Source organism: Leucobacter sp. USHLN153 (genome assembly GCF_037145615.1).
In the GTDB taxonomy this organism is placed as follows: Bacteria; Actinomycetota; Actinomycetes; order Actinomycetales; family Microbacteriaceae; genus Leucobacter.
Genome location: NZ_JBBCXE010000001.1, coordinates 628,943 through 686,613, shown reverse-complemented (window position 1 = coordinate 686,613; position 57,671 = coordinate 628,943). Strand labels below are relative to the sequence as shown.

At 68.6% G+C, this 57,671-nt stretch carries 46 protein-coding genes and 1 tRNA gene (2 of these 47 running past the window's edge); 35 read left to right on the top strand and 12 right to left on the bottom strand.

The window, feature by feature from the left end; translation table 11 throughout:
- The 9 genes from WFH00_RS03125 to WFH00_RS03085 form a co-directional block, all read left to right on the top strand.
- On the top strand, positions 1–847 hold the 3' portion of the coding sequence (locus WFH00_RS03125) for an ABC transporter permease (protein WP_336659142.1). 2 nt of this gene lie to the left of the window's left edge; 847 of the gene's 849 nt are visible here — the last part of the coding sequence; the start codon is cut by the window's left edge — 1 of its three bases falls inside, at position 1; its stop codon occupies positions 845–847.
- Positions 847–1,662 carry an ABC transporter permease gene (locus WFH00_RS03120; protein ID WP_336659141.1) on the top strand — a complete coding sequence of 272 codons (816 nt, stop codon included), beginning with the start codon at positions 847–849 and terminating at the stop codon, positions 1,660–1,662. Before WFH00_RS03125 ends, WFH00_RS03120 begins: the two co-directional genes overlap by 1 nt.
- Positions 1,659–2,780, top strand: a complete 1,122-nt coding sequence (locus tag WFH00_RS03115; protein ID WP_336659140.1) for an ABC transporter ATP-binding protein — start codon at positions 1,659–1,661, stop codon at positions 2,778–2,780. Before WFH00_RS03120 ends, WFH00_RS03115 begins: the two co-directional genes overlap by 4 nt.
- Positions 2,735–3,136: a cupin domain-containing protein gene (locus WFH00_RS03110; RefSeq protein WP_336659139.1), complete on the top strand. Its 402-nt coding sequence runs from the start codon at positions 2,735–2,737 to the stop codon at positions 3,134–3,136. Before WFH00_RS03115 ends, WFH00_RS03110 begins: the two co-directional genes overlap by 46 nt.
- Before the next feature lie 40 nt (positions 3,137–3,176).
- Entirely contained in the window at positions 3,177–4,268 is a 1,092-nt protein-coding gene (locus tag WFH00_RS03105) for a hypothetical protein (protein WP_336659138.1), read from the top strand.
- A 368-nt stretch (positions 4,269–4,636) separates the two neighbouring features.
- Complete coding sequence (locus WFH00_RS03100) at positions 4,637–6,007, top strand: NAD(P)/FAD-dependent oxidoreductase (RefSeq protein WP_336659137.1); 1,371 nt, start codon at positions 4,637–4,639, stop codon at positions 6,005–6,007.
- 116 nt (positions 6,008–6,123) lie between these two features.
- Entirely contained in the window at positions 6,124–6,477 is a 354-nt protein-coding gene (locus WFH00_RS03095; protein ID WP_336659136.1) for a cupin domain-containing protein, read from the top strand.
- A 4-nt stretch (positions 6,478–6,481) separates the two neighbouring features.
- Complete coding sequence (locus WFH00_RS03090; protein WP_336659135.1) at positions 6,482–7,681, top strand: NAD(P)/FAD-dependent oxidoreductase; 1,200 nt, start codon at positions 6,482–6,484, stop codon at positions 7,679–7,681.
- A 67-nt stretch (positions 7,682–7,748) separates the two neighbouring features.
- Positions 7,749–9,395, top strand: a complete 1,647-nt coding sequence (locus WFH00_RS03085) for an amidohydrolase (RefSeq protein ID WP_336659134.1) — start codon at positions 7,749–7,751, stop codon at positions 9,393–9,395.
- An 86-nt stretch (positions 9,396–9,481) separates the two neighbouring features.
- Here WFH00_RS03085 and WFH00_RS03080 read toward each other — a convergent pair whose 3' ends face one another.
- Positions 9,482–10,795: a flavin monoamine oxidase family protein gene (locus WFH00_RS03080; RefSeq protein WP_336659133.1), complete on the bottom strand. Its 1,314-nt coding sequence runs from the start codon at positions 10,793–10,795 to the stop codon at positions 9,482–9,484.
- Between the two features lie 74 nt (positions 10,796–10,869).
- Positions 10,870–13,587: an aminotransferase class I/II-fold pyridoxal phosphate-dependent enzyme gene (locus WFH00_RS03075; RefSeq protein WP_336659177.1), complete on the bottom strand. Its 2,718-nt coding sequence runs from the start codon at positions 13,585–13,587 to the stop codon at positions 10,870–10,872.
- A 324-nt stretch (positions 13,588–13,911) separates the two neighbouring features.
- Here WFH00_RS03075 and WFH00_RS03070 point away from each other — a divergent pair, with 324 nt between their 5' ends.
- The 3 genes from WFH00_RS03070 to WFH00_RS03060 are packed head-to-tail and all read left to right on the top strand — an operon-like array spanning position 13,912 to position 16,279.
- Positions 13,912–14,397, top strand: a complete 486-nt coding sequence (locus WFH00_RS03070) for an SIP domain-containing protein (RefSeq protein WP_336659132.1) — start codon at positions 13,912–13,914, stop codon at positions 14,395–14,397.
- 50 nt (positions 14,398–14,447) lie between these two features.
- Entirely contained in the window at positions 14,448–15,887 is a 1,440-nt protein-coding gene (locus tag WFH00_RS03065; protein ID WP_336659131.1) for an NAD(P)H-quinone dehydrogenase, read from the top strand.
- Positions 15,888–15,913: 26 nt separating this feature from the next.
- Entirely contained in the window at positions 15,914–16,279 is a 366-nt protein-coding gene (locus WFH00_RS03060) for a cupredoxin domain-containing protein (protein WP_336659130.1), read from the top strand.
- Between the two features lie 58 nt (positions 16,280–16,337).
- Here WFH00_RS03060 and WFH00_RS03055 read toward each other — a convergent pair whose 3' ends face one another.
- Positions 16,338–17,684 carry a class I SAM-dependent RNA methyltransferase gene (locus WFH00_RS03055; RefSeq protein ID WP_336659129.1) on the bottom strand — a complete coding sequence of 449 codons (1,347 nt, stop codon included), beginning with the start codon at positions 17,682–17,684 and terminating at the stop codon, positions 16,338–16,340.
- A 42-nt stretch (positions 17,685–17,726) separates the two neighbouring features.
- Complete coding sequence (locus tag WFH00_RS03050; RefSeq protein ID WP_336659128.1) at positions 17,727–17,999, bottom strand: GlsB/YeaQ/YmgE family stress response membrane protein; 273 nt, start codon at positions 17,997–17,999, stop codon at positions 17,727–17,729.
- Between the two features lie 157 nt (positions 18,000–18,156).
- On the opposite strand from WFH00_RS03050, the gene WFH00_RS03045 reads away from it, so the two are divergent.
- Positions 18,157–18,804 carry a Maf family protein gene (locus WFH00_RS03045; RefSeq protein ID WP_336659127.1) on the top strand — a complete coding sequence of 216 codons (648 nt, stop codon included), beginning with the start codon at positions 18,157–18,159 and terminating at the stop codon, positions 18,802–18,804.
- A 53-nt stretch (positions 18,805–18,857) separates the two neighbouring features.
- Here the strand turns inward: WFH00_RS03045 and WFH00_RS03040 are convergent, their stop codons facing one another.
- Positions 18,858–20,612 carry a PucR family transcriptional regulator gene (locus tag WFH00_RS03040; RefSeq protein ID WP_336659126.1) on the bottom strand — a complete coding sequence of 585 codons (1,755 nt, stop codon included), beginning with the start codon at positions 20,610–20,612 and terminating at the stop codon, positions 18,858–18,860.
- Positions 20,613–20,786: 174 nt separating this feature from the next.
- Here WFH00_RS03040 and WFH00_RS03035 point away from each other — a divergent pair, with 174 nt between their 5' ends.
- From WFH00_RS03035 to WFH00_RS03000, 8 genes are all read left to right on the top strand, one after another.
- On the top strand, positions 20,787–22,271 hold the full coding sequence (locus WFH00_RS03035; RefSeq protein WP_336659125.1) for a CoA-acylating methylmalonate-semialdehyde dehydrogenase: 1,485 nt from the start codon (positions 20,787–20,789) through the stop codon (positions 22,269–22,271).
- A gap of 11 nt (positions 22,272–22,282) precedes the next feature.
- Positions 22,283–23,671: an aspartate aminotransferase family protein gene (locus WFH00_RS03030; protein ID WP_336659123.1), complete on the top strand. Its 1,389-nt coding sequence runs from the start codon at positions 22,283–22,285 to the stop codon at positions 23,669–23,671.
- Positions 23,672–23,828: 157 nt separating this feature from the next.
- Positions 23,829–24,290: a MarR family winged helix-turn-helix transcriptional regulator gene (locus tag WFH00_RS03025; protein ID WP_336659122.1), complete on the top strand. Its 462-nt coding sequence runs from the start codon at positions 23,829–23,831 to the stop codon at positions 24,288–24,290.
- Between the two features lie 177 nt (positions 24,291–24,467).
- Complete coding sequence (locus tag WFH00_RS03020; protein WP_336659176.1) at positions 24,468–25,715, top strand: MFS transporter; 1,248 nt, start codon at positions 24,468–24,470, stop codon at positions 25,713–25,715.
- 56 nt (positions 25,716–25,771) lie between these two features.
- Entirely contained in the window at positions 25,772–26,995 is a 1,224-nt protein-coding gene (locus WFH00_RS03015; protein WP_336659121.1) for a nucleoside hydrolase, read from the top strand.
- Positions 26,979–27,848 carry a histidine kinase gene (locus WFH00_RS03010; protein WP_336659120.1) on the top strand — a complete coding sequence of 290 codons (870 nt, stop codon included), beginning with the start codon at positions 26,979–26,981 and terminating at the stop codon, positions 27,846–27,848. The genes WFH00_RS03015 and WFH00_RS03010 overlap by 17 nt, the downstream gene beginning before the upstream one ends.
- Positions 27,849–28,703, top strand: coding sequence for an energy-coupling factor transporter transmembrane component T family protein (locus WFH00_RS03005; protein WP_336659119.1), 855 nt, complete (start codon positions 27,849–27,851; stop codon positions 28,701–28,703).
- Complete coding sequence (locus WFH00_RS03000; protein ID WP_336659118.1) at positions 28,696–30,501, top strand: ATP-binding cassette domain-containing protein; 1,806 nt, start codon at positions 28,696–28,698, stop codon at positions 30,499–30,501. The genes WFH00_RS03005 and WFH00_RS03000 overlap by 8 nt, the downstream gene beginning before the upstream one ends.
- Positions 30,502–30,670: 169 nt before the next feature.
- Here WFH00_RS03000 and WFH00_RS02995 read toward each other — a convergent pair whose 3' ends face one another.
- The 4 genes from WFH00_RS02995 to WFH00_RS02980 all read right to left on the bottom strand — a co-directional run bounded on the left by WFH00_RS02995 (position 30,671) and on the right by WFH00_RS02980 (position 34,832).
- Complete coding sequence (locus WFH00_RS02995) at positions 30,671–31,414, bottom strand: CE1759 family FMN reductase (protein ID WP_336659117.1); 744 nt, start codon at positions 31,412–31,414, stop codon at positions 30,671–30,673.
- A gap of 254 nt (positions 31,415–31,668) precedes the next feature.
- Complete coding sequence (locus WFH00_RS02990; RefSeq protein WP_336659116.1) at positions 31,669–32,115, bottom strand: MarR family winged helix-turn-helix transcriptional regulator; 447 nt, start codon at positions 32,113–32,115, stop codon at positions 31,669–31,671.
- A gap of 101 nt (positions 32,116–32,216) precedes the next feature.
- Entirely contained in the window at positions 32,217–33,404 is a 1,188-nt protein-coding gene (locus WFH00_RS02985) for a CE1758 family FMN-dependent luciferase-like monooxygenase (RefSeq protein WP_336659115.1), read from the bottom strand.
- A gap of 225 nt (positions 33,405–33,629) precedes the next feature.
- A complete protein-coding gene (locus WFH00_RS02980) occupies positions 33,630–34,832 on the bottom strand; it encodes a pyridoxal phosphate-dependent aminotransferase (RefSeq protein WP_336659114.1) in 1,203 nt (400 codons plus the stop codon).
- 186 nt (positions 34,833–35,018) lie between these two features.
- Here WFH00_RS02980 and WFH00_RS02975 point away from each other — a divergent pair.
- The 12 genes from WFH00_RS02975 (at position 35,019) to WFH00_RS02920 (ending at position 51,815) form a co-directional block, all read left to right on the top strand.
- Positions 35,019–35,094, top strand: a tRNA-Trp gene (locus WFH00_RS02975).
- A 49-nt stretch (positions 35,095–35,143) separates the two neighbouring features.
- Complete coding sequence (gene secE, locus WFH00_RS02970; protein WP_336659113.1) at positions 35,144–35,416, top strand: preprotein translocase subunit SecE; 273 nt, start codon at positions 35,144–35,146, stop codon at positions 35,414–35,416.
- A gap of 39 nt (positions 35,417–35,455) precedes the next feature.
- The gene (gene nusG / locus WFH00_RS02965) at positions 35,456–36,265 is read left to right on the top strand and encodes a transcription termination/antitermination protein NusG (protein WP_336659112.1); all 810 of its coding nucleotides are present in this window, start codon (positions 35,456–35,458) and stop codon (positions 36,263–36,265) included.
- Between the two features lie 265 nt (positions 36,266–36,530).
- Entirely contained in the window at positions 36,531–36,959 is a 429-nt protein-coding gene (gene rplK, locus WFH00_RS02960; RefSeq protein WP_336659111.1) for a 50S ribosomal protein L11, read from the top strand.
- A gap of 11 nt (positions 36,960–36,970) precedes the next feature.
- On the top strand, positions 36,971–37,660 hold the full coding sequence (gene rplA, locus WFH00_RS02955) for a 50S ribosomal protein L1 (protein ID WP_336659110.1): 690 nt from the start codon (positions 36,971–36,973) through the stop codon (positions 37,658–37,660).
- A gap of 292 nt (positions 37,661–37,952) precedes the next feature.
- Positions 37,953–39,089, top strand: a complete 1,137-nt coding sequence (locus tag WFH00_RS02950; protein WP_336659109.1) for a serine/threonine-protein kinase — start codon at positions 37,953–37,955, stop codon at positions 39,087–39,089.
- Complete coding sequence (locus WFH00_RS02945) at positions 39,086–45,316, top strand: Ig-like domain-containing protein (RefSeq protein WP_336659108.1); 6,231 nt, start codon at positions 39,086–39,088, stop codon at positions 45,314–45,316. The genes WFH00_RS02950 and WFH00_RS02945 overlap by 4 nt, the downstream gene beginning before the upstream one ends.
- Positions 45,313–46,317, top strand: coding sequence for an AAA family ATPase (locus WFH00_RS02940; protein WP_336659107.1), 1,005 nt, complete (start codon positions 45,313–45,315; stop codon positions 46,315–46,317). The genes WFH00_RS02945 and WFH00_RS02940 overlap by 4 nt, the downstream gene beginning before the upstream one ends.
- 173 nt (positions 46,318–46,490) lie before the next feature.
- Positions 46,491–47,678: a DUF58 domain-containing protein gene (locus WFH00_RS02935; RefSeq protein ID WP_336659106.1), complete on the top strand. Its 1,188-nt coding sequence runs from the start codon at positions 46,491–46,493 to the stop codon at positions 47,676–47,678.
- A 68-nt stretch (positions 47,679–47,746) separates the two neighbouring features.
- Positions 47,747–50,215, top strand: a complete 2,469-nt coding sequence (locus tag WFH00_RS02930; protein WP_336659105.1) for a transglutaminase domain-containing protein — start codon at positions 47,747–47,749, stop codon at positions 50,213–50,215.
- Entirely contained in the window at positions 50,215–51,030 is an 816-nt protein-coding gene (locus WFH00_RS02925) for a PP2C family protein-serine/threonine phosphatase (RefSeq protein WP_336659104.1), read from the top strand. Before WFH00_RS02930 ends, WFH00_RS02925 begins: the two co-directional genes overlap by 1 nt.
- Positions 51,027–51,815 carry a hypothetical protein gene (locus WFH00_RS02920; protein WP_336659103.1) on the top strand — a complete coding sequence of 263 codons (789 nt, stop codon included), beginning with the start codon at positions 51,027–51,029 and terminating at the stop codon, positions 51,813–51,815. Before WFH00_RS02925 ends, WFH00_RS02920 begins: the two co-directional genes overlap by 4 nt.
- A 32-nt stretch (positions 51,816–51,847) precedes the next feature.
- Here the strand turns inward: WFH00_RS02920 and WFH00_RS02915 are convergent, their stop codons facing one another.
- From WFH00_RS02915 to WFH00_RS02905, 3 genes are read right to left on the bottom strand one after another with little or no spacing between them, the layout of a single operon-like run.
- The gene (locus WFH00_RS02915) at positions 51,848–53,077 is read right to left on the bottom strand and encodes a S8 family serine peptidase (RefSeq protein ID WP_336659102.1); all 1,230 of its coding nucleotides are present in this window, start codon (positions 53,075–53,077) and stop codon (positions 51,848–51,850) included.
- Entirely contained in the window at positions 53,074–54,450 is a 1,377-nt protein-coding gene (gene eccB / locus WFH00_RS02910; protein ID WP_336659101.1) for a type VII secretion protein EccB, read from the bottom strand. Before eccB ends, WFH00_RS02915 begins: the two co-directional genes overlap by 4 nt.
- Positions 54,451–54,453: 3 nt before the next feature.
- Positions 54,454–55,791, bottom strand: a complete 1,338-nt coding sequence (locus WFH00_RS02905) for an EsaB/YukD family protein (protein WP_336659100.1) — start codon at positions 55,789–55,791, stop codon at positions 54,454–54,456.
- Between the two features lie 119 nt (positions 55,792–55,910).
- Here WFH00_RS02905 and WFH00_RS02900 point away from each other — a divergent pair, with 119 nt between their 5' ends.
- Positions 55,911–57,242, top strand: coding sequence for a hypothetical protein (locus WFH00_RS02900; protein ID WP_336659099.1), 1,332 nt, complete (start codon positions 55,911–55,913; stop codon positions 57,240–57,242).
- A gap of 230 nt (positions 57,243–57,472) precedes the next feature.
- A protein-coding gene (locus WFH00_RS02895; protein WP_336659098.1) for an FHA domain-containing protein crosses the window boundary here: on the top strand, positions 57,473–57,671 show its beginning. Its footprint extends 857 nt past the window's final position; 199 of the gene's 1,056 nt are visible here — the first part of the coding sequence; its start codon is at positions 57,473–57,475; its stop codon lies beyond the right edge, outside the window.

The window sequence follows — 57,671 nt, the reverse complement described above, 5'->3', positions numbered from 1 at the left end:
GCGTCAGTCGCGCATTTTCAGCGGCGTCGCCGTGATACCGGCGCTCGCAGTGATCCTGATCTTCTTTTTGCTACCCATCGCCGTCATTGTCTATCGCTCCTTCACCGAACCCGAGCCGGGACTCGGACAGTACGTTGCGGCACTCTCCGATCCGACGACTCTGAGGGTGCTCGGTCGCACGATGCTTACGGCTGTCGTCGCGGTTGGTGCCTGTATCTTGCTCGGGTATCCGTACGCCTACTTGATGACACTTGTCGGCCCGACGGCGCGCACGCTACTCATGGCACTCGTGCTCGTGCCGTTCTGGACGTCGCTCATGGCGCGCACGTTCGCGTGGATCTCGCTTCTTCAGCGGGACGGACCGGTTTCGGCGATCCTGGCCTTCTTTGGAGCTCAGGACGTCACACTGCTCGGCACCGCCACCGGCGTGGTCCTGGCGATTCTTCAGATTCTGCTGCCGTATATGATTCTCACGCTGTTCACTGCGCTGAATTCGATTGACCGGCGCCAACTCGCCGCGGCTCAGAGCCTCGGCGCGAACCGCTACCGAGCGTTCTGGCAGGTGTACCTGCCGCAATCGCTGCCCGGCATTTTCGCCTCGAGCTCGTTGGTCTTCATCCTGGCACTTGGTTTCTACATCACACCTCAGCTCATCGGGAGCCCGAAAGAGGCGATGATCTCCCAAGTCATCGGGCTCCGCGTGGAGAAGATAGTCGATTTCGCGGGGGCGGGAGCTCTCTCAGGGATTCTGTTGCTCGCGACGCTCGGACTTTTCGCCATCGTGATCCTCGGCCTGTCTCCGCTCAGAAAGGGCATCTCGCAGATGCTGTCCGGGGGTGAACGCTGATGAATGAAGCGACTCGCGTCAGGTTGCCGATCCGCCTCTGGGCGGCCGTTGCGGCACTCCTGCTGATCGCGCCGACCTTGATGGTGGTGCCGCTGTCGTTCACGAGCAAGCGCAGCTTCTCACTGCAACTCGAAGGCTGGTCGCTGCAGTGGTACGAGAAATTCTTCACCGATCCGCAGTGGCTGGGAGCGCTCGGAACGAGCTTGGTCATCGGCGTAATCGTGGGCGTCAGCGCAACGCTGTTGGGCACGCTCGCGGCGTACGGGCTCAAGAGTCTTCGCGCGAGAGTGTCCGGTCCACTCCAGGTGATGATGATGCTCCCGATCCTGATTCCGGGCATCGTCGCCGCGATCGCGATATTCGGCATGTATCTGAGGTGGAACCTCAGTGGGTCTTCGCTCGGACTGATCCTGGCCCACATCACCCTCGCGCTTCCGTTCGTCCTCATTCCCGTGAGCACGGCGATGCGGGGGCTCGACGACACGCTCACCCGCGCGGCGTCGGTACTGGGCGCGCGACCGATGGCGCGCTTCTTGCAGGTCGAACTTCCGATCCTTCTCCCCGGGATCGCGACCGGATTCATCTTCGCGTTCGTGACCAGTCTCGACGAGGTGGTGGTCGCCTACTTCTTGCAATCACCGACCCTGCGCACCCTCCCGGTGCAGATGTATAGCTCCGTCACTCGTGAAACCGATCCGAGCATTGCTGCAGCGTCGACGCTGCTCCTAGTGCTCTCCACACTCATCATCCTCATCCCCCGCCTTGTACAGGTCGTGAACGAACGCCGTGCAGCAAAACAAGGAGACGTCGAATGATCTCAGGTGCCGAACTGCGGCTCAGCGAACTCGTGAAACGCTACGGGGGAGCCTCGGCTGTCGACCGAATCAACCTCGACGTGGCTTCGGGAGAATTCCTCACACTGCTCGGGCCGAGCGGATCCGGAAAGACGACCACGCTCTCCATGATTGCCGGTTTCACCGAACCCAGTGCGGGAAGGGTCGTCTGCGACGGTCAGGAGATCACCTCTGTACCTCCGCACAAGCGGGGTCTCGGAATGGTCTTCCAGAACTACTCGCTTTTCCCCCATCTCACCGTGCGTGAGAACGTTGAGTTCCCATTGAGGCAGCGCGGAGTCGCGAAGGCGAAGCGCTCTGAGCAGGCGCTGCAGGCCCTCGAACTGGTGGAGCTCCGTGAACGCGCAAATGCGAAACCCGGGCAGCTCAGCGGTGGCCAGCAGCAGCGCGTCGCGCTTGCTCGCGCTCTGGTGTTCGAGCCGCGCTTATTGCTCATGGATGAACCATTCGGAGCACTTGATCGCGCCTTGCGCGAGCGACTTCAGATCGAACTTCGTCGCCTGCATAAGGAGCTTGGAATCACCGTCGTATTTGTGACTCACGATCAAGAAGAGGCACTCACGCTTTCGGATCGAATCGCGGTGTTCAACGAGGGCAGGATCGAACAAGTCGGCACGCCTGCTGAGCTGTACGAACGGCCCGAAACGCTCTTCGTTGCGCGCTTCATCGGTGAATCGAATTCTCTGCAGGGTCAGGTAACAGAGGAACGTTTCCAGAGTGAGGGTGGTGTCAGCATCCCCGCACCGGGCGCCGTAGACGGCCCATCCGTGGCGATCATCAGGCCAGAGCGACTCCGCGTTCTCAACACGCGCGTTGAGGCGGAGGAGTGCGCGCTGCACGGTCGAGTGCGGGACGTCACCTTCCTCGGTGCACAACTGCGCATCGAGATCGATACTCCAGACGGCATCATGATCGTCCGAACGGGCACTGAGAATCCTGCTCCCCAGAGCGGAGACGCAGTGCAGTTGAGCTGGTTGCCCGGAGCCGCCGCTATTTTCCCTCATCGCAAAGACGCTAGAGAAACGAGTAGTTCATGGACAGAAACCCTCGCCCCGTCCACGTCAAGCTCTCAGAGCTGACTCCGGTCGACGCGGCCGCGGCCCCGACTCGGGTTCGCATCAAGCGAATCATCACGCGCGGTGAGCATCAGAGTGAGCTGACGCAGGGGGCTTGCTGGATGGACCCTGGTGAGCAAACCAATCGATGGTCCAGTCGTGAGAGTTTCGATTCGGAGGAAGCGGAACACTGGTACGGCCCGGTCGACGAGACGTACTACATCATCCGGGGTCACTTGCGGCTGACCTGGGATGAGGGCGTATTCGACCTGGGGCCCGACGACACCGTGTATCTCGCCCCGGGGTGGACGTACCATCTCGAGAACGTTGGCGACGAGCCGGCGTTCTTCGTCTACAACATGACACCCGCGCAGGAGTGACAGGCGTGGCCCTGAAATCGGAGATGAAAGGAACGCAGCCGTGAACCAGGCAGAACCAATATCCGTTCATTTCGATGCTCGCGTGCTCGATCACGATACGGGCACGGCGTTGCATGAGACGCAGGCGAGCCCCTGGTTCTCCGTCAACGAACCGCACACGGAGGGCAGGCTCCGTATCGAACGGATGCACGACGTACTTGAACGCGGGCCCATTGCCGACGCGGTTCGCTTCGCTCCCGGTCGTCTTGCCCGCGAGGACGAGTTGGCACGCGTGCACGACGCGGACTACATCAGAGATGTGCGTCTCGCGATCGAGCGTGGTGGCGGGTGGGTGACCGGTACGACCCGTTTGAGTTCGGAATCGTATGATCCGCTCTTGGCCGCAGCGGGAACCGCACTCGCGGCCGCGGAAGCGGTGCTGTCAGGCAGCTCCTCGATGGCGTATGCGCTCACGCGACCGCCCGGGCACCATGCACAACGCGCGCAGGCGGACGGCTATTGCTTCTTCAACGGCGTCGCGCTCGCCGCCGATGCGGCGCGTCAGTCGGGGATTGATCGGGTGCTCATTGTCGACTGGGACGTGCACCACGGGAACGGGACGCAGGACATTTTCTACGAGCGCGATGACGTTCTGACCGTGAGCCTGCACATGGATCACGGCGCATGGGGGGCAAGTCACCCGCAGACAGGCGGGCTCGAGGAACGCGGTGCTGGCGCTGGGCTGGGGTGCAATCAGAACGTGCCGCTTCCGCTCGGTGCGGGAAACACGGCATACCTCCGTGCATTCGACGAGGTCATCGCGCCCATCGCCGAACGGTTTCGCCCCGGCATGATCGTCTGCGCGAGCGGGCAAGATGCGAGCGCGTACGATCCGAACGGCCGTCACAACGTCTCGATGCCCGGATTTCACGGTATCGGCACGCGAGTCCGCGAGCTTGCTGATCGCTTTTCGGAAGGGAGAGCGATCCTCGTGCAGGAAGGCGGCTACAACCCCTCATACGCGCCGTATTGTCTGCTCGCGACGATCGAGGGTCTTCTCGGACGCGAGGCCACACCCGACCCGCTCGCCTACGTTCCAGATCAAACACTCGGTCTCGAGGAGCTGTTCACAAATATTGCCAAGGGGACGTGAGGGGCGATCTGGTGAGGCTCGCTTCCTTACTCAATACCTGACGCGGGTGATCTTGTGCGGACGGTCTTGCGCGGGCAGTGCGTGAACTGTACGTTGTGAAAAGTGCGCTGAACGCTTGTTCAGTCGGTTGGAAAGGGCCAGTTGGTATCGAAGAAGATTCATTGATTCCTAGCCGCTCACCGACTCCTGCACGCGCGACACAGATCTTCGCCTCACCGCGCCCCGAAAGGCCCGCATTCCGAGATTGCCCGTGTGCGATCGCGAGGACGCGGCGCGATTCTGCAGTCGTCGTGGTGCCTCAATTTCACGCTGAGAACGTGCTCGGTTCGCAGCAACTCATCTCCTCACCATTCGAAAAAGGAACCTGAATGATTAACGGCAATGTTTCGCACTGGTGGCAGCAGATCGGGCGGCCCACGCCCAGGCCGGAGCTCCCGGGCGACCTGAGCGCCGACGTCGCGATCGTCGGTGCCGGCTACACGGGTCTTTGGACGGCTTACTACCTCAAGAAGCAGCGGCCAGAGCTGCGCGTCGTGGTCGTCGAGCAGCGCCACGCCGGCTACGGTGCGTCCGGTCGCAACGGCGGATGGCTGACGAACGCGATCACCGGTGGTCGTGAGCAGTACGTGAAGACGCATGGTCGAGATGCCGCCGAACGCTTCCAGCGCGCGATGAACGAGACGGTCGACGAGGTGATCCGCGTTGCGGAGGCCGAGGGGATCGACGCCGACATCAAGCGCGGCGGCGAGTTCAATGTCGCGTACACCCCGGCGCAGGAGGCCCGCATTCGGGCATTCGCGGCCGAGGAGCAGACCTGGAAATATGCGGATCTCGACCTGCTCGAGGCGCCGGAGGCCCAGGCGAAGATCAACGTCGCCCATACCCGGGCCGCGGTCTGGCATCCGCACTGCGCGCGCATTCAGCCTGCGAAGCTGGTCGCGGGGCTCGCCGCGGCCGCGGAGCGACTCGGTGTCGAGATCTATGAGCGCACCCGCGTGGTGGAGATCGCTCCACACCGCCTGCGCACGACGCACGGCACGGTGACTGCTGATTACGTGGTGCGGGCGACCGAGGGGTTCACCGCGAACCTCAAGGGCCTGCATCGTCTCTGGCTGCCGATGAACTCGTCGCTCATCGCGACCGAGCCGCTGAGTTCCGAGGTGTGGGACGAGCTGCACTGGAACCAGGGCGAGGTGCTCGGCGACTTCGCGCACGTATACATGTATGCGCAGCGCACGGCCGATGACCGCATCGCGATCGGAGGCCGCGGCGTGCCTTACCAGTTCGGCTCGAAGACGGACACTGATGGGCAGACCCCCGAGGTCACGGTGGAGACGCTGAGCGAGATCCTGCACCGCTTCTTCCCCGCGACCCGCGGAGCCGCGATCGACCACGTGTGGTCGGGCGTGCTCGGTGTTCCCCGCGACTGGGCCGCGACTGTCGGCCTCGACCGCGCGACGGGTATCGCGTGGGGCGGCGGCTACGTGGGCACCGGTGTGACCGCGACCAACCTCGCGGGGCGCACGATCGCGGACCTGATCCTCGGGAACGATACGGAGATCACGGGTCTCCCGTGGGTCAACCATCGCGTGCGCAAGTGGGAGCCGGAGCCGCTGCGTTGGCTCGCGACGAAGGGGCTCTACGCAGCATACGGCGTGGCGGATCGCTCGGAGCTCGCCGGGCGAGCCAAGACCTCACCGATCGCGCACGTCGCCGACGTCATCACCGGCCGTCACTGACCGCCCAAACCGCTAAAAGTGCTCTTTTGGCGCTGAAGCCCGGGGCCGAGCAGCAATTTTTGCGCTCTCGAGCCTCGTGCTCTGGCGCCCGCCCCACCGACCAACAGGAGAACACCATGACAACCGTCGAGACCCCCGCCGTGCACGGAAGCACGGACGCTGACCTCGGACCGCACGCTCTCAAGCCGACCGCGCTCACGTCGGGCCAGACCGAGGCCTCTCTCGCGGTCTGGGAGAACGATCGCGTATCGACCGGCCTCTGGGAGTGCACGCCCGGCGACTTCACCGCGACGCGCGAGGGCTACTCGGAAATCTGCACGATCCTCTCGGGGCGCGTGACCATCGAGGTCGAGGGGCGCGAGCCCGAGGAGTTCGGTCCGGGAGACGTCATGGTGATGCCGTCGGGCTGGGCGGGCGTGTGGCGGGTGCACGAGCCGCTCCGCAAGCACTACACGACGATCGCGGACTAGCGCCATGGCGCATCAGGCGGGCACCGCGATCGTCGTCGGCGCGGGAGCCTGGGGGCTTCCGGCTGCGCTCGGGCTGCAGGATCGCGGGTGGAGCGTCACACTCGTTGAGCGATTCGAACCGGGCGGGCCGTCGGCGTCGAATGGTGGCAGCAGCAGGCTCTGGCGCCTAGCGGACACGCACGATTGGCGGGCGCGCTCGCTGCGCGGAAGCCTCGACGCCCTTGAGCGGCTTGGCGAGCGTCTCGGCGAGCCGGTGCACCGGCGCACGGGGATGCTCTGGCGAGACACCGTGTCGCTCGCGTCTGTTGCGAACGCGCTCGAGTTCATCGGTGAGCCGGTCGAGCAAGTGGCGCCGGACGCGGTCGGCGAGGCGTTCCCGGGGCTGCGGCCCGACGGACGCCCGGCGCTCTGGGTCGAGCAAGCGGGAGTCGTCCACATCGATCGCCTGCTGGGCGGCGCCCTCCGCGCGTTCCTGGCCGCGGGCGGCGATTACCGGCCGAACACCCGCGTCACTGCGATCGAGCCCGGCGACGCATCCGCGAGCGTTCGTCTCGAAAACGGCGAGGTGCTCACGGCCGACCAGGTGCTCCTCGCCTCGGGCCCGGGAACGCGCGAGTTGCTGCCCGGCCTCGGGCTCGAACTGCCGCTCACCCCGTACATCGAGCAGGTCGTGTACGTGGGGGATCCCTCGGCCGATCTCCCCGCCCCCGACCTGCCGGGCCTCGTCGACTGCCAGCCCGAACACCCGGCGGCGACCGGCCCCGATTCCGGCGGCGTCTACGCCATGCCGAACGGACGCCTCGGTTACAAGATCGGCCTCGATCGCCCTCTGCGCGCCCTCCGCGACGCGACGCTCGGTGACGACCTCGACCGCACCGCCGACGCCGAACGCACCGAGCACATCAGAGCTCGCGTCGAGCGTGACCTCACCGCGATCGTGCCGCGCGTGCTCGCCACGCAGGTCTGCACCTGGACCGACTCGGGCGACGGCGACTTCATCGTCGCTCGCACGCACCCGACCGTCTCGCTCGCCTGCGGGGACTCGGGCGAAGGCTTCAAGTACGCGGCGTTCATGGGGGAGTACCTGCCCGCGCTCGTGGCCGGCGACCGCACGGACCCCGAGTTCGACCGCCACTGGGATCCGGCGCGCTTCGGAAGCGACACCGCCCCGCGCGCGACCTTCAGCCCCATCGGCCGACACTGATTCCGGGTCGGGCGCAGCCAGTACGTGCAGCTCGCCCGACGTCACTACAGCAACAGATCGGAGCATCATGGAACACCTCGGAGGCGACCTCGCCATCGTCGGAGCGCGGCTGCGCACGAACGTCGAGGACGCCAGTAACGCTGACGGCCCGAACGGCAGCGGATCCGCCGCGACCGCAATCCTCGCTCGCGATGGGCGGATCGAGATCGTCGGCTCCGACGCAGAGGTGGCCGAGGCGGCTGCGGACTTCGGCATCGAGGTGCGCGATGTCGCCGGCGCCACGGTGACGCCTGGCCTGTTCGACGCGCACACCCACCCGCTCTGGGCGGCGTCGGTGACCGCCGGCATCGACCTCGGCGGGCTCGCTACGATCGAGGAGCTGCGAGCCGCGCTCTCCGCAGAGCACGAGCGTCTGCCCGAGGGCGCCTGGCTCCGGGGCTGGAACCTCGAGTACGAGCCATTCGAGCACACGGGCATGCGCGGCGATCTGCTCGCTGACGCTGCGCCCGGCCGCCCGGTGGCCCTCATCTGCTACGACCTGCACACGGGGCTTGCGACGGCTCCGGCGCTCGCCGCGGCAGGTATCTCGGGCGCGCGCGAGTTCGACGACGCGAGCGAGATCGTCGTCGACGAGCACGGCACTCCCACCGGCGAGCTGCGCGAGCCCACCGCCTACAACCTCGTGTTCGACGCGGCCCCGGCACCCGATCCCGACGACGAGCGCGACGCGCTGCGCGACATGTTCCGCAGGCTCGCGGCGGCGGGCCTCACGGGCGGCGCGATCATGGATGGCAAGGAGCGCACGGTCGAGCTGCTCGCGGAGCTCGAGGAGCGGGGCGAGCTGGATCATCGCGTGACCGTGCACCACTGGCACGCCGTGGGCGACACTGACGCCGACCAGCAGCGCGTGATCGCCGCGAAGGATCGCGCCGGCCGCCTCTGGCAGACCGGCGCCATCAAGCTCTTTAGCGATGGTGTGATCGACACGGGCACCGCGTGGCTCCACGAGCCGGACGCCTGCGGCGACGGGCGAACCGCATTCTGGCCCTCGTGGGAGCGCTTCGGCGAGGTCGTGCGCGCCTACCACGACGCAGGTATGCTGATCGCGACGCACGCGGTCGGAGACTACGCGGTGAGCCGAGTGCTCGACGTCTACGCGACGCTACCCGAGCGACCCGGCCTGCCGTTCCACTCGATCGAGCACCTCGAGGTGCTCTCGGACGCGGACGTCGAGCAACTCCGCGGCAGCAGCGTGACCGCCTCCATGCAGCCCCTGCACATGCAGTGGCGCGCCGCCGACCACAGCGACGGCTGGTCGGTGCGCCTCGGCGAGGGGCGCGACGAGACCGGGTACCGGGTACGCGACGTGCTCGACGCGGGCGTGACGCTCGCCCTCGGCTCCGACTGGCCCGTCGCGCAATACGATCCCCGCCTCGGCATGGCCTGGGCGCGAGGCCGCCACACTCCGGGTGATGCTTCAGCGCACGTCTTCGAAGCGTCGCAGCGCCTGACGGGCGAGGAGGCGCTGCTCGCGTACACGCTGTGGCCCGCGCGGGCCCGCGGGCATGCGGATCGCGGTGTCATCGCCGAAGGAGCGGTCGCCGACCTCACGGTGTGGGCGGCAGACCCGGTCGACACCGACGCGGACGCGCTTCCGGAGCTGCCGATCCTGCTCACCGTCGTCGATGGTCGCGTGGTGCACGCAGCCGAGTAGGCGCCGACCGCTTCGGCTCTGCCGAAGGGACGCGAGTGGCCGTTACTCTCTTTGGAAACGGCCACTCGCGTCGCTTGGGCGCGTGCTCATTGCGCTGAGCCGGAGTCCGCCCCCGCGATCCGCCGCGCCTCGCGCAGCCCGCTCTCGATCGCACCGTCGACGAAGCCGCCCCAAAGCTTCGCGTTGTCGGTCGTGGCGAAGTGCACGGCACCGTGCGGTCGCTGCAGTTCGGCGAGGTCCCGCGTCAGCTGCCCGGGACGGTGCGTCATCCAGGTGTTCCGGGAGAGCGGATCGGCCATCCAGTCGTGCGCGGTCACGCCCGTCACCTCGATGCCCGGTCGGAATGCGTCGACGGCCGCCTGCACCGAGGCCAGGTCGTCGAGGTCGACGCGAGTGTGCTCCGGGCCGAAGGCGACGAGCAGCGTGTAGTCCCCGTCCTCGTCGCTGCCATAGTACTCAGCCTTCAGCACGGACAGCGGATCATGCTGGCTCGCGTAGGCGAAGAAGCGGGGGAGATGCCCGCGCGCACGAATCCAGAGCTTCGAACCCTGTGAGGCGACGCGCTCAGCGCCGAGCCGCTGCCACACTTCGGGCAACGGCGGGTCGAAGCTGATCCCGCTGATCGCGTTCGCGGGAAGGGTGCTCACGACGAAGCGCGCCCGGATCTGCGTGCCGTCAGCGAGCGAAACCAGCGCGCCCCCGTCCTGCTGCGCGACCGAGGTGACGGTCGAGGAAAGGCGAATCTCGCCGGAGACGTCGGCCGCGATCTCAGCCGTGAACGCGCTCATACCGCCGACCACGCGGTAGGTCGCCGAGGCCTCGTGCATCAGCTGCCAGTGCCCGCCTGTCGCCGCGACCCAGCGCATCGCGCTTGCGAGCCCGACCTGGTTCAGGGGAGCGTTCACGTGCCCCACCCAGACCGACTCGTTCGCCGCGCGCGCCTCGGGGTCGAGCCCCAGGGCCTCGATGCGATCCTGAATCGACAGCGCGTCGAGCTCCTGAATCGCACCCACCGTCGGCTCCGTGCCCCGCGGAATCGACTCGCGCACGTCGTCGATGATCTGCTGCTGACCCGCATCGATGAGCGCCATGAACTCCTCGAGGGTGCCACGCTGCGACGTGCCATCGGCGCGCTTCCAGTACGCCTCCTCGGCGCGAGGGCTACGCTCGATCTCGCGCCCGTAGCGCGTCATCTCGGCCCAGGTGTGCGGCTGCACCCAGTGCACCCACGTGCCGCCGAGCTCCAGGTCGTGCCCGAACCGCCGGTCCGTCCAGGTGCGCCCGCCCACGCGATCCCGCGCTTCAAGCACCACCACCGAGAGACCGGCATCGCCGAGCTCCCGCGCCGCGACCAGCCCCGCAAATCCCGCTCCGATGACGACGACGTCAACCGATTCCATGTACTCCTCCTCGAGTGGCAGTCAGTGCTCACCCGAGCCTAGCGGCGCGGCGCATGCGGCCGCGAGAGGCAGGATCAGCGCGCCGCCGGAGCCTCCGCCCGCAGGATGCGGTACCCGCGCCGAGCGTCGAAGCCGTGGATCTCACGGGTATCGAGCACGGCCATGAAGTCGAGCACCTCCCGCGTGATGACCTGGCCCGGCACGAGCACCGGGAAGCCCGGCGGGTACGGCGTCACGAAGCCCGCGGAAACGGGGAGGTCGCCGCCCTCGACGCGTCCGCGCAGCACCGCGGGCGAGACGTGCTCGACGGCCCCGCGCCGCTGCCCGCGGAAGAACGCCGCACGCATGTCGCCATCGGGCAGCACCGCGTCGGTCGCGTAATCGGGGGAGAACGAGCTGAAGTCGGGCAGCGGCGGCATGGGCGCTTCCGCCGTGTCGAGCAGCTCGGGATCCTGCTGCGCCCGATCCTCCGCGAACCGCTCGGCGAGCTTCACGAGCACCTCGATGAGGTACGCGATGGCGCTGCGCGAGGTGCCGATGTTCGTCATGAAGAGCACGGTGTTGCGGCTCGTCTTGTTCACCTGTATGCCGTAGCGGTCCATGAGATGCTCGTGCTTGAACGTGTCGCCGTCGACGCCAGTGCGGCTGATCTCGATGGTGATGCGCGACGGGTCGACGACGAACTCGTCGGTGGCCCACGCCTGCCACATGGACGCGAGCCCGTCGCGGTGCGGCATCGGGCGACCCGACTCGCGGTTCTCCGTCGGAACGAGGTCGTGGGCCGTGAGCACGCGGAAGGTGCGGCGCAGGAGCGGGTGGCGCGCGATCGCCTGGGAGAGGCTCGTCGCCAGATCGAGCTGCCGCTGCACGAGCTCGAATCCCTCGAGTTCGACCTGGCGGCGGCCGATGTCGAGCGACGCGAGGATCTGGTAGTTCGGCGAGGTGGAGGTGTGGGTCATGTACGCCTCGTGGAAGGGTTCCTCCGCGTCGCGCACCCAGTCCTGGTCGTAGACGTGAATCATGGATCCCTGGCGCAGAGCCGTGAGCGTCTTGTGCGTCGACTGAGTCGCGTAGACCCTGATACGCGCATCTGGCGACGGGATCAGGCGCTCCGACAGCCACACCTCATCGGGCGCGGGTCGCCCGTCCTCTCCGAAGAGCCGCGCCTGCTGCGCGCGGTACGCCGTCGCGTGCGCCGAAGTGTTGAGCTGGTGCTCGAGTCGCTTGGCCGCGGCCATCGCGGTGCGGCGCCGGGTGACGGGGTGGAACGCTGCGAACGCGAACCACGCCTCATCCCACAGGAACACGAGGTCCGGCTTGATCGCGAGGCACTCGGCCATCACGCGCTCCGGGTCGTAGACGATGCCGTCGAACGTGCAGTTTGTGAGCGTGATCATGCGCACTTCGTCGAGGCGCCCCTGCGCTCGGTAGTCGAGGAGCAACTGCTTGATGCGACTGATCGGCACGGCGCCGTAGAACGCGAAGTCGTTGAGCGGGTACGCCTCGAGATACGCCGGCCGTGCGCCGGTCAGCATGACGGCGTGGTGATGCGACTTGTGGCAGTTTCGGTCGACGAGCACCACGTCGTTCGGTGCCATGAGGGCCTGATGCACGATCTTGTTTGCGGTCGAGGTGCCGTTCGTGACGAAGAAGGTGTGCTTGGCGCCGTACGCGCGCGCCGCGAGATCCTGCGCCTTCTTGATGGCGCCCGTCGGCGCGAGGAGCGAGTCGAGGCCACCCGAGGTCGCCGAGGTCTCGGCGAGCAGCAGGTTGAGACCGTAGAAATCGGCGAGGTCGCTGATCCACTTCGACCCCACGACCGATCCGCCGCGCGCGACCGGGAGGGCGTGGAAGACGCCGACGGGGCGGCGAGCGTGATCCTGGATCGCCGAGAAGAACGGGGTGTCGTACAGGTGGGAGACACGGCGCAGCAGGGTGAGGTGCAGCTCGAGCTGATCTTCGCGGCGGAACACGCGGCGGAAGCGCCGGGTGAGCGCGCCCGCGAGATCCTCGATGTGGGCGCCCGCGACCAGGTAGAGATCGAGTTCGGGGCGGATCGCGGCGAGCGTATCCGCCAGCCCGAGCACGCGCTGCACCGACGCCAACGAGCTTCGCGCTGGCGCCGCCGTGGGCACCGCTTCTGCGCGTGCGAGCCGGATGGTCTCCAGGAGGTCGCGTCCGAGCTTCTCGCGCGTGTGCTCGCTGAAGCCGGGGCGCACGACGCAGGCGAGGATGTTGGGGTTCGTGAGCACTGCAGCGACGGCGTCATCTGCCGAGGGCACCACGACGTAGTCGTATACGAAGTCGTCGGCGGCGCCGCGCAGGCGGAGCGCCTCGGCCCGGAGCGCATCCCGATCTTGCGCCGTGGTCTCGTCGACGATGAGTACCTCGAAGCGGGGGCGCGTGTCGGCGTCGACCGTGAACTCGAGCCGCGAGTCATCGTCGAGCGCCTCGTCGCGCGGCTCCTCGGGAACCGTGTCGTGCCGGAGTCGCTTGACCACGCGACCGATGCGATCGAGCGCCGCGCGATAGTCGCCGGCCTCGAGCAGCTCCCTGATCGCTTGCACGTAACGCTGGCCGAAGCCCGCCCAGTAGAGCTCGATCGTCTCGAGTGCGCGCAGGTTGCGGTGCACCTCGCCGTCGGACGTGAGGGCCTCCGAGCTGTCGGACTCGCTTGCGAGGCGCTTCACAGCGAAGCGCAGATACTCCCAGGCGTCGCTGCGCAGGCGCCACGACGAGGCGGGCATGCCGGGGTCGCGCTCGAGAACCGCCGCGGCGTGAGGGACGTGCATCGAGACACCCGAGTTCCGGACCGAGCCGAACGAGGTGGGGTGTGATCCGCCGACCGAACCGCCGCTCGTGATCCCGTCGTATCCTGCAGCAGCGGTTTCGATTCTCGACATACCACCTCGCCCTTCCCACTTCACTGTTCGGTCGGAGGACCTGCGCCGGCTAGAGGCCGCGCTGAGAGATCCCTGTGACTGATGATCATAGGCGACAGCGGATACTGCGACGCGCACAAACGATGGCGCTCAGTAGCGACTGCGATGGGATACGAGTGTGAGAATTGGCCCAAAGATCTTCCGACCATGGTTAGGTTGGCCTAAACTACGAGTGTGAACTCCTTCGAACCATCTGATTTCTCCGATGCCGTCTCGGTCATCGACCCCGATGGGATCGACTGCATACTGGCAGCCGGCGACGCCTCAGACATCACTCAGCTGCGCGAGTGGCTGCGAGAGCTCCCGGAGACGGCGTATGGCCGCGTGTTCATCGAGGTGTTCTCGGACGTTCAGATCGAGGCGCTGCCCACTCCGCCGCACGTCGGCGTGACGTGGCTGTGCCGTGAGGGGCGCGAGGACGGTTCGGCTGCCGCTCCTGGCCGCCGACGCGGAGAGGCGCTCGCTGGAGCCGTGGACGCCTGGTTCGATGAGTGGCTCTGGGCCGATGCGGATTCGGTGCGGAACATTCAACTGTGGATGGGCGCGCGCAGCAGCACCACGATGCAGGCCTATTGGATGGGTCTCGATCGACGGCTCGAGAAGCGGTGGCCCGGCTACTGCGAGCGCGAGTGCCGCTCGCAGTGTCAGCGCAAGGAATAGACCCGGCCCGCGGGTGATCCGGGCGCCTCGCTCCTGCGTACAATTGCAGTATGGCGAAAGCGAGTGAACGCAAGCATCGGATCGCAATAGTCGGGGGAGGGCCGGGGGGCTACGAGGCGGCACTCGCCGGAGCCCAGCTCGGGGCGGAAGTCACTCTCATCGAGCGAGCGGGAGTCGGCGGGGCCGCGGTGCTCACCGACGTGGTGCCGTCGAAGAGTCTCATCGCCACGGCGAGCGCAGCGCAGAGCGTGCGCGACTCGGGCAAGCTCGGCGTGCAGGCCTTCGTGCCCGGCGTCGAGGGGAAGCCGGTGCGACCCGAGATCGCCGTGAATCTCGCTGCCGTGAACAAGCGGCTGCTCGCGATGGCGGGCGCGCAGTCCGTCGACATGCTGCGGTCGCTCGAGGACGCGGGCGTGCGAGTCGTGCAGGGCGAGGGCAGGCTCGACGGCCCCAACGCCGTGCTGATTTCGACGGCTGCGGGAGGCGGTGGAACCGACTTCGACCGCATCGAGGCGGACACGATCGTCGTCTCGGTCGGCTCGAGCCCGCGCGAACTCGACTCCGCGAAGCCCGACGGCAAGCGGATCCTCACGTGGAAGCAGCTGTACGATCTGCCCGCGGTGCCCGAGCACCTCGTGGTCGTGGGCTCAGGTGTGACGGGCGCCGAGTTTGCGAACGCGTATCGCACCCTCGGCTCCGAGGTCACCCTCGTGTCGAGCCGCGACCAGGTGCTCCCGGGAGAGGATCCCGACGCCGCAGCGGTGATCGAGCGCGAGTTCACGCGCCTCGGCATGAACGTCATGTCGAAGTCGCGTGCGACCTCGGTCACGCGCACCGAGCAGGGCGTGCTCGTGGAGCTGGAAGACGGGCGCAAGATCGAGGCAACGCACTGCCTCATGGCGGTGGGCTCGATCCCGAACACCGCGGGTCTCGGGCTCGAAGAAGCCGGTGTCGCCCTGACCGACAGCGGGCATATCCGGGTGAATAAGGTGGCGCGCACGAATGTGCCGTCGATTTACGCAGCGGGCGACTGCACCGATTTCTTCCCGCTCGCATCCGTGGCCTCGATGCAGGGTCGCACCGCCATCATGCACGCGCTCGGTGACTTCGTGCGACCTATCGATCTGCGCAACGTCGCGGCGAACGTGTTCACGTACCCCGAGATCGCGACAGTCGGCTGGAACGAGCACACGCTCGCGGAGAACGAGGGCATGGCGAAGGCGATCTCTCACACCATCCCGCTCAGCGTGAACCCGCGAGCCAAGATGATCGGCTTCACCGACGGCTTCGTGAAGCTGTTCGCGTGGCAGGCGTCGGGCACCGTTGTGGGCGGCGTCGTTGTGGCGCACCGTGCGAGCGAGCTCATCTTCCCGCTCGCGCTCGCCGTCGAGCACCGCCTCACCGTCGACCAGGTTGCTTCGGCATTCGCGGTCTACCCGTCGATGACGGGCGCGATCACGGACGCCGCGCGCGCCCTGCACCAGCACTGATGGTGTTTCGGATACGAGCGTCGCGGATGCGGTCGCGGCTCTCGAGGGGTGCCGCGGCGCTGCTCGGGATCGGGGCCGTCGCGCTCCTCAGCGCCTGCGGCCCCGGCGCCCCCGAGCCGGTGCCCTCCGACGACGGTGCCAGCCCCGCGGTGACGGTGACGGTCTCCGACAACCAGTACGACCCCGCTGAGGTCGAGATCGCGCCCGGCGAGGCCGTGCGCTGGGAGTTCGTCGGACCCAATGAGCACGACGTGGTCGCGAATGATCGAAGCTTCGTGAGCGAGCTGCAGACAGAGGGCACGTACACGCACGTCTTCGACGAGGCCGGCGACTTCGACTACATCTGCTCGATCCACCCGGAGATGCGCGGCATCGTCCACGTCACCGAGTAGCGCGCGGTAGCGCGCGGTCCTGCCCCGTGGTCGGGGCGGGACCGGGCCATGCGGTGGGTCAGGCGCGGTGGAAGACCGCGAGCGACTCGAAGTGGTGAGTATGCGGGAAGATGTCGAACGCTCGGAGATCCGCCAGCTCGTAGCCCGCATCGCGCAGCGACTTCGTGTCGCGAGCGAGCGCGACCGGATCGCAAGCGACGTACACAATGTTCGCCGGTGCGAGCTCCGCGAGCTGACCGGTGACGCCACCACCGGCGCCGGAGCGCGGCGGGTCGAGCACGATCGTGCCGCGCCGGAGCCGCTCGCGGACCGGAGCCGAGGCCTTCAGCAGCTCGGCGAGATGCCGATCCACCCGCGCGGTGTGCGCGAGCGCTCCCACGAGCTCGGCAAGATTCTCCGACGCGTCTTCGGAGGCCGCGGCATCCGCCTCGACCGTCGCGATCTTCACGCTGGGGCCGGCGGCCTCAGCGACCGCGGCAGCGAGGAGCCCTGCCCCACCATAGAGGTCGAGGTTGCCGGCCGCCGGGTCGAAGCGCCCGGCCTCGATCAGCTCGGACACCGCGTCGCGCACTGCGGAGAAGAGCACGGTCGGTGCGGCGCGGTGCACCTGCCAGAAGCCCCCGGCACGCACCTGGAACTGGCGATCCTCGACCCATTCCCGGATCGCGTCGCCCTCACCCGCACGCCGCTTCTCGCCCGCGAGCGTCAGCAGCATCCGGGGGTCGTCGCCAGACGGGTCGATGAGGTCGATCGTCTCGACGCCGGGCATGAGCTCATCGAGCGGCGCGATCTGACCGACGCCGTGGGTCGCGAGCGGGAGGGACTCGACGGGGATGACCCGCCGGCTTCGCGCGGCGTAGGGGCCGACGGCGCCGGTCTCGGGGTCCACGTGCAGGCGCACGCGCGTGCGATAGCCGAGACCGTGCGGGGCGTCGGCGCTGGGCGATCCGCCGTCTTCATCAGCGTCAGGGGCGGTCTCGACGAGGTCCGCGAGTGCTCCGGAGAGATCCTCACCGTCTGCAGCCGCGAGCTCGATGCCGCCGAAGCGGCGCATCGCGTCCGCCAGCACCTCGGCCTTCAGCGATCGCTGCCGGTCGAGCGAGATATGACCGAACTCAGCGCCGCCAGCGCGATCCTCGGGATCACGATCGATCGAGGCCTCGGCCCAGATGTGGTCGCGACGATCGGGAGACGCGTCGAGCACCTCAACCGTGGTCGCTCGCGCAAAAGACTTCTTGCGGGCGTCGGTCACCCGTGCCCGCACGCGCTCCCCGGGGATCGCATCGGCGACGAACACCACGCGTCCCTCGTGGCGCGCAACTCCGACACCGCCGTGGGCGATGCCGGAAACGACAAGGTCGACCTCGGCGCCGGGTTCAAGCGGGGTGCTGTTCGATGCAGTCATGCCCCTATTGTCCCATTGCCGAGGTCGACCCCGGGTACGGCGTTACGCGGCCGTGCGCTTGTTGCGGCCCGTGATCAGGCCCCAGATCAGCAGCACGACGATGGAACCACCGATCGCCAGCAGCCAGGTTTCGATCGAGAAGAACTCGCCGAGGTCGGCACCGAAGATCAGTCCGCCGAGCCACCCGCCAACGAGTGCACCGATCACACCGAGAATAAGGGTGGCAATCCAGCCGCCGGCCTGGCGTCCTGGCAGGATGGCCTTCGCGATCGCTCCGGCGATGAGGCCGAGCAGCAGAAATCCGAGGAAACCCATGTGAGAACTCCTTCCAATCATAGGGAGGCACGTTGCGACCCCATGCATCGAACGTACGGCGTTGCCACGGCAAACGAATAGGGGCTTGTCGGGCAGGAGGGTGACGGTGTAGCGGGCGCGGGCCAATGAGTACTGACTGCCCCGTAAAATCGCTCGCATGCGTTTGATTCTTGCCTCGACCTCGCCCGCTCGTCTCTCGGTGTTGCGCGGCGCAGGTATCGAACCCCAGTGCTTCTCGCCCGAGGTCGATGAGGAGGCCGAGGTCGCCGCGCGCGAAGCCGAGTTGGGTCGCTCGCTCTCCGCGCCCGAGCTGACGGAGTACCTCGGGCGCCTCAAGGCGGAGGACGTCGTCCGGCGGTACGGGCCGGAGGGCACGGGCGAGATCGACGGCCTCGTGCTCGGCGGGGACTCGATGTTTCTGCTCGACGGTGAGATCCTCGGCAAGCCCCACCTGCCCGAGGTCGCGCTCGAGCGATCCAAGCAGCATCGCGGGCGCACCGGCGTGCTGCACTCCGGGCACTGGCTCATCGACTGCACGGGCGGTTCGGTGCGCGGCAGCGCGGGATCCGTGGACACCGCGACCGTTACCCTCTCCGCCGACCTCACGGACGCGGAACTCTCTGCCTACGTGGCGACGGGGGAGCCTCTCGAGCTCGCGGGCGGCTTCGCGATCGACGGCCTTGCGGGCGCATTTATCGAGCGGATTGAGGGAGCGCCGAGCTGCGTGATCGGTCTGTCTCTGCCCGCGCTCCGGCGTCTCGTCGTCGAGCTCGGGCACGAGTACCCGAGCTTGTGGGCGCTCTGAGGAGCGATGGATCCGCGGGTTCCGGCTAAGTGAGCGCGGCTCAGCGAGAGCGGCTAAGCGAGTGCCAGCAGCGCGACGGAGAGCGTCGCGATCGTCGTGCCCTCCGCGAGATCGACCGCGAGCAGTTCTTCGATGAGCGCGAGCCGCTGGTAGAAGACCGACCGCGAGAGGCGCGCACGCTGGGCGGCGAGGGAGCGGTTGGTCGGGTGCGCGAGGTACGCGCGCAGTACCTGGAGGAGATCTCCGCTGTGCCCCGCTCCGCCCGCGGCGTCGTGCGCGATGAGCGGCCCGAGCGCGTCGCGCGCGAACTCCTGCACCTCGGGCGCCGCCGAGAGGCCACGCACGAGGTACGCGAGCGCCTGGCGCTCCGCCTGCTGCACCGTGACGCGACCCACTGACGCGGCGGGTCGCAGTGTGCCGGCCGCGCGTACGCGCTCGAGTGAAGTGATGAGCGAGCGCAGGCCGCGTCCCGCGGCGCCGAGTCCGAGGTGGGCGCGCCACGCGCGGGGCGTCGGCGTGGGAATCAGCATGTCGAGTTCGCGCGCGAGGCGGGCGGCCAGCGGAGGCGCGGCCTCGTTTTCGGGAGCGACTCGGGCGTCGTCGGCAGGGAACGACAGGAGCGCAAGGAGAGATGTGCGGCCGGACGGGCCGTCATCGGGATCAGGGACGAGGATCACGCGCCCCTCGGGTGCCGCGGCACGCCGAAGCGCGGTTTCGAGCACGGCCCGCTCGAGGGATGCATGGCCCCCGAAGTCGTCCGTGCCGTGGAGGGTCGCGCCGAGCACGATCCGCCCCTCGATCGGAAGCCCAGCAGCCGCGAGCTGCGTCGCGAGTTCGAGGTCACTGCGGTAGCGGCCGCTGAGCAGCGCGTCGAACAGCCGCTTGGAGCTCAGCTGTACCCACTGCTCGCCCTCCGGGTCGGCGAGCCGCCCGAGCGCGAGCGCGAGCGCCCCGAGTTCGAGCACGGTGCGGCGCCCTGCCGCGTGGGGCGGACCGGGGAGTGCGGAGATCCTCCCCCACCGCCGGCCCTGCGCCTCGACCGCGACCGTCTCGGAACCCTCTGGGAGCTCAGGATTCACGCTCGGCGCGGCCCAGGGGGCGAGCGCGGACTCGAGCGGCAGCTCTCCGCCCGCCCACGCGACGACCCGGCCCGCGGAATCCTCGAGCACGACGGCGGCGTCGAGCACCTCGGCCAAGCGCTCGACCACGTAGTCGACCGGGCTGCGATTGAGGCCCAGCTCGGTGAGCATCGTGTGCACCTCGGCGCGAGCGGCGAGAGCCTCGGTCTGCGCCGCGAGCACGCGCTGATGCACCCGCTGCGTGATCTGCACGAACCGCACCTCGCGGTGCAGCACGATCAGCGGAATGCCGTGCTGCTCGCACACGTCGCGGAGCTCGGAAGGAGCGGCGTCGAGGTGGGTCCCGAGCTCGAGAATCACGGCCGCGGGCTCGGCGCGAGCGGCCTGCTCGGCAAGTTGCGCGAGCGAGTCGGGGTCGGTCGGCCAGCCCGCACCCGTGGACAGCACGAGCTCACCGCCCTCGAGGAGGGCGATCGAGCCCGCCCCCGCTACGACGTGCGCCCAGCGGATCGGGCGCTGGAGCCCGGTCTCGCCCGCGACGAGCTCGGGTTCGCCTGCGCGCAGCTCGGGGAGCGCGAGCGCATCGGCGACCGTGACGGCTGGCGCTTCTCCCTGCGTTTCGGCGGTAACCGAGGCACTTGCCGACGGCGAAACGGGGGCAGCGGGCAGCGGTGCGCGGGGGCGCCCCGCAGCGTCGCCCTGCGGCGTGAAATCAGTCTTCGATGTCATCTCGAACACATTGTACGACCGCGACAGGAATTACAGATGGTTTGCGAGTCGCCCCCGCGAACTGGCGCTGTCACACTGGGACGGCACGGGATCGCGGATCCCGAACATATTGCCCGGAACCGGGCGTCACCCGCTCCAAATCCCGAGCGCACCCCAACGAAAGAGGACGAACGCATGGCACGCATTCCCCACGTCATCGGCGGCGAGAAGGTCGACGCTGCAGAGCGCACCCAGCCGGTCTACAACCCGGCGACCGGCGAGGAGCAGCATGAGCTGAGCATCGCTTCGGTGGAGACCGTCGAGCAGGCGATTGCAGCGGCGAAGGCTGCGCTTCCGGGATGGCGCAAGACCAGCCTCACCAAGCGTGCGGACGTGTTCTTCAACCTCCGTCAGCTGCTCAAGCAGCGCACCCCCGAGCTCGCCGCGATCGTGACGAGCGAGCACGGCAAGGTGCTCTCGGACGCTGCCGGTGAGATCGCGCGCGGCCTCGAGAACGTCGAATTCGCTTCGGGGCTCCTCCACCTGCTCAAGGGCGAGCGCGACGAGCAGGTGTCGACCGGCGTCGACGTGCATTCGATCAAGCAGCCTGTGGGTGTCGTCGCGGCAATCACGCCCTTCAACTTCCCGGTCATGGTGCCGCTCTGGATGATCGCGAGCGCGATCGCGTGCGGCAACACGGTCGTGCTGAAGCCCTCGGAGCGCGACCCCTCCGCATCGGTCTTCATCGCGGACCTCTTCCGCGAGGCGGGCCTCCCCGACGGCGTGCTCAACGTCGTGCACGGCGACAAGGTCGCCGTCGACACGCTGCTCGACAGCTCGGACGTCAAGGCCATCTCCTTCGTCGGGTCGACCCCGATCGCGAAGTACATCTACGAGCGCGCGGCAGCGAACGGCAAGCGCGTGCAGGCGCTCGGCGGCGCGAAGAACCACATGCTCGTTATGCCCGACGCCGACATCACCGTCACGGCTGACGCCGCGATCTCGGCAGCCTACGGCTCGGCCGGCGAGCGCTGCATGGCAGTCTCGGTCGTGGTCGCGGTCGGCGACGTGGCGGATCGCCTGATCCCCGAGCTCGAGAGCCGCATCGCGAACCTGAAGATCGGCAACGGCACCGATCCCGCTTCGGAGATGGGTCCGCTCATCACCGCCGACGCCAAGGCGCGCGTGGAGTCGTACGTCGAGGGCGCTGAGGCCGAGGGTGCGACGATCGTCGTCGATGGCCGCGAGCAGCAGTTCGAGGGCAACGGCTTCTTCACCGGCGTCACCCTGCTCGACCACGTGAAGACCGACAGTAAGGTGTACCGCGACGAGATCTTCGGGCCGGTGCTCGCGATCGTTCGCGTCGAGAGCTACGAGGAGGGGCTGCAGCTCATCAACGATCACCAGTTCGGCAACGGCACCGCGATCTTCACCCGTGACGGCGGCGCAGCTCGCCGCTTCGAGTTCGAGGTCGAGGCGGGCATGGTCGGCATCAACGTGCCGATTCCCGTCCCGGTCGGATCGTTCTCCTTCGGTGGTTGGAAGGATTCGCTCTTCGGCGACGCCCACATCTACGGCCCCGAGTCGATCAACTTCTACACCCGCTCGAAGGTCGTCACGACGCGCTGGCCGAACCCGGATCAGTCGAAGATCGACCTCGGCTTCCCGAGCAACAGCTAAGGGGTGCAGCGATGACCGATTACATCGATCTGAACGGCGCCGAGCAGAGCTTCGGCGACACCGACGCGCAGCGCGAAGTGCGCGAGAACGATCGCCAGTACGTCTTCCACTCGTGGTCGGCGCAGGGCGCGATCAACCCGCTCCCCGTCGCGAAGGGCGAGGGCGTGCGCTTCTGGGACTACGACGGAACCGAGTACCTCGACTTCTCGTCGCAGCTCGTGAACCTGAACCTCGGGCACCAGCACCCCGGTCTCGTGAAGGCGATTCAGGATCAGGCCGGGCGCCTCGCAACCATTCAGCCTGCCATGGCGAACGACGTGCGCGGCGAGCTCGCGAAGCGCATCGTGGAGCACTCCTTCGAGGGGGCGCGCTCGGTGTTCTTCACGAACGGCGGCGCAGATGCGAACGAGTACGCGGTGCGCATGGCCCGCCACCACACGGGGCGCCAGAAGGTGCTCGCTCGCTACCGCTCGTACCACGGCTCGACCGCGACGGCGATCACGCTGACGGGTGAGCCGCGCCGCTGGGCGAACGGTACGCCGGACGCGGGTGTCGTGCACTTCTTCGGCCCCTACGCCTACCGCTCGGAATTCCACTCCGAGTCGCCGGAGCAGGAGACTGAGCGCGCGCTGCAGCACCTCGAGCAGACCATTGTGCTCGAGGGCGCGAACACCATCGCCGCGATCATTCTCGAGAGCGTTGTCGGAACCAACGGCATCATCGTGCCGACCCCGGGGTACCTCGAGGGCGTGCGCGAGCTCTGCGACCGCTACGGCATCGTGATGATCGCCGACGAGGTCATGGCGGGCTTCGGCCGCACGGGCGAATGGTTCGCCTTCCAGGCGTTCAATGTGAACCCTGACCTGGTGACCTTCGCGAAGGGCGTCAACTCGGGGTACGTGCCCCTCGGCGGTGTGGTCATCTCCGAGGAGATCCACAACACCTTCGCCGAGAAGCCGTTCCCGGGCGGTCTCACCTACAGCGGACACCCCCTGGGGGCTGCGGCGGGCGTTGCGACCTTCGACATCTTCGAGGAGGAGGGGATCCTCGAGCGCGTGCGCGACCTGGGTTCGCGAGTCGTGGAGCCGCGCCTGCGCGAGATGGCCGAGAAGCACCCGTCGATCGGCGAGGTGCGCGGCAAGGGTCTGTTCTGGGCGATCGAGCTGGTGAAGGATCGCGCCACCCACGAGCCCCTCATCCCGTTCAACGCTTCGGGTGAGGCAGCTGCGCCGTTCAATGCCGTGGTCGCCGCGTGCAAGCAGGCAGGTCTGTGGCCGTTCGCCGCGGGCAACCGTCTGCAGGTCGCACCTCCGCTGATCATTTCGGAGGAGGACCTCGTGAAGGGCCTCGACATCATCGACGAGGCGCTGAACGTCGCCGACGGGTACGTCGGCAAGTAACGCTTCACTGCACGCAGGTGCCTCAGCGCCCGCCGATCCGTTCCCGGGTCGGCGGGCGCTGTCGTGCGTTGGGGCGTGTTCCGGTTGCTTCGCAGGCGCGAAAGAGCGTCGATAGATACATAGCACCATGATGTAAATAGTGGTAAACTCTTCGAACGTGAGTAAGAAAGCTGAAGGTAATCGTTCAGAGATCGATGCTCTTGCGCTCGATCTCACGCGCGTCACCGGGCGCTTTTCTCGCGTCGCCGGTCGCGTTGCGGGGAGCGGCTACTCGCTCATCGCCTGGCGCGTACTGGCGGAACTCGAACAGCACGGGGCCGCGCGCGTCAGCGCCCTCGCCCACCAGCAGCGCGTCGCGCAGCCATCGATGACCGGTTTGCTGCAGCGGCTCGAGGGTGAGGGGTGGGTCAGCCGCGCGCCCGATCCGGAGGACGGTCGCGCCTCCCTCGTGTCGCTCACCTCGAGCGGTCAGCGCGCCCTCGACGACTACCGACGCGCGGCGGCCGACCGCGTGCGACCGCACCTCGAGCCGCTCTCGGATTTCGACCGCGCCACGCTCGCGCGCGCCGCCGAGCTCATGCAGTCGCTCGGGGATCGCATCGACGACCCCTCGGGCTAGGCCACCCGCCCTGAAACGCGCTCGCGCGTCACGGCCTGGCGATCCTGCTCGGCCCGCGCATCGCGGATTTACGACCCCCGACCGTCCCGCCCGCACGAAGCGGGCTCAAGCAAGGAGAATCTCACGACCTCGACACGCACACCCCAGGCCCCAGCTGCCCCCGCGGCACAGCCATCGATCTTCCGCCAGCCCACCGCGGTGTGGGCGATCGCTTTCGCGTGCGCGGTGTCATTCATGGGAATCGGCCTGGTCGACCCGATCCTGCCCGCGATCAGCCACGAGCTCGGCGCGAGCCCCAGCCAGACGATGCTGCTCTTCACGAGCTACCTCTTCATCACTGGCGCCGCGATGTTCTTCACGAGCTGGGTTTCGAGCCGTATCGGCGTGAAGCGCACGCTGATCGCGGGGCTCGTGCTCGTCGTGATCTTCGCGGCGCTCGCCGGGGCCTCGGGAACGGTCGACGCGATCATCGGTTTCCGCGCCGGTTGGGGGCTCGGCAACGCGCTCTTCATCTCGACGGCGCTCGCCGCGATCGTGGGCGCGGCGTCGGGAGGTGCTCGCCAGGCGATCGTGCTCTACGAGGCGGCGCTCGGGATCGGGCTTGCCGTCGGCCCGCTCGTCGGAGGACTCCTCGGGAGCATCTCGTGGCGCGGGCCGTTCTTCGGCACCGCGGCGCTGATGGCGATCGCGCTCGTTGCGATCCTGGCCCTGCTGCGCGCACCGAAGCGGCGCGATGGCGATCCTGCCCCCGCCGCTCCCGAGAAGGTCTCGATTCTCGCCGGATTCCGGGCCCTTCGAAACCCCGCCCTGCGCTCGCTCTCGATCGTCGCGCTCTTCTACAACTTCGGCTTCTTCGTGCTGCTCGCCTACAGCCCGTACCCGATGGAGGCCGCAGCTTCTGCGGTCGGAATCGAGTTCGGAGCGCACGAGCTCGGGCTCGTCTTCTTCGGCTGGGGCCTCGCGCTCGCGATCACGTCGGTGCTCGTCGCGCCCGTGCTGACGCGCCGTCTCGGCCTGCGCCCTGTGCTGTTCTCGATGCTCGGTGCCCTGACCGTGTGCCTCGTGCTGCTCGGCTTGTTCGTCGACAGCCTTCCGGGCCTGGTGGTCGTCGTCGTCGTGAGCGGGCTGCTGCTCGGCGTCATGAACACCGCGCTCACCGAGGCCGTGATGGAAGCGACGGATCTGCCGCGCAACGTCGCGTCGTCGACTTACTCGGGTGTGCGCTTCATGGGCGGCGCGATTGCTCCCGCCGTCGCGGGACCGATCGCCGAGGTGCTCGGAGCCGGCATGCCGTACTGGTTCGGTGCGGCGTCGATCGTGGTCTCGATGGTGGTGCTCGGGATCGCGGGGCGTCATCTCGCGCACATCGGTCAATCGCACGAGACGCCGATCGAGGAGGCCGAGGATATCTCCGTCGGGGCGTGACGGCCGGGGGCCGGTCCGACCTCCTGAATGTCGGCGGCCTCCGTCACAATAGGTGCATGCCCTCACACGCGATTCCCCTCTTTCTCGACTGCGACCCCGGCATCGACGACGCCATCGCGATTGCATACGCGCTGTGTCAGAGTGACGTGGAGCTCGTCGGCATTGCGGCGAGCGGCGGCAACGTGTCGACCGAGCAGGTGGTGCAGAACACGCTCGGCTGGCTGGAGCTCGCCGGGCGCTCCGACCTGCCGGTCTATCGAGGGTCTGACCTTCCGCTCGCGGGGCAGGATCCGCATGTGCCTGAGGCCCCCGATGGGCAGTCGCTCGTCGGTGTTGGTGAGCTCGCGGACCACGGTGGTGGTGCCGTCAGCGGAGCCGGAGGCGTTGAGTATGCCGAGGTGACCCACGGCGACACCGGGGCGGGTTACGCGGCCCTGCCGCACCCGAGCTTCGGGGTGCGCGACATGTCCGCGGCGCAGGCCTGGGTCGATGCCGCGCGAGCACACCCCGGCGAGCTCATCGGCGTCGTGATCGGTCCGAGCACGAACCTCGCGCTCGCGCTCGAGATGGAGCCGGATCTGCCGCGTCTGGTGAAGCGTCTGTTCGTCATGGGCGGGGCGTTCAACTATCGCGGCAACACCCACCCGACGACCGAGTGGAACATCACGTACGATCCGGAGGCCGCTGCGCGCGTGTTCGCTTCGTTCGGCGCTGCTCTGGCGGTGGGTGACGCACTCCACGCTCCCGTGATCGGTCCGCTGGAGGCGACCGAGATGGTGGAGATGACGCCGGAGCGTCTCAGCCGCATTCTGAGCATGACGAGCGAGGAGGCGCTCGCTTCGGCTTCTGAATCGAGGCGGCGATGGGCTGCGGTGCTGCACGAGCTGGGTGAGGCACTGCGCTTCTACTTCGAGTTCCACGAGCAGGATGGCCACGGCTACCTCGCCCACACGCACGATCCCTATGTGATGGCCGCAGCGATCGGGTGGGCGCGCGCGGAGGCCGAACGTGAAGCGCGTGCTGGCGACGCGGCCGACGTGGCGGCTGAATCGCGCGGAGCGCGTGAAACTGCGACAATTCCCTGGGCCGAGACTGCGTATGCTCCGGTCGACGTCGAGCTCACCGGCACGTTAACGCGTGGCGAGACCGTCGCCGACTGGTTGGGCCGGTGGAACCGTCCGGCGAACGCCGAGATCGTCCGCCGTGTCGACGCCGCGCAGTTTCTCGACCACCTCGCAGAAACCCTGATGAAAGGACCCGACCATGAACACACGCGATAGCGTGTCTGGGCAGGGGCTCGTCACCACGATGAGTCCCGGAGAATCCCGACCGAACGCCCCGAAGTGGGCGTACCTCCTCACCGCCGCAGGCTCACTGGTGATCATCGCGACCTATGTCGCGGTACTCGTGACGCAGCCCGCAACGCTCGGGCAAGATCTCGGCAACACGACCCTCTGGGTCATGCTCGGTTACCTCGCCGGCGCTGCGCTCATCGCCGCCGGAACTCTGCCGCTCATCCCGCGCAGCATCTACGCGCTGATGCCCGTCGCCATCGCCCTGAACATTACAGTCGGGCAGATCGTCGGCACGCTCACCCCCATCCCGCTCTACCTCGACTCGCTCGGCTCGGTTATCGTCGGCGTGCTCGCAGGTCCCGCCGCTGGTGCGCTTACCGGCGTGCTCGGCAACGTCATTTGGGGCGTGACCATCAACCCGACCGTCATCGCGTTCACCGCGGGCGCTGCGTTCGTCGGCGCCGCTGCCGGTTGGGCCGCGCGGCTCGGCGCGTTCCGAGCCGCCTGGTGGGCCGTCATCGCCGGGCTTATCGTGGGCGTCCCGGGTGGAGCGCTCGGCGCGCCGGTCGCCGCGTTCCTCTTCGGTGGCGGGCTCGGCGTCGGCACCGGAAGCATTGTCGCGACACTTCAGGCAGCGGGCCTCGAGATGCTCGGCGCGACTACCGCGCAGAGCCTCGCTTCCGATACCGCGGACAAGGCGATCATCTTCCTCATTGCATTCCTCGTGCTGCGCGCGCTCCCGAAGCGGATCGTTCGGCGCTACCCGCTCGCTATGCGGTCGCTCAGCGCCCGGTCCCGGCGTGGTGCCGGCGAAACGCGCGAAACCGTCTCCGCCTGAATGACGGCGATGCAGGGTCGCCTGAGCGAGCCCGGCCTGGAGCGGCACTCCCGCACCTCGCCGGGCAGTTCGGCGATCCTGCATCCCGCCACCGAACTCGTGCTCCTCGCCTCCGCGCTGCTCTGCATCTACGGCATTCCCTCGCCGGTGGTACCCGCGACGCTTCTGGCTCTTGCAGTGATCACCGCCGCGGCGTCTCCTCGCATTGCCCTCGGCCGCTGGGCCGCGACGTTCGCGGTGCTCGCGGCGCCCATGCTGCTGATGGTGGGGCTGATCCAGGGCGTGTTCTATCCCGGTGACAGGGCCGAGGTGCTGTGGAGGTGGGGCGCCGCTGCCGTGACGGTCGACGGCCTCGCGGTCGCGCTCCAGCTCTGGCTGCGCGTCGCGGCCATGATCGCGGTGTGCGCGCTCTTTGCTTTCGGTTCGGACTCCGCGCGCACCTTCGATGGAATGATCCGCCTGCGTGCGCCGCTCGGCATCGCCTACGTGTGCGCGACGGCGCTCAGCCTGATCCCGCTCCTGCGCGGTCAGGTGTCTCACGCCCTCGAAGCACGCGCCGCTCGCGGCTGGAACACGGCGCGCCTAGGCACCCGGCTGGGGCTGCTGCCCGGCATCATCGCGGGGCTTCTGACAGCGTCCCTGGTGCAGCTCGATCAGCGGCACGACACGTTGGAACAGCGTGGCTTTGGTCGGGTTCGGCGCCCGGCGAGTCTGCAGGAGCATCGCGACGGGCGGGTGCAGCGGGCGATCCGGTGGGCTGCGCCGCTCGCGTCGATCGCGCTGGTCGCCGGGGCTGTCTCCGGTCTCGTGCACCTGCCGAGCGCCTCGGAGATACTCGGAGCGATTCGTGGGTGAGCGGTCGTCTTATCGGTCTCCTGAGCCGTCGCCGGAGCCGTCGCCGGAGCGGTTGCCGGATCTGCCGCTGGATCGATCGCTCGCGCGCTCGGCCGCAGAGCGCCGTGAAGCGCGCGCGCAGGCGCTGTCGTTGATCGGCGCGAGTTTCGCCTACCGCGCGGACGAACCCATCGATGCCCGGGCAGCCCTATCGAATATCAACCTCAGCCTGGAGCCTGGCGAAATGCTGGCGGTGCTCGGGCCGCAGGGTTCGGGAACATCGACGCTCTGCCGCCTTGCAGCCGGACTCCTCGCTGACCATGGTCTCGTCAGTGGCCGGGTGGAGGCCGCGGGCGAGGTCGCAATGCTCGGCGATGACCCCGAAGCGCAGCTCACCGGCATGACGAGCTTCGTCGACGACGAGATACGGCTGCCGACGCGGCTCACCGGGAGCACGCGTCCGGTCGACGTCGACGGAGCACTCGAAGCGCTCGGCATGCGGCGGCTTGCTGGGCGGCGCCTGGACACGCTCTCGGGCGGGGAGCGGCAGCTCGTCGCGCTCGCCGGGCTCATGACACTCGATCCGTCGCTGCTCGTGCTCGACCAGCCGGCGCTCTCGCTCGACCCGAGCGCGCGGGTGCTGCTGCGCGATGCTCTCCGTCGCTTCTTGCGTGGAGGCGGCGCCGTGCTGCTTGCCGGCCACCAGCACGACGAGCTGACGGCAGCGGCGGATCGCGTGGTGTTTCTGCAGCGCGGCCGCATCGCCGGCGGTGCCGCGTCGGCCGAGGTCACGCAAGAAATGCTCGCGCGCCACGGCGTGTGGAACACCGTCGACCTCGCGGCCGATGCAGCTCGGATCGTGAAGCGCAATGCGGGTGGCGCTGATCCCGAATCTGCGAGCGAGCTCGCCGCCCCTGCGGCGGCGGGCGTCGTGCCCACGGCGCCCGGCGCCCGACCGGCACCTCAGCGCGAGCTCGAGCAGCGAGACCCGGAGCTGTGTGAGCCTGCGCAGCACGAACCCGAGCCCGAGCGGTGGGAGCCATTGCTCTCGGTACGTGACATGACCGTCCGCCGCGAGGGCTTCGCCGTGTTCGAGGGACTCGACTTCGCCGTTGCGAGCGGCGAGGTGCTCGCGATCATCGGCGCAAACGGCGCCGGCAAGTCGACGCTGCTCCGCGCCATCGGAGCGCTGCTCGGCGCGAGCGCGAGCACGACTGGCGAGCTCATGCTGCGCCCCTCAACGCCGACACTTCCCGCCCCCGAGGGATCGGGGCAACTTCAGGCGCGTGTTGCTCCCACTCATCCCCGCGACACGCGCACAAAGCTACCCCGATCCCACGATGCGAAGGGCGTGGTGGAGCTCGGTCGGCTCGCAGCTCACGAGCGGGCGCAGTACGTCGGCTGGGTCGGGCAGGATCCCGGCGCGCAGCTCTCCGCGGCGACGGTGCGGGGCGAACTCGAACGTGCGGCGCCGCTCGCGTCGCACCGCCGCCGTGACCGCGCCCGACTGCGCGAAGAACGGCGCCGAGCGGTGCAGGCCGTGCTCGAGCGGGTCGACCTTGCAGAATCGAGTGAGGAACACCCCTACGACCTCACGCCAGCTCAGCGCAAAGACCTCGTGATCGCGTCGGCCCTGCTGCTCGAACCGAGCGTTCTGCTGCTCGACGAACCCACACTCGGCCGGGACCTGGAGGGAATGCGACGCCTCGAGCGCATCATCACCGACTTCACGCGAAGCGGTGGGGCTGTACTGCTTACGACGCACGACCTCCGCTGGGCGGCCCGCGTCGCCGCCCGCATGATGCGCCTCGGTAATTGACCCGACACGGCGACCACCCCGCGCTTCGCTCCGTGGGCTGCCGCTGTGGCGGCACCGGCCGCGGAGCCCCAACGCGATGCGTTGGTACTCAGCGGCCCACCTGGCTTCGCTCCCTAGGCTGCCGCTGTGGCGGCACCGGCCGCGGAAGCCCAACGCGATGCGTTGTTCTTCAACGGCCGCCAGTCGCCAGGCGCATGAGATCGCTGCTCAGGTCGATGCCGAGCTCGGCACCCGCCGAGCGCTCGGCGCGGGCAACGCTCGCAGCGCTCTCGAAGGAGTGCTGGTACGAATCCCACGTCTCGCCGCGCACCGACTCCCGGAAGCCCCCGGTCATGAGCGCAACGAGCTCGGCCGCCGCGCGCTCAATGCGAGCGCCGAACTCCCGGCTGTTCCAGTCGTCCGGCGAGGCGAACAGCCCGGTCGGCGCGGTGATCGTGCGCAGGTACGAGAAGACGCCACGCAACTGATCGTCGACGACGAGCGCGTGCCGAGCGCTCCCCGCCGTCGCCCCGAGTACGACGGGAGTTCCGATGAGCAGGTCGTTGTCGAGCACTTGGAAGAACGCGGTGAAGAGACCGCTCGCTCCGGCCTTGTAGACGGGCGTCGTCGCTACGACAGCATCGGCATCGCGCATGACATCGCTCGCCGCCTGTAGCGCGGGGGACACGTGCTGCGAAACGAGCGCGGTCGTGACGTCGGCGGCCAGCGCCCGAAGGTCGATGAAGCGAATGCTCAGTTCGATGCCGCGCTGTGCAGCAAGTTTCGCCGCGTGGTCGGCAACTCGATTGGCGAGCATCGTCGTGGTCGAGGGATCGCTCGTTCCAGCGCTCACAACGGCGAGCCGGCGAAGCATGGGTGCCCGATCCGCATCGTTCTCGGGGGCAATAACATTCGAGCCAAGCGGTGTATTCATGCTGTGCCTCCAAGGCAGTATGAAGTAAAAGAAGTCGTTAAAAAGAAGAATCAGACCGGCGCGAGCAACCGAAGCGGGAGAGCGAAGCGATTCCGGGGCGCATCGGGGCCGCGCGGCGCTTCAGCGACGCGCGAGGGGCCCCCGTTTAAGCCACGGAGGCGCTTCGCTCTCCCGCGGAGCTCACCTGATCCGCACCCGCCGAACCGCAGAGCAAAACCGATCCGCACTCCCCGAACCGAAGCAAACCCGACCCGCTACGCCCGACCGCCGAGCTTGCTCGCGAGCCGCCGCAGGTCCTGCATCTCGTCGGGGCCCAGTGCAGAGCCGAGCTGTCGCGCGACGCTCTTCGCGTGCGCGCGGCCCACCTGCTGCTGAAGTGCGGCTCCCGCTTCGGTGAGCCGCAGGAGCACGGCGCGACCGTCGTCGGGATCCGGTTCCCGCGCGACGAGGTCCCGGCCGGCGAGGCGCTCGACCATGCGGGAGAGGGCCGGCTGGCTGAGCAGCACACCCTCCTGCACGTCGCAGATTCGCATTGGCTCGGCGTGTTTCGACAGCGTGTACAGAACGTCGTACTCCCGCATGCTGATCTCCGACCACATCTGCTCCGCAGCGAACACCTGCATCAGCTTCGAGTGCGCAGACATCACCGCTTCCCACGCCTCATTCGCGAGGCGCACGTCGATTCGGGCTGGCTGTTCCATCTCGCTGATACCTTTCGCTGGCGTGCGGTTGCTAGGTTACGTGAGTAGGGCGGGGGTGCTGGGACGAGAGAGCGAACTCCGCCCCAGCACGAGGCTCGGGATCAGCCGAGGCCGAACGCCGCGCCGCTCTTCGCGGGTGAGTCCTGGTACGGCGAGCCGCCTGTCACGTTGTCGCCGCGATTCGCGTTCGGACGCGGCTGTCGGGGTGCCTCATCACCGTATTTGGCACGGACGAGGCTGGCGTGCGAGGGCGATTCGGCGGCTTCGGGGTCGCGATCCTTCGCCATCTCGGCGCGCAGCACGGGCAGCACCTCCGAACCGAAGAGGTCGAGCTGCTCGAGCACCGTCTTCGTGGGGAGGCCGGCGTGATCGATGAGGAACATCTGCCGCTGGTAGTCGCCGAAGATGTCACGGAAGCCGAGCGTCTTGTCGATGACCTCTTGCGGGCTGCCGACGGTGAGCGGCGTCTGGCTTGTGAAGTCCTCCATGCGGGGGCCGTGGCCGTAGACCGGTGCCTCATTGAAGTAGGGGCGGAACTGCGACACGGCGTCCTGCGAGTTCTTCGCCATGAAGGCCTGGCCGCCGAGGCCCACCACCGCCTGCTTCTGGGTGCCGTGGCCGTAGTGCTCGAAACGCTCGCGGTAGAAGCGGATCAGCCGCAGCGAGTGCTCGGAGGGCGCGAAGATGTGGTTCGAGAAGAAGCCGTCGCCGTAGTACGCGGCCTGCTCGGCGATCTCGGGGGTGCGGATCGAGCCGTGCCACACGAACGGGGGCACGTCGTCGAGGGGGCGTGGCGTGCTCGTGAAGCCCTGGAGCGGGGTGCGGAAGTTGCCGTCGTAGTCGACGACGTCCTCGCGCCACAGGCGGTGCAGCAGGTTGTAGTTGTCGAGTGCGAGCGGCAGCGCGGAGCGGATGTCTTTGCCGAACCAGGGGTACACCGGCGCCGTGTTGCCGCGCCCGAGCATGAGGTCCATGCGACCGCCCGCGAGGTGCTGCAGCATCGCGTACTCCTCGGCGATGCGCACGGGATCGTTCGTCGTGATGAGCGTCGTGCTCGTCGAGAGCTTCAGCGTCTTCGTCATCGCGGCGATGTACGCGAGGAACGTCGTCGGGCTGGATGAGAAGAACGGCGGATTGTGGTGCTCGCCGATCGCGAAGACGTCGAAGCCGACCTCCTCGGCGTGCACCGCGATCTCGGTGAGGCCGCGAATGCGCTCGGCTTCGCTCGGCGTTTCACCGGAGACCGGGTCGCGGGTGACGTCGCTGACCGAGAAGATCCCGAATTCCATGATGTGACTCCCGTTTATCGTGTGAGCTCGACGTTGTCGGGCTTCAAGTTGCGCCATTTACATGCGCTTGCATACAAATATAACGCAGGTGTTCGGGTTTCATTCCCGCGAAGATCGGTGACGTTCGCGAAGTTCGGTGAAGTTCGCGAAAAACGAGAAAGGCGGCACCGGATCGCCCGATCCTGTGCCGCCCCCGCGTTCATCAGCGAAAGACCGACTCTGGAGCTACTCGCTCAGCAGCGCCTGAATGCGTCGGATGCCCTCGACCAGGGGTTCGTCTCCGAGCGCGTAACTGAAGCGCAGGTACCCGCTCGGGCCGAACGCCTCGCCCGGAACCGCAGCGACCTCGGCCTCCGAAAGGATGAGGTCGGCGAGCTCGAGCGACGTCGTCGGCGTCACGCCGCGGTACGTCTTGCCGAGCGCCGCGGTCACGTCGACGTAGGCGTAGAACGCGCCCTCAGGATTCGGGCAGTTGAACCCGGGGACCTTGTTCAGCTCCTCGACGATGAGCTTGCGCCTGCGGTCGAAGGCCTGGCGCATCTCCTCGATCGGCTCCTGCGGGCCGGTGAGGGCCTCGATAGCGGCGCGCTGCGCGATGTTATTGATGTTCGACGTGAGGTGAGACTGCAGGTTAGCGGCGCCCTTGATAGCGTCGGCGGGCCCGACCATCCAGCCCAGTCGCCAGCCTGTCATTGCGTAGCTCTTCGCGACGCCGTTCACGAGGATCGCACGATCCTGCAGTTCGGGCGCGGCTTCGACGATCGACACGGCGCGAACGCCGTCGTACGTCAGATTCTGATAGATCTCGTCCGCGATGACCCAGAGGCCGTTCGCCGCCGCCCACTCGCCGATCGCGCGGGTCTCGTCCGGGGAGTAGACCGCACCGGTGGGGTTCGAGGGAGAGACGAAAAGCAGCACCTTCGTGCGATCGGTGCGAGCGGCCTCGAGCTGCTCGACTGTCACCTTGTAGTTCTGGTCAGCGCCCGCGAACACCTCGACCGCGACGCCGTCCGCGAGCTGGATCGCCTCGGGGTACGTGGTCCAGTACGGCGCCGGGAGCAGCACCTCGTCGCCCGGATCGAGGAGCACCTGGAACGCCTGATACACGGCCTGCTTGCCGCCGTTCGTCACGACGACCTGCGACGGGTCGACGGCCCAACCCGAGTCGCGTGCCGTCTTCTCGGCGATCGCCTTCCTCAGCTCGGGCAGCCCGGCCGCCGCTGTGTAGCGGAAGTTCTTCGGGTCATCGAGCGCAGCGCGTGCCGCATCAACGATGTGCTGCGGCGTCGCGAAATCGGGCTCACCAGCGGCGTAACTGATGACGGGGCGACCCTCTGCCTGGAGGGCTTTCGCCTTCGCGTCAACCTTCAGCGTCGCTGACTCGGCAATTGCGGAAATCTTCTTCGATACACGGGAGATGTGGCTCACGCGACGATCCTACTCTGGGCCTCCGACACCCGCATCTGCGGGCCGAAGGGCTTGACGACGCGCCCGGGGCGATAGGCGTCAGTTCGACATGGGCGGGGGGATCGCGTAGAGTGATTCCCGGTAGTTGACTTCTGCCAAAATTTCCTATGCCTTCTAGGAGTGGAAATTGAGTAGAAGCAAGTCCATAGGGCGGTGGCGCAATTGGTAGCGCAGCGGTCTCCAAAACCGCAGGTTGCAGGTTCGAGTCCTGTCCGCCCTGCCAGCCCATGTGACGTCTCGAGCGTCGGGTGGGGGACCCGAAAGGAACGGCGATGAGCAGCACTGAGATCGAGGAAGGCGGCAACGTCGTTGAGCGCGCCAAGGCGGATCGTGCCGCCAAGCGCAACTGGTTCAGCCGGGTCGCTCTGTTCATCCAGCAGGTCATCGCCGAGCTCAAGAAGGTCGTCACACCGACGCGCAAAGAGCTGGTGAACTTCACGATCGTCGTTATCGCCTTCGTCATCGTGATGATGGCGCTGGTGTGGGCGCTCGATCAGGTCTTCGGTTGGGTCACGGTCTTCATCTTCGGTACACCGCTCGGCTAATCGCCGGCGACCGCACCGACCGCAAACAAGGAAAGCAGCATGACGAGCGAGAACAACAACCCCGAGGCAGACCTCGACGCGGCACTCGACGCCCTCGTGCAGTCGACTGACCCCGTAGCTGACGCCGCGGTTGAGGATGCGCTCGACATCGACAACGTCGAAGAGGCCGAGGCGGCCGCGAGCGCGATCGTCGACGAGGAGACTGAGGAATCCGCCGAGGATGCAGAGGGCGGCGAAGATCCGTACAAGGCCTTCAAGAAGGACCTGCGTCGTCGCCCGGGCAAGTGGTTCGTGATCCACACCTACGCGGGGTACGAGCGCAAGGTGAAGTCGAATCTGTGGAACCGTCGCGAGACGATGGGCGCGGTCGACGACATCTTTGAGATCCAGGTCCCCATGGAAGAGGTCATGGAGGTCAAGAACGGCCAGCGCAAGATGGTGACGCGCGTGCGCATCCCGGGTTACGTGCTGGTTCGCATGCACCTCAACGAGACCACCTGGTCCGTCGTGCGCCACACTCCGGGTGTGACCGGCTTCGTGGGCAACGCTCACAACCCCGTGCCGCTGCGCATCAACGAGGCGTTCGAGATGCTCAAGAGCACCGTCGAGCTCGAGCCCGCTGAGACCGCTCGTGGCAAGGCTGCTGCGAACGCCGCGGCGCAGGGCAATGTGGAGATCGACTTCGAGATCGGCGAGACGATCACCATCAAGTCGGGCTCCTTCGAGGGACTCCCGGGCACGATCAGCGAGATCAACCCGGCTGCGGGCAAGCTCACGGTGCTCGTCTCGCTCTTCGAGCGCGAGACCCCGGTCGAGCTGAGCTTCGACCAGGTCACCAAGATGGTCTGAGCGAGCCGCTCAACAAAGCGCTTCAGAACGCCCTGCTCTTCGGAGCGGGGCGTTCGCTGCTTCCGCTGGATTTCTTCCGGGCGGCGCGCGAGCGCGACGGCGCGCAGGCCGAGTCGCGCGCAGCGCGGATCCGGGGTAGACTTACATGGTTTGCGTCCGCGAGCGCCCTGAGTGCGCGCGAAGCAAACACGCACCGCGCTCCGGAACGGCCGGAGATGCGGGAGAGCACGCGCATCCGCGCGAGTTCGACGGAAAGGAAACAATCATGGCAAAGGCCAAGAAGGTTACCGGTCTGATCAAGCTTCAGATCGCAGCCGGCGCCGCCAACCCCGCACCCCCCGTGGGTCCTGCGCTGGGTCAGCACGGCGTCAACATCATGGAATTCTGCAAGGCGTACAACGCTGCGACCGAATCCCAGCGCGGCAACATTATCCCGGTCGAGATCACCGTGTACGAGGATCGCTCGTTCACCTTTGTGCTTAAGACTCCGCCGGCAGCCGAGCTGCTGAAGAAGGCGGCTGGCGTGCAGAAGGGCTCCGGCACTCCGCACACCGTCAAGGTGGCCAAGGTCACCGCAGAGCAGGTTCGCCAGATCGCCGAGCAGAAGCAGGCTGATCTCAACGCGAACGATGTCGACGCTGCGGCGAAGATCATCGCGGGCACCGCTCGCTCCATGGGCATCACGGTCGAGTAAGGGCTAGGGATATGGCACAGAAGTCGAAGGCGTACCGCGCCGCTGCCGAGAAGATTCAGGCAGACAAGTTCTACACTCCCGCCGAGGCAGTCGCCCTGGCGAAGGAGACCGGTTCCACCAAGACTGACTCGACCGTCGAGGTCGCCGTCAAGCTCGGCGTGGATCCCCGCAAGGCCGACCAGATGGTCCGCGGCACCGTGAGCCTGCCGCACGGCACCGGTAAGACCGCGCGCGTCATCGTGTTCGCGACCGGCGCTGCTGCTGAGGCTGCAATCGCTGCGGGCGCCGACGAGGTCGGTGGCGACGAGCTGATCGAGAAGGTGGCCGCTGGCTACACCGATTTCGATTCGGCTGTCTCGACCCCCGAGCTCATGGGCAAGGTCGGTCGCCTCGGTAAGGTGCTGGGCCCCCGTGGCCTCATGCCGAACCCGAAGACCGGCACCGTGACGCCGGACGCAGCGAAGGCTGTGACCGACATCAAGGGCGGCAAGATCGAGTTCCGCGTCGACAAGCACGCCAACGTGCACTTCATCGTCGGCAAAGCTTCGTTCTCGGCTGACCAGCTCACCGACAACATCAACTCGGTGCTCGACGAGATCTCGCGCCTGAAGCCGTCTTCGGCAAAGGGCAAGTACGTGCAGAAGGGCGCCGTCTCGACGACCTTCGGTCCGGGCATCCCGCTCGACGTCTCGGGTCTCTAAAGAGAGTCGCTCCCGGCCCTCGATCGCATACGCGGTCGGGGGCCGGGTTGTTTTCGGGGGCGGATCACCCACCGTCCACCGCCCACCGCTCACGGTGCGGCAACGGCACTGCCGGGCCCCGTGAGCGGATCGAACCCCTGTGGATAACGTGCTCCACTCCCGATACACCTCGTTTAGGATGTTCTCGTGACGCTCCGCAACCGATACGCCCCATTCGGCGTGCCGTCGCGCGCGAGGCGTTCATCGGAGTCAGGCGAGAGCCTCGGCCCCGCACCATTCTGGGGATGGTTCCGTGGCTGAGCGGGCGCCGAAGAAAGCCCCCGCCATCCCGGGGTTCAGCTACGTCCGCCCGCTCGGGTCGGGCGGCTTCGCACAGGTCTTCCTCTATGAGCAGGACATGCCGCGGCGCTTGGTCGCGGTGAAGGTGCTGAATGGCGCCGCCCGCGGATCTGACGCCGTCGAGGCGCTGCGAGAGGTGTTCGAGAGCGAGGCCGACGTCATGGCTCGGCTCAGCAGCCACCCGTCGGTCGTCTCCATTTATCAGGCGAGCATTTCTCTCGAGGGTCACCCGTATCTCGCGATGGAGTTCTGCCCGGCATCGATGGGCGCTCTCACGAAGGGCAATCCGGCGCGGCTGCAAGACGTGCTCGACGCGGGCGTGCGGATCGCGGGCGCGCTCGAGACCGCGCACCGCGCCGGCGTGCTGCACCGCGACATCAAGCCGTCCAACGTGCTGCTCACGACCCTCGGTCGGCCCGCGCTGTCGGACTTCGGCATCGCGCAGGTGCTGGGTCGACGCGAGATCGAGGGCGAGATGGCGATGTCGATTCCGTGGTCAGCTCCCGAGATCGTCGGATTGCGGAGCACCGGCAGTGTGGCGACCGAGGTCTGGTCGCTCGGCGCGACGCTGTACTCCTTTGCAGCGGGCCGGTCACCCTTCGAACTGGCCGATCGTGCGCAGAATTCGCGGGCGAAGTTGACGGAGCGCATCTCGAAGGCGGTGTATCAGGCGATCCCCGGTGCGCAGGGGTACGAGCAGTTCGACGAGGTGATCTCCACGGCGCTGCGGAAGCAGCCGCAGGCGCGGTACGCATCCATGGCGGCGTTCGGCGAGGCTTTGCAAGGACTGCAGCGGAGCTACGGCTTCGACGTGACGCCCCTCGAGATCGTCGCGGAGGCCTGGCTGCCGCGCTCCGGTGCGGTGCAACCGGGGACGCGCGGCCCAGTCGTAAGCACGGTCGGGCGGGTGACCCGGGCCGAAGCGCGCGCAGAGATGCTCGCCCAGCGGCGGGGAACCGATACCGACGGCCTGATCCTCGATCGGCCCACATCGCCCCTGCGCGCCGGGCTCATCGGCGCGGGCGTCGCGCTCGCGGTGGTCGCGGCTGCCGCCGGGGTCTTTCTCGCCCTCAGCGGAGGCGGCGGGTGAGTTTTCCGAAGGGGGTGGAGCGCGGGCGACTGCGCAAGCTGCAGTGGTGGATCGCGGGCGTGGTCTGCTGCGCGCTCGTCGCGACGATCGCGGTGATCGCGCAGGGCTACGACGCGCGAGAGACGCCGCGACAGGAGCCCGGCGTCTGGGTGGCTCGCGATGCGGGCCAGTACGCGCGTGTGAACACCGACACGGGCGAACTCGATCTCGTTCGCAAGGTTGCGGACCCGAGCGGAGTGCTGCAGGCGGGCGAGCGCGCCGCGGTGCTCACGAATGGCAACGGCCGGGCGTGGCCCGTCGACGCTACAAACCCGATTGATCTCAACGAGCGCGCCGGCAGTGCGGGTGGCGCAGCAGGCGAAGAGTCAGGATCGGCCGACACCGTCTCGAACTCGACCTCGAAGAGTGACGAAAGCGAGAGCGACGGGGCCGGTGCCGAAGCGGCTGCGGCGGTCAGAATGCCCGACGGCGCCCGTGACGTGGAGAGCGCTGGCCGTTTCGTCGCGGTGCGCACCGAAGACGGCGCGGTATATCTCGGAGAACTCGCGGACCCCGTGGTTTCCGGCGAAGCGACACAGGGCGCGGCGCCCGCGGTTTCAGCAACCGCCGGTTCTCCGCAGTTCGGCGAGCTGACCGCTGATCTCGAGGCCCGCTTAGGATCGCTGGAGCGGATCGACCCGCTCGCCGAGAGCGGTGCGGACGCGGAGAGCGCCACGGGGAGCGGAACGGATGAGGAACCCGGATCCGCCACGGAGGAAGCACCCGAGTATCGCGCATCCGCGATCGCGCTCTCAGAAAATGGTGAGCTCGCGATGTACTCCGCCGACGATGACGGCGTCCGTCGTTTCGACGCGCAGACACGTACGTTCGACGGCCTTGCCGAGGTTCCGGCCGAAGCGGGCGACGCAGCGATGCCGCAGCTCGCGCTCGTTTCCGGGGATTGGGTGCTGCTCGACGCGGAGAGCGGCGAGCTGTGGCGCGAGGGCGGCGCGCGTGCCGAGGTGGAGCTCGACGGCTCCGCGATCCTCCAGGCTTCCGGCGGCGCGGGTGTGCGAGGCGGCGGCGACACGCTGATCGCGGACGCGAGCGGCTTGATTCGCGTGAGCGAGGATGGCGAAGCGAGCCGCGAGGTGGAGACGACGGGCACCCCCGCGCAGCCGAAGTACGTCGGCAATACGGTCTACGCGGCATGGTTAGGGCAGAACTCCGGGGTCATGTGGACGCCGGAGGAGGGGGAGAAGCCCCTCGAGATCGACGATTCCGCGCGCGACTCCGGCGACCTGATGCCCGTGATCCGCTCGAACGGTGCGCGCGGCGTGCTGAACGAAATGCGCACCGGCATGCTGTGGACGCTGCCCGCCGGGGACCTGATCCCGTTGTCGCAGTGGACGATCTCGGACCCGCCGAAGGAGGATCGCGGCACGGTGGTCGTCGAGGACGTCACCGAGCAGGTCGCGCCGACGGCCGTCGACGACGCTTTCGGCGTGCGCGCGGGAGAATCTGCTCCGCTGCCCGTGATGCTGAATGACTACGACGCGAACAAGCGCGACGTGCTCACCATCGTGCCTGATTCATTGAGCGAGCAGGGGCTCCCCGAGAAGTTCGGAACGCTGCAACTGCTGCCTGACGGGCAGTCGCTCACGGTGCAGACGGTCGATGGGGCGACCGGGTCCGCCACATTCACCTATCGAATCACCGACGGGGCCCTGGTGTCGGAGGCCGCGACCGTCACCGTCACGATCGCGGATGATGAGGCGAACTCGGCGCCCGCTTGGTGCCCGGTCGAGGGGTGCCAGCGCGACTGGCGCGTCCCGGCGATCGCCCCCGGCGGGACCCTCGTGTTTCCGCTGCTCGAAGGGTGGGTGGATCCCGAGGGTGACGTTATGACGCTGTCGGATGTCACAGCACTCCGCTCCGACGATCCCGTGCGCGCGATAGTGACCGCCGACGGCCGACTCGCCGTGCGTCACACCGATCCGAACGCAGGAGCCTCCGAGATCGCCCTGAGCGTGGCGGTGACCGACGGACGCGGCGCGACGGGCGAGCGAGAACTGACGCTCGTCATCGACCCGGGAGCCACCCCGGAATTCACCGCGACAGCGTCGACCGTGCAGGTCGGCCACACCGCGACGGTGCGTCCGCTCGAGCGCGTCGCGGGAGGTTCGGGCTCTTACGCGTTGCTCGATGCGGTGGACCCGAGCGGCACCATGCGGGTCGTGCCGAAAACGGCGAATGGTGGCGTCGAGATCGAAGCTTCGGAGGCCGGGAGCGCGACGGTGACGGTGACGGTCCGGGACACGGTCACGGGCGGTGAGATTACCGGTCCGCTGCGGGTCACCGCGACGCCTGCCGGCCCTCCGCTCACGCTGCCGGCTCTGCGCGCTTTCGTGCGACCGCTCGCGGACACCACTGTCGAGATTCTCGATGCCATTCCGGGTGGCGCATCCCGGTCCCTGTCAGTGGCGGGTGTCGACGTCACCGACGGCGAACTGCAGGCCGACGTCATCGACCACGCGCAGGTGCGAGTCGCCGGCAGCACCGCCGATGGCGGCGCGGGGCGGATCGGGTCTGCCGAAGTCAGCGTGGCCGAGGGTGACGCGCGGGCAACGGGAACGCTGACGGTGTTCCAGGTGCCCGAAACGAACACGACGGGTGCGGTCGCAGTCGCTGACACGGCGACCGTGCGAGCCGGCGATGTCGTCGATATCCGCGTGCTCGATAATGACGTCGCGGGACCCGGCGAGCGGCTGCTGCTCGACCCCGACGTCGTCGGTTCCCGGACGCGCGGCGAGCTCGCCTTCGCTTCGGGCAACGTCCTCCGATATCTCGCGCCGAAGCAGGCGGGCACCTATCGTCTGAGCTATACGGCGTTCGGGGCGAGCGATCCCGCGGCCGGCGATGTGGGCTCCGTCATCGTCACCGTGCTTCCCAGCGGATCCAACCGCGACCCGCAGCCCGCGGCGGTGACCGCCCGCGTGAGCTCAGGCGGAACTGCGGAGGTGAGGATCCCGCTCTCGGGAGTCGACCCCGACGGCGACCGGGTGCGCGTGATGAGTGTTGACGGCAACACCGACGCCGGGATCACGGCGACCGTGGCTCCGGCGGGCAACGCGATCCGTGTGAGCGCGGCGAGCGGGGCGAGTGCCGCTACCGTGTCGCTGACGTACTCGGTGCGGGACTCTCAGGGCGGCACGGCCGAAGGAACGCTGTCGGTTATCGTTGTGCCCGCCGCCGAGTCGAGCGCGATCGTGGCCTCGACGGACTTTGCGCGGCTGACACCGAAGAGCCGGGCCGCCGTGATTCATCCTCTCGATAACGATGTTGACCCTGCGGGGGGAGAGCTGACTCTCGAAGAGGTCGTGCCGAACGTGCCGGGTGGCGCGGACAGCTCGGAGGCGCGGGAACTGGCGAAGCGCATCGACCTGTCGCAACTCGAAGCGGGTCGGGTGTCGATCGAGCCCGGTCGAGAGCTCGGTGCGGTGTCGTATCGGTACACGGTGCGGTCGAAGGCGACGAAGAGCACGGCCGATGGACTGATCGTTGTGCAGACCTCGGAGCGCGCCGGTGCTCAGGCACCAGTAGTGACGGACACGGTGCTGAATGTGCGGGATCGCGCGGAACTCGAGAACGCCGGCGTCGACGTCGTTGCCGACTCGGTGCGCTGGGCGACCGGTGACGTCTCTACGCTGAGCCTCTCGCTCTGGGGAGGATCGCGAGACGACTATCGAGTTACTGACAATCGCATCGTCGGGAAGTATCGACCAGAGGGCGACACGGTGGTGTTCAAGCTTTCGGGCACGGACAACTCGGGACGCAAGATCGCGAGCTACGGACTGCTCGTCGTGCCCTCACTCGATGAGCTGCGTCTGACCCTGAAGCCGAACCTCGCACCGCTGCGCGTCGATGAGGATGCGAGTAAGGATGCGCGGGTGAGCGACCTCGTCGACGTCGGCCCCGGCGACGACGTCGAGCTGCGCGAGCAACGTTTCACGAGCGGTCGCTCGCAGGGCCGTTGTGAGGCAGTGTCGGAGGACACGTTGCGATACAGCGCGGGGAAGGAAGGCCCGTGGACCGACACGTGCCTCGTGCAGGCGCGTCTGGTCGGGCAGCGGGCGTGGAGTACCCTGCCGGTCGGCGTGGTCGTCGTGCCGAAGCAACCGACCGCGCAGGCCACCGCTCTGACCCGGACGATCGTTCCCGGGGCGAAGGCGCAGATTTCACTCAGTGACATGGTGACGTGGCAGGGCGGACGCGAGGGTGACGCCTCGAAGCTCCGCTTCGACGTGTCGGGCGGAACTTCTCTCTTCGAGGTCACGCAGCAGGGATCCGAGGTCTCGGTCGTCGCCCGAGCCGACGCGGTGCCGGGGAGTCAGGAAGCCGTCTCGGTGTCGGTGTCGGGAGCCGGTGATTCGCGGGCGGCGCTCACGCTGCGCGTGGGGCAGGCGCCGCGCGACCTGCCGCAGGGCGCCACCGTGGCGCTGAAGTGCACCGTCGGAGACGCGTGCCAGGCGCAGCTCGTGGGCGTGCCGGGCGAGCACGACCCGTTCGCGGGTAAGAGCGGCGGTGGTCTCAAGCTGGTCTCGGTGAGCGGTACGGGGTGCTCCTACGGAAAGTTCACTCGCGTCGGCGATAGCTCCGTTTCCGTGTCGTGGCCTGGAGGCCCGGAGGTCGGCGGCACCTGCCGCGTCGGTTTCACCGTGGTGGATGCACAGGGGCGCACCGGAGACGGCGTGATCGAGTTCGACGCGCAGGGGATCCCGAGCCGACCGAGCATTCAGCAGACCGGATACACCGCGAACAGCGCGAGCTTCACCGTGACGCTGGCCGGTCGACCCGCGCACCCGGACGTCACCGGTGTCACGCTCGCGGGCGGAGGCTCGCCGAGTTGCTCGGCCGTCGGCACTTCGACGTTCCAGTGCGTCGCGACCGGCCTGGCGAACGGCGAGAAACACGACTTCAGCGCGCAGGCCGTGAACGCGGTGGGGACCTCGGCTTCGTCGAGCACGGTCACCGCGTGGGCCTATGCGGCACCCGCTGCGCCTCAGGTGAGCGTGGAGTCCATCAAGAACCCGGGCAATCAGGACCAGACTCATGGCGGCGTACGACTCTCCGTTTCCGGGGCGAGCGATACGAAGCAGTACACGGTCTCGTATCGCGGAACCGACGGCGGCACGATTGACGGCGCCACCGGAAGCCGGGAGTACACCGGACTCGCTGTTGGGTCGATTTCGTTTACGGTGACGCCCGTCACGCGGTTCGACGTGCCTGAGATCGGCGGGGGAAGCAGCACGGGAGCCGCCGCACAGGCCGACGGATTCGTCATTGGCGCTCCGCGCCTAGAAAGCGCTTCGCTGAGGAGCACGGGTGACACTACCGCCGCGATCTCCGTGGTTGGAGAGGGGGCGCACGCTGACGAAGCTGTACGTACGACGTATGTGGTAGATCGTGCCTCACGCAATCTCAGCTGCACGGGCGGACAACCATCCCCGGACTTCACTGGTCTGCAGAAGTACCGTACGTATCACGGACTCGTCTGTATGGAGAGTGATTACGGTGCCCGCATTGCCGAGACGAACCTCGAGATCATCGGTCGGACTCTTGAGGCGCCGTCCGTGCGGTACACCATTTCTTCGGAGCCTGTGATGACGGAGACCGGCGCCTCGTACAACCTCGTGAAAAACTCGGATGATTCGCCGATGCTCACGGTTGAGAAGTATGACGACACACGACTCAAGTTCAGCAACACGGGTACGGAGGAGTTCGTATTCGCCGAGGGCGTCACGGTACAGCAGTGCGTAGGGTCACTGAAGGACGAGCAGTGCTCGGAAGCATCGACTGTGACCGGAATTAATGCACCGCGCGAGGTCACGATCACGCTCCCTGCAGGCGCGTGCTACGACACTCAGAACGAGCCGAATGAGTCCGAGTTGCGGAATATGTTTGCGTTCTCAGGAACCGACCCAGCTTTTGCACGCCTGAGTGCCGGCGCGGCATCCCCTGAAAATGTGCCGATCACAATTCGATGGATTGGGGGTGGGGCGCCCTCGTTCAGTAACGCGACCCTCAACGTTCCCGCGTGTGCCGTTGATCCGGACCCCGGCACGGACGACCCTGACCCGGGAACCGGCGATGCCGATCCCGCTGCGAGCCTCACCCAGCTACAGCCCGCGCTCGCACCCGAGCCCGCCGCCTCACCGACCACCACCACCGCACAAGGAGCCGCATGACCTCGCAGCCGCAGTCGCAGCAGGAGACCACGACCCACGCCATCAGCCCCGATCAGGCGCAGTGGGTGGCGCAGCTGTTCTCCACGACGGCCGACGCGGTCGAGCAGACGATCCACGGAAAGCGTCGCGTTGTGGAACTCGTCTTCGCGTGCGTGCTGGCGGGCGGCCACGTGCTCCTCGAGGACGTTCCGGGCACGGGCAAGACGGCGCTTGCGCGCGCGCTCGGTCAGGTGATCCAGGGTACGAGCTCTCGCGTGCAGTTCACCCCCGACCTGCTTCCGGGCGATATCACCGGCATCACGGTGTTCGATCAGCGTGTCGGCGGATTCGAGTTCCACCCGGGTCCCATCTTCGCGAACGTCGTGCTCGCCGACGAGATCAACCGCGCGAGCCCGAAGACGCAGTCGGCGCTTCTCGAGGTGATGGAAGAGGGGCGCGTCACGGTCGACGGCACCTCGCACGACGTCGGAACGCCGTTCATGGTGATCGCGACCCAGAACCCGGTAGAGCAGGCGGGCACCTACCGTCTCCCCGAGGCGCAGCTCGACCGCTTCATGGTCAAGACCTCCATCGGCTACCCCGATCAGGCGGCGATGACGCGGATCCTGCAGGGAGACCGATCGCACCACGAGCCGCTGGCCCCGGTGGTGAGCACGGGAATGGTGACGCAGGCGCAGGATCTGGTGAGCCGCGTGCACGTCAGCCCTCTCGTCGCCGATTACGCGGTGCGTCTCGTGGAGGCCACCCGACGCGCGAGCGAGGTGCGGCTCGGCGCGAGTGTGCGCGGTGCCCTCGCCCTCGTCCGCCTCGCGTCGGCGTGGGCCGCGGCCCACGGCCGTCACTACGTGACCCCCGACGACATCCGCGACCTCGCGATGCCGGTACTTGCTCACCGACTCGTGCTCGAGCCGGAAGCCGAGTTCGACGGAGTGACCCCGGCGCAGATCGTCGGCCAGATTCTGCTCGACGTCGCGGCCCCGCAGGAGAACGGCTCGGCGTGAGTCTCGATACTTCGCGTGCCCCGCTATCGAACACGGGGACTGAGACGCGTGGCAGCACCACCACGCGGTTCGGTGAAACGCTCCATGTCACGGGGCGCGTCAGCGCGCGCCGGCGCGCGGCGAGGCGCTGGTGGCGACGTAACCGCCGCCGCGTCCGTCGCCAGTGGCGGCGGGTGCGCGAGACGATCACGCCGACGGGCTATTTCGTCGCCGCAGTCGCCGTGCTGTCGGCGGTGCTCGGCGCCGCGCTGGGTTGGATCGAGGCGTGGTTCGTCGCGATCGGCTTCGGCGTGCTGCTGCTCATCGGTCTGCCGTTCCTGCTCGGGTCGCGCGCGTACCTCATCCGCATCACCATCGACCGGGTGCGCGTGGTCGTCGGGGGTGAGGTGAGCCTGCAGGTGGACGTCGAGAACTCCGGGCCCCGCCCGGCGTTGCCGGCCACGGCAGAGCTGCCGGTGGGTGAAGCGCTGCGCGAGATCCCGATCCCGTTCATCGGCCCGCACGGCACAGCATCGGTGCCGCTCGGTATCCCGGCGGTATCGCGGGGCGTCATCGAGGTCGGTCCACTCACCCTCGCGCGGCGCGATCCGCTCGGACTCGTGCGTCGCGACATCACGTGGCGCGACCGGCACCTCGTGCACGTGCACCCCCGCACCGCGCAACTCCCGCCGGGTTCAGCGGGTCTCGTGCGCGACCTCGAGGGTGCTGCGAGCCGCCGCCTCACCGATTCCGACCTCTCATTCCACGCCGTCCGCGAGTACGTGCGCGGGGACGCGCTGCGTCACGTGCACTGGAAGTCGACGGCGAAGACGGGCACGCTCATGGTGCGCCAGTACGAAGAATCGCAGACCGCGCGCGCTGCGATCCTCTTCGATGCGACCCGCGACGAATACGCGAGCGACGAAGAATTCGAGCTCGGGGTGAGCATTGCAGCGTCGCTCGGCCTGCAGGCGGTGCGTGAGGGGCGCGAGCGCTTCATCGCGTCGCAGTGGTCGCCGGGGCGCGTGCGTCCGAGCATCGACGGTGTCGAGGAGCTCCCCGCGGACACACCGGCGCAGCTGCTCGACGCGTGGGCGGAGCTCGAGCCCGCCGAGGACGCGCTGCCGATCGAGCGCCTGACGCGCAACCTCGCGGAGTCGCGGCGCCCGCTGTCGATCGTCGCGGTGGTGACGGGGTCGATTCCGGATCCGGCCCGGCTGCGCCGCGCCGCCGCCGCGTTCACGGAGGACGTCCGCGTGCTCGTGATGCGCGCGGAGCTCCTCGCCGACCCTGCTGTGCACCTGGCCGACCGGAGCACGATCTTCACACTGGGCGCGATCGGGGACCTGCCGCAGCTCATGGTGCGGGGAGGCCTCGCGTGAAACGCTCCGCTCGGCCCGGATCAGCGCACCCTACCGCTGCGAACGCGAGAAACCGCATAGCTCCATCGATGCTCGCCGCCGCCGCCCTTCTCAGCGCAGCTGCGGTCGCCGCGGGAGCGTTCGCCGCCCAGCCGATCTATCGCGATCCACGCGTGTGGCTCGTGGGCGCCGCGGCGTGGGCCATCGGCTTCGGTGTCGTCTGGCTCGGACGGCGCATGAGATGGGGCGCGGCGACCGCGGCCTTGCTCGTCGCGGTGTTCGTGATCGTCGTCGTGCCACTCGCGGTGCCCAGCGCGCTCCGTGAGGGAGCGACCGGCGTGCTCCGCGGCCTGCTCGACGGACTCGCCGCCGTCGCGCTCGGGTGGAAGCAGCTGCTCACGCTCACTCTCCCGGTGGGCACGTACCAGGCGGTCATGGTGCCGTGGCTGCTCGTCGCCCTGTTAGCGAGCGCCGCGATCACGGCTCTGGCACTCCGAGGCGGGCGCGCGACCCCGCTCGCTGCGGTGCCGGCACTGGCGCCCGTCGCATTCGGCACACTGTTCGGTTCATCCGCGGTGAGCGCGCCGCTTCGCTTCGGCGCATTGACCATCGCGGCGCCCCGCGAGCTCGCGCTCTGGGGCATCGTCTGCGTGGCCGGTGCGGCCTGGGTCGCGTGGACTTCGGGCAGCGGCCGTCGCCGAGCGCTGCGACTCGGTCGCGCTGCCGACTCGCGAGTCCGCGCCCCCGGTGCGCGCCGAGGCAAGATCGTTCGCGGCATCAGTGCCGCGCTGACCGCACTCGTAGCGCTCGGAGTGGGCGCCGCGGCGTCACCGCTCGTCTCGGGCGAGCGGCAGGTGCCGCGTGATCGCATTGATCCCGAGCTCGTGGTGAAGGAGCAGACGAGCCCGCTCGCCGGATATCGCGGCATGAAGCGCGACGACGTCTTCGACGCGCCGCTGTTCCGGGTGCAGGTCGAGGGTGCAGTGCCCGAGCGGCTGCGTATGGCGGTGCTCGACGGCTACGACGGAGTCGACTTCTTCGTCGCGGATGGGGCCGCGGGGCGATTCACGCGCTTCCCGAGCGGTGACGCGGTGGCCGATCCCACGGAGGTCTCCGTCGAGATCGCCGATGGGTACACCGGCATCTGGCTCCCGATGTCTCCGCCGCTCGCCGAGCCGCCCGTCTTCGGGGGGCCCCGCGCTTCCGCGCTCGCCGACGCGTTCTACGTGAACCGTGTGAGCGATGCTGCGATCGCCGTGCCACGGGGCAGCGGCGTGCGCGAGGGCGACGCCTACACCGTGACGATGAGCGCGAGCAACGACGCCGAGCTCGCGGCGGAACCCGCGCAGGATGAGCCGCTCTTCGACCTCGAGACGATGCCGCAACTCGCCCTGTGGCTCAATACGCAGCAGTTGCCTGATACGAGCGCGGGGATGCTCGAGGCGATCGAGCGTCTTCGCGACCGGGGCTACTTGAGCCATTCGCTAACCGACGGCGAGGGCGAGCGCGACTGGCTGGAGGCCGCCGCGGAGGAATACGGCACGCGGTTCGTTTCAAGCGCCGGCGGTCACTCCGTCGCTCGCATCGAGGCGCTCTTCACGCAGCTCAACGAGCAGGAACGCGCGGCCGGGAGCGAGGCCGACGATCGCGCCCTCGTCGCGGGCATCGGCGACGACGAGCAGTTCGCGGCCGCGGCGGCGCTCATCGCGAGAGCAATGGGCTTCGACTCCCGCGTCGTGCTCGGCGTGCGTCTCGATGGAGCCCCCGCTGCCCAGGGCGCCGACGCCGCGACCGAAGAAGCAGGAGTGCCGGGGGTGCCCGCATGCGACGAGGTGTGCACCGGGGCGAACGTCGCGGCCTGGATCGAGGTGCGGGGCGATCGCGGTGACTGGGTCGCGGTCGACGCGAGCCCGCAGGTCGAGGTACCGCCGAGCGCCCTCGAGCGCGGCGAGCAGCTTCCCGAGTTTCCGACGGTGCCCGAGGAGCGCGACGCGAGCCAGGCGGAACCGCCCTCGGGAACGAGCGGTGACTCGGGGAACTCGTCGGACTCCCCTGAGCGCGATTCGTTCGCGGCGCTGTGGCCGATCCTGCGCGCTATCGGGCTCTCGTTACTCGCGCTGCTGCTGCTTGCGCTTCCGCTGCTGTTCATCCCCGTCGCGAAGCGCATCCGTTCGCGTCGTCGGCGTTCTGCACCGAGCGCGGAGGAGCGAGCACTGGGAGCGTGGAGCGAACTGATCGACGGTTACGCCGATACGGGTCGGATGGCGACTGGGGCCGCGGGGCGGCGGGAGACGGCCGAAGCGCTCGCGCTGCCCTCGGGCGCGTGGATCGCGTGGACGGTCGACCGTGCGGTGTACGCTCGCGAGGGTATCGATGAGGAGGACGTCACGCGGCTCTGGGCGCTCGTCGACGACGAGCTCGCAGCGCGACGGGCAACGCTGGGATTCTGGGGGCGGCTGCGCGCGCGGTACTCGCTGCGTTCCCTCCTCCCACGAACACGAACACGAACACGACGGGTGCTGCGCCTCGGCCGGCGCGCCACCGCAGGAGGACGATAATGCGAATGGACACGCTGCCTGAGGTGCGTGCTGCGGCGCGCACGGACGTGGGCATGTTGCGATCCGTGAACGAGGATTCCGCGTGCGCGGAGTACCCGGTGTTCCTCGTCGCCGACGGCATGGGTGGCCACGAGGCGGGCGAGGAGGCCAGCCGCGCAGCGATCGAGGCGTTCGTTTCGGCGATCACAGCGGGCGAACCCTCGACGCTCGCGGAGGTGGGGGCCGCGCTCGAGGCGGCTCGCGACGCGGTCGCGCGGGTGGCGGCGGATCGCCGACGCGGGGCCGGCTGCACGCTCACGGGGGCGGTGCTCGTGGAGCACGACGGTCGCCCGCACTGGCTGGTGCTGAATATCGGCGACTCCCGGGTCTATCTGCACCGCGGCGCGGACTTGCACCAGATCACGGTCGACCACTCGCTGCGCGACGAGATGATCGCGGGCGGTGCGCACGATCCGGCGACACTGCCCGGGCGCAACGTCATCACCCGGGCTCTCGGATCGGCAGATACGACGGCCGATAGCTGGCTGTTACCCGTCGAGGACGGCGCTCGTCTGCTCATCTGCTCCGACGGCCTCACGACGGAGATCGATGATCATCAGCTGCGGGCGGTGCTCACGATGGGCGGCTCGTCGGAGGCGGTCGCTGAGGAGCTCGTGCGGCGGGCGAACACCGCGGGAGGGCGAGACAACATCACGGTGATCGTGGTCGATGTTGTGGCCGGGGGCGACGCATGGCACATCATGCCGACCGGATCCGCCACGGCCACCGAGGACGACGTCACCCTGAGCGCGACCGTGCCGAGGCGCGGACGGTGACGGAGTCGCGGGGGGCGGCCGCGGGCGAACCGAGACCAGGGGAGCCGCAGCCCGACGAAGGCGACGAGACGGTCGTCGTCGCAGCTTCGGAGACTTCAGACGAGACGGTCGCCGTCGCAGCTTCGGGGGACGCGGACGAGACGGTCGTCGTGCCCGCAGCGCAACCGGATCCCGTCCATGAGACCGTCGCGGTCGCTGCCGCGGAGCAAGCCGGACGCGGAGACCAGCACGATGCGGGCGCTCCTAAACCCTCCGACGACACCGTGGTGGTCGCGGCCCCGGATCCGGTGGCGCCGGAGGAGACCGTCGTCGTACCGCGAGCGCCCGGGACCGGCGCGCCGCGTTCCGCCCAGACCGCCGCGCGAGTGCCGAGCCGCAGCGCGGTGAATCCCGCGCCTCCGGTTGCGGAGCCGCGCCGCGCCGAGCTCCCGCCGGAACTCGCCGCGCGCATGTTCAAGTCTCCGCTGAGCACGAAGTACCGCGTGCCGACTGCGCCGAACGAGGCGCCGGAGCGGGCGCTCCCGAGGCGCGGCGTCACGCCGGCGCTTCCGGTGCTGTCGACGTCGCGAGCTGGACGGCTGAACGTTGGTTCGCGGGAGACGGACGCACGAATCGGCCCTCCGCCTCCAGCCGCGGCGCTCCCGCCCGCCGCCGACCGGAGCGGCCTGCGCTCACTCGAGCGCGCGGACCGGCGCTTCGGTATCGCGACCGTCATCGGTTTCGGCGTGAGCGTGGTGCTGGCAGCCGGGGGCTTGACCGCGATCGCGTTCGTCGTCTTCAGCTGACCGTTCGGAGCCCGAATCGGGTCCGGCTCGCATCACTTCCGGCGGAGCCGGGCTCCCAGCGCGAACAGCGCCACAAGACCGGCGGCGACCGCCGCGATCGACACCACAAGCGTCTGATTGCCCGGTTCGGTCGCGTGTGTCGTGACGCTCGTCTCGCGAATGGGCACCGCGGCATCGCTGGTGTCGGCGAATGGGCTCGCCGGCCCGCGCGTCGCGGCCGACGGCCGGAGGTCGAGCGCTTCCGTCGGGCGGATCACGCCCCACCCGAGCAGATCATCGCGCGAGTCGGGGTCGCTCCGAGCCGCCGTCGCCTGTAAACGGTACGCCCAGCCCGCGGGGCCCTCCTCGGGGTAGCGCTCCGCGAGCAGGGCGGCGGCGCCCGCAGCGTACGCCGTCGCGAAACTGGCCTCGGGCGTCTCCCCGTAGAGGCAGTCCCCGCCGCCCGTCGAGAGTGAAAGCACGTTCTGCCCGGGAGCCGCAACGCCGACGTGGGCGCCGTGGATCGCGTCGTCGGTCGGAAGCCCGTCGGCGTCGACGGCGGTGACCGAGAGCACTCCGGGATACGCCGCTGGATACCGCGGTGCGTCCCCGGCGTCCGACTCGGAGCCGCGTGTTCCGGCGCTCGCGACCACGAGCGATCCGCGTGACGCGGCATACGCGGTCGCCGCTCGCATCGATGCGACATCGGCATCATCGCTCAGCGACACCGAGATGATCTGAGCCCCGAGATCCGCACCCCTGCGAATCGCCGCGGCGACGCGCTCGGGCTCGGGCCCGAAACCGCCACGCACGCTCTCCTCATCGGTGCCCCGGAATACGCGCAGCGAAATCAACCGCGCATCGGGCGCGATCCCGACCGCGCCCGCGGTCGCTGACGGGCGGGCCGCGATGATTCCAGCGATTGCGGTGCCGTGCCCCTGCGGATCGCCGAGGCCGTCCGTGCGCTCGCCGTCCGCGATGAGTGAGTCGCTGCCCGGCGTGAAAGCGTCCTCGAGTTGGGGGCGGGAAGCGTCGATGCCCGAGTCGATCACGGCGACCGTGACACCGGATCCCGTCGGGAGATCGGCGCCGCTCTCGGGAAACCAGCCCATCGCCGCGAACGCTTCGGGCGGCCCGGGGAGACGCGCCATGACGCCCGGCGCGCATCTCTCGGCCGCGAAGGCCGGCGTCGGCGTCTCGCTCACCAGCGCAGCGCTGAAAGCGGCGACGCCGCAGCACGCGGCAAGCGCGAGGGCCGCGACTCGGAGCCCGCGCTGCTTCATGAACCCGATTCCGCGCCGGCACCCGCGGAGGGGCTCGCGGTCGCCGCCTCGGCGGTCAACGCCGGCCCCGCCGGCAACAGTTGCACCCAGGTCGCGGGCACGACCGCGACGTCGCTCGTCGAATAACCCAGGCGCTTCGCACCGGTGGCTGCATCACCGGGCACGGCGTACGCGGTGCCGCTCGTGTCGACGAGGGTGAGGAGTCCCTCGCGTCCGCTACGCACGAGCGCACCGCCGTCTTCCGTGACATTCACGGTCGTGGTGCCGGAGGCGCTCTCCGAGGTGCTGCGAGTCTCCGTCTCGCCCGCACCCGGCTCGAGCTGCGCGCCGGGCTCCGCGAGCACGGTGCGCTGATCCGCCGCCTCGCCTGCGAGCGTTGCACACGGCGCCTCGCTCCCAGCGACCCCGGTGAGGGGCTGCTGAGGCCAGCTCGCGGGACCTGCGGCTTCTGCCGTGTCGAGCGCGCCGATCTGCGAGGGGCTGATCTCGACCTCTTCGCCGAGCTTGCCCGAGCCGCCATCGAGCAGGTAGAGGCGATATGCGAGGTCGCTCAGGCGAGCGAGCGATCCATCGGCGGTCAGGAGGTAGCGCTCGTCGTCGGCTCCGCCGGTGGGGCGGATCACCGAACCGCTCGGCAGCCCCACCTCGTCGACCGCGCCCCCGCGAACCCCGGGGAGCGGCGCCAGGTCGTCGCCCGGAGAGAAGAGCGCGAGCCATTCTCCCCGCACCTCACGGGGGGAGCTGCCGTCGAGGCCGATGGCGCGAAGTACCGCGGTGCGATCGCGCTCGGGCACGAGATAACTCTTGCCACCGGCGATCACGTACGTCTCGCCCTCGCTCGTCACGACCAAGCCCGTGCCTGCGGCGGCCGCCGCGGGGCGCTCTCCACCGATCTGCAGCTGCGTCGCTTCGGGGGTCGCGCACGCGGTCCAGCGCTCGCCATCGAGGCGCGCGGGTTCCGGCAGCGTGTCGGGCGCCCCGAGAATGCCGATGGTGCCGCCGATCGGGATGCCGTCGAGCGCGCCCTGCTTCACGGTCACCACGTCGAACTCGCCCGCGGGAATCGCCATGCGCGCGCTCACCGTGTTGATGACCGGGTGCAGCGTGCCGTCGACGCTGACGTAGCGGGCGCCCGTGTCGCTCGCCACGATCAGGCGGTTGTTCTCCCAGCCACCGGGCAGCTTCGGCTGCATCAGCCCGATGAAGACGCCGGCGAGCACGACCATCGCGGTGAGGGCGATGCCGGCGAACACGGCGCGCAGGGGCTTCGCCGGTTCGAGTTCCTTACCGCCCGGTGCGCCACCGACGAACGCCGAGAGCAGTCGGGCCCGACTGAAATTCTGCGCCTCGAGCAGATCCTTCTTGGTCGCCACGGCCTACGCGAGCCCCGCCGCGATCGCTCCGAGCGGCAGCAGCAGCGCGAGCAGGATGACCTCGACCGTGTCGCCGAGGGTGGCGATCCGCATTCTCGCCTGCGTGCTCAGCAGCGTGAGGCCCGTGACGATGCCCGTGGCGATGAGCAGCGCGGTGAGCAGCAGCGGTGCGTGGTCGCGGTGGCTCAGGATCGTCGTGAGACCGGCGACCGCGAGGATCGCGGTGCCGCCCGCGAGCAGCACGATCACCGACGCCCGCCGGGCCGACTGGCGAGAGTGGAACATGAGTACGGCGCCGCACGCGAGCGTGAGCAGCGTTCCGGTCCAGCCGGCGCTCGCGACGACCGGCGTCGCGACGAGCACCGCGATCGCGAAGGCGACACGGAGCGCCACGAGCAGGCGATGCCCAGAATCGACTCGGGCGGCGATGCGCTCGGGGTCGACGGGCTCGGGGACATCGAACATCTCCGCCTCGCTCATCGGCGAAATGACCCGGATGCGGGTGCTGCTGAGCGTGAGCCAGGGGAGCGCACCCGCGAGGAGGCCAGCGCACGCGATCATCACGGCGTACGGGCCCGCCGGATCGACGCCGGTGATGCCGACGATGCCGGATGGGATCGCGAGCGCGACGCCGAGAGCCACCGGAAGCACCAGGAGCTCGACGGGCTTCGTGGCGACGAGCAGTGCCGCACCGCCGCCGACGATGAGCCCGAGCGCCCCGGCTGCGAGCCCGAAACCCCAGAGCGACTGCCCGTGCGCGATCAGATACCCCGTGAGGCCGGCGAACCCGGCGGCCGCGAAGCCGAAGCCGAGACCGGCCTCGTGTTGACGGGTGCGGCAGAGAGTCGCGGTCAGGCCGAGGAGCACGAGAGTGCCGACTCCCGCGATGAGCGCGGGAAGCAGCGACGTGGCGGGCTGCAGGGCGAGCAGGATCGCGCTGAGGGCGACCAACGTCAGGCTCACGGCGGTGGCGGTGCGAGCGGCGTCCTCGGGTCGCCACGAGGTGTGATGCGCGGAGGTCGCGTCGATCACGGCCTCGACGACGTCGTCGTAGCGGCGGGGAACGGCGACGAGCTGGCCCCGCGTCAGCGTCAGGATCTCGCCCTGGTCGATGCCCTGCGCGAGCGCCCCGCGGGTCGGGTCGAGTTCGGCCCCATCGGCTCGAGTCAGGCGATAGCCGCCGTGCAGCAGCGTGGCGTCGAGCACTCCGAGGCCCCGCGCAACGCCCGGGAGCACCTCGAGGAGCGGAAGACGACCCGGAATCGCGAGGTCGACGCGTCGCTCGGCGTGCACCACCGAGAGACGCACGAGAGCACTCGCGTCGGCTGTTTCTGCGCTCACGCACTTCCCCCTCGTGCGATCGATGGATTTCCCCGGGTTCCAGCAAGCATCCTAGTGCGGATCTCAGCGCGGCGTCCGCCGCGGGGCGCCGGTTCTCGAGCGACGCTACACTGTCTGGCGTGAGTCAGCCTGCGCCGAGCCTGCGCCGGATCGCGCTCGATGCGGCGGGGACCCGGCACGATCTCGTGGTGCCGCAGAACACCGATCTCGCCGGCGCGCTCGCCGCCGTCGGAGTGCATCTTGTGGCGGGCGAGCGGGTGCTCGGCCCAGATGGCGGCTCGGTCGATGCCGGCACTGCAGCTGCCGAGCTCCGCGAGGGCGGTCTGTATTCAGTAGCGGGTCTTCCCGGCGAGCGCGAGGAGAGCGGCCCCGCGATCGAGAACGCGCAGCGGCTGCGCACGGCGCCGTGGGCGCTCACGGGATTCGGAGTCGGCGCAGCTTTGCTCGCGACGCTGGTGCCGGAGATGCGGTGGATCGCGGTAGCAGTGCTGGCACTCGCCTCCCTCGGCTGCGCGCTCGTCTCGGCGAGCCGCGCTCATGCTCGCAGCGAGGGAACGATCGCGGCCGTTGTGCTCGCCGCCTTCGCCGCAGCACTCGCGGTGCTGCCTCAGTTCGCAGCTGAACCCGTCATCCTGCTCGCGATCGCCTCGTCCGCGGTCGCAGTGCTTGCCGCGCTTCTGGCGTTCATGGCGACCGCTCCCCGGCTCCGCGCCGGGGCCGTGCCGCTCGTCGTGATCGCGGCGGCGTTCGCCGCCCTCGCCTTTCTCAGCCCGGCGCTCGGCTGGTCCGCACCGCAAATGCTCATCGTTGCCGCCGCCGCGGCGACGATCGGCCTGAGAGCCGCGCCGAGCATGCTCGTGGGGGTCGATCCCGGCTATCACATCGACTACGGACGGTTCATGGTGCTGCGATGGACTGTGCGGGGGCGCGTGCCCGAGTCGATCGAGCGAGTCGATGCGGATCGCGTGCGCGGTCTCGTCTCGGCCGTCGAGGCGCGGCTCGAGTGGACCGTGGTGATCCTCTCGGTGGTCGCCGCCGCGGGGATTCCGGCGGCGATCGTGCCGCTTCATCGGGGAGGCACCGTCGAACGGATTGCGGCCGTACTCTGCGCGATCTGGATCGTGCTCGGCCTCGTATTGACCTCGCGACGCATGGCGGCGGTCTCGCTGCGCACCCCACCGCGCTTGGCCGCAATCGTCGGACTCCTGCTACTCGCGCTGCTCGGCGCGCCGCATCTCACGGCAGGAGGGAGCTTGCTTGCGGCCGGTGCCCTGCTCGTGGCGGGTGCCGCCACAGGCGTCTCGGTGCTCTCGCTCGCTCGCGGCGAGCGCTCGCTCGGGTGGTCGCGCACAGGAGATATCGTGGACAGCATTGCCATCGCGCTCGTGCTCCCCGCCGGGGTGCTCGCAGCCGGGACGCTGAATCTATTGCAGGGGGTGCTCGCCGCATGAGCGATGCCGCGCAGGGGCAGGCACAGGGTCCGGGCCAAGGCCGGAATCGAGGCAGGCGGGCGGCTCAGCCCGTGCACCCGCAGCGCCCGCCGGCGCAGCGCAGGGGGCCCGCACGCCCGCGCGGCGAGCGCCCCGCGATCGCGGCACCCGCGCGTCCCGCGAATCCTCCGCGCGATACGCGTCTCGCCGGCGCGCTTGCTCGGTCACGCGCCTGGGCTCGGCCCGCGGGCGTGGGGGCGAGGATCGGCGCCTACTCCATCGACGCCGCGGTGTGCCTCGCGCTCGCCGCCATCGCTTGGATGCTCACACGCAGTCTGCTCATCGGCGTGCTCGTGCTCGTCGAGCTGGCGGTGATCCTGCTCGTCATCGAGGCCCGCACGGGTGTGACGGTCGGTAACCTGCTGCTGCGACTGCGCACCGCGCGCGATG

Bases quoted from the DNA above. Each gene is read 5' to 3' on its own strand.
- WFH00_RS03115 (WP_336659140.1), top strand. From the start codon at position 1,659: ATGATCTCAGGTGCCGAACTGCGGCTCAGCGAACTCGTGAAACGCTAC.
- WFH00_RS03005 (WP_336659119.1), top strand. From the start codon at position 27,849: ATGACGGCGATGCAGGGTCGCCTGAGCGAGCCCGGCCTGGAGCGGCAC.
- nusG (WP_336659112.1), top strand. From the start codon at position 35,456: ATGACGAGCGAGAACAACAACCCCGAGGCAGACCTCGACGCGGCACTC.
- secE (WP_336659113.1), top strand. From the start codon at position 35,144: ATGAGCAGCACTGAGATCGAGGAAGGCGGCAACGTCGTTGAGCGCGCC.
- WFH00_RS03030 (WP_336659123.1), top strand. From the start codon at position 22,283: ATGACCGATTACATCGATCTGAACGGCGCCGAGCAGAGCTTCGGCGAC.
- WFH00_RS03095 (WP_336659136.1), top strand. From the start codon at position 6,124: ATGACAACCGTCGAGACCCCCGCCGTGCACGGAAGCACGGACGCTGAC.
- WFH00_RS03120 (WP_336659141.1), top strand. From the start codon at position 847: ATGAATGAAGCGACTCGCGTCAGGTTGCCGATCCGCCTCTGGGCGGCC.
- WFH00_RS03110 (WP_336659139.1), top strand. From the start codon at position 2,735: ATGGACAGAAACCCTCGCCCCGTCCACGTCAAGCTCTCAGAGCTGACT.
- rplA (WP_336659110.1), top strand. From the start codon at position 36,971: ATGGCACAGAAGTCGAAGGCGTACCGCGCCGCTGCCGAGAAGATTCAG.
- WFH00_RS03050 (WP_336659128.1), bottom strand. From the start codon at position 17,999: ATGGGTTTCCTCGGATTTCTGCTGCTCGGCCTCATCGCCGGAGCGATC.
- WFH00_RS02995 (WP_336659117.1), bottom strand. From the start codon at position 31,414: ATGAATACACCGCTTGGCTCGAATGTTATTGCCCCCGAGAACGATGCG.
- WFH00_RS02915 (WP_336659102.1), bottom strand. From the start codon at position 53,077: ATGAAGCAGCGCGGGCTCCGAGTCGCGGCCCTCGCGCTTGCCGCGTGC.
- WFH00_RS03035 (WP_336659125.1), top strand. From the start codon at position 20,787: ATGGCACGCATTCCCCACGTCATCGGCGGCGAGAAGGTCGACGCTGCA.
- WFH00_RS02925 (WP_336659104.1), top strand. From the start codon at position 50,215: ATGCGAATGGACACGCTGCCTGAGGTGCGTGCTGCGGCGCGCACGGAC.
- rplK (WP_336659111.1), top strand. From the start codon at position 36,531: ATGGCAAAGGCCAAGAAGGTTACCGGTCTGATCAAGCTTCAGATCGCA.
- WFH00_RS03100 (WP_336659137.1), top strand. From the start codon at position 4,637: ATGATTAACGGCAATGTTTCGCACTGGTGGCAGCAGATCGGGCGGCCC.
- WFH00_RS03040 (WP_336659126.1), bottom strand. From the start codon at position 20,612: ATGACATCGAAGACTGATTTCACGCCGCAGGGCGACGCTGCGGGGCGC.
- WFH00_RS02990 (WP_336659116.1), bottom strand. From the start codon at position 32,115: ATGGAACAGCCAGCCCGAATCGACGTGCGCCTCGCGAATGAGGCGTGG.
- WFH00_RS03015 (WP_336659121.1), top strand. From the start codon at position 25,772: ATGCCCTCACACGCGATTCCCCTCTTTCTCGACTGCGACCCCGGCATC.
- WFH00_RS03075 (WP_336659177.1), bottom strand. From the start codon at position 13,587: ATGCACGTCCCTCACGCCGCGGCGGTTCTCGAGCGCGACCCCGGCATG.
- WFH00_RS03085 (WP_336659134.1), top strand. From the start codon at position 7,749: ATGGAACACCTCGGAGGCGACCTCGCCATCGTCGGAGCGCGGCTGCGC.
- WFH00_RS02985 (WP_336659115.1), bottom strand. From the start codon at position 33,404: ATGGAATTCGGGATCTTCTCGGTCAGCGACGTCACCCGCGACCCGGTC.
- WFH00_RS03010 (WP_336659120.1), top strand. From the start codon at position 26,979: ATGAACACACGCGATAGCGTGTCTGGGCAGGGGCTCGTCACCACGATG.
- WFH00_RS03045 (WP_336659127.1), top strand. From the start codon at position 18,157: ATGCGTTTGATTCTTGCCTCGACCTCGCCCGCTCGTCTCTCGGTGTTG.
- WFH00_RS03055 (WP_336659129.1), bottom strand. From the start codon at position 17,684: ATGACTGCATCGAACAGCACCCCGCTTGAACCCGGCGCCGAGGTCGAC.
- WFH00_RS03080 (WP_336659133.1), bottom strand. From the start codon at position 10,795: ATGGAATCGGTTGACGTCGTCGTCATCGGAGCGGGATTTGCGGGGCTG.
- WFH00_RS03065 (WP_336659131.1), top strand. From the start codon at position 14,448: ATGGCGAAAGCGAGTGAACGCAAGCATCGGATCGCAATAGTCGGGGGA.
- WFH00_RS03060 (WP_336659130.1), top strand. From the start codon at position 15,914: ATGCGGTCGCGGCTCTCGAGGGGTGCCGCGGCGCTGCTCGGGATCGGG.
- WFH00_RS02940 (WP_336659107.1), top strand. From the start codon at position 45,313: ATGACCTCGCAGCCGCAGTCGCAGCAGGAGACCACGACCCACGCCATC.
- WFH00_RS02930 (WP_336659105.1), top strand. From the start codon at position 47,747: ATGCTCGCCGCCGCCGCCCTTCTCAGCGCAGCTGCGGTCGCCGCGGGA.
- WFH00_RS03090 (WP_336659135.1), top strand. From the start codon at position 6,482: ATGGCGCATCAGGCGGGCACCGCGATCGTCGTCGGCGCGGGAGCCTGG.